Origin of the sequence: Winogradskyella tangerina, from assembly GCF_003260205.1 — a bacterium.
Taxonomy (GTDB): domain Bacteria; phylum Bacteroidota; class Bacteroidia; order Flavobacteriales; family Flavobacteriaceae; genus Winogradskyella; species Winogradskyella tangerina.
In genome coordinates this window covers 230,686-288,356 of sequence record NZ_QERF01000004.1, presented here as the reverse complement: position 1 = coordinate 288,356, position 57,671 = coordinate 230,686, and the positions used below count along the sequence as shown (strand labels likewise).

At 35.9% G+C, this 57,671-nt stretch carries 56 protein-coding genes (2 of these 56 only partly in view); 31 read left to right on the top strand and 25 right to left on the bottom strand.

Annotated features, from left to right (window positions below; genetic code table 11):
* The 3 genes in view from DDY94_RS08545 to DDY94_RS08535 are tightly spaced (at most 60 nt apart) and all read right to left on the bottom strand, a layout consistent with a single transcriptional unit that may run on beyond the window.
* Positions 1–1,718, bottom strand: the 5' portion of a protein-coding gene (locus DDY94_RS08545; protein ID WP_111683682.1) for an efflux RND transporter permease subunit. The gene continues 1,393 nt to the left of window position 1, outside the view; only the first 1,718 of its 3,111 coding nucleotides appear in the window; it begins with the start codon at positions 1,716–1,718; its stop codon lies beyond the left edge, outside the window.
* Between the two features lie 16 nt (positions 1,719–1,734).
* Positions 1,735–2,820, bottom strand: a complete 1,086-nt coding sequence (locus tag DDY94_RS08540) for an efflux RND transporter periplasmic adaptor subunit (protein WP_111683681.1) — start codon at positions 2,818–2,820, stop codon at positions 1,735–1,737.
* A 60-nt stretch (positions 2,821–2,880) separates the two neighbouring features.
* Positions 2,881–5,220, bottom strand: coding sequence for a TolC family protein (locus tag DDY94_RS08535; protein ID WP_111683680.1), 2,340 nt, complete (start codon positions 5,218–5,220; stop codon positions 2,881–2,883).
* Between the two features lie 216 nt (positions 5,221–5,436).
* On the opposite strand from DDY94_RS08535, the gene pepT reads away from it, so the two are divergent.
* Both pepT and DDY94_RS08525 read left to right on the top strand, forming a co-directional pair.
* Entirely contained in the window at positions 5,437–6,669 is a 1,233-nt protein-coding gene (gene pepT / locus DDY94_RS08530) for a peptidase T (protein WP_111683679.1), read from the top strand.
* 54 nt (positions 6,670–6,723) lie between these two features.
* Positions 6,724–7,323, top strand: coding sequence for a YdeI/OmpD-associated family protein (locus DDY94_RS08525; RefSeq protein WP_111683678.1), 600 nt, complete (start codon positions 6,724–6,726; stop codon positions 7,321–7,323).
* A gap of 60 nt (positions 7,324–7,383) precedes the next feature.
* Here the strand turns inward: DDY94_RS08525 and yajC are convergent, their stop codons facing one another.
* The 4 genes from yajC to DDY94_RS08505 form a co-directional block, all read right to left on the bottom strand.
* A complete protein-coding gene (gene yajC / locus DDY94_RS08520) occupies positions 7,384–7,674 on the bottom strand; it encodes a preprotein translocase subunit YajC (protein WP_111683677.1) in 291 nt (96 codons plus the stop codon).
* A 9-nt stretch (positions 7,675–7,683) separates the two neighbouring features.
* Complete coding sequence (locus DDY94_RS08515; RefSeq protein ID WP_111683676.1) at positions 7,684–8,241, bottom strand: DUF1573 domain-containing protein; 558 nt, start codon at positions 8,239–8,241, stop codon at positions 7,684–7,686.
* 124 nt (positions 8,242–8,365) lie between these two features.
* Entirely contained in the window at positions 8,366–9,277 is a 912-nt protein-coding gene (nusB, locus tag DDY94_RS08510; protein WP_111683742.1) for a transcription antitermination factor NusB, read from the bottom strand.
* 123 nt (positions 9,278–9,400) lie between these two features.
* Complete coding sequence (locus DDY94_RS08505; protein WP_111683675.1) at positions 9,401–10,504, bottom strand: Glu/Leu/Phe/Val family dehydrogenase; 1,104 nt, start codon at positions 10,502–10,504, stop codon at positions 9,401–9,403.
* A gap of 131 nt (positions 10,505–10,635) precedes the next feature.
* Here DDY94_RS08505 and DDY94_RS08500 point away from each other — a divergent pair, with 131 nt between their 5' ends.
* From DDY94_RS08500 to DDY94_RS08490, 3 genes are all read left to right on the top strand, one after another.
* The gene (locus tag DDY94_RS08500; protein WP_111683674.1) at positions 10,636–12,393 is read left to right on the top strand and encodes an ABC transporter ATP-binding protein; all 1,758 of its coding nucleotides are present in this window, start codon (positions 10,636–10,638) and stop codon (positions 12,391–12,393) included.
* 62 nt (positions 12,394–12,455) lie between these two features.
* Positions 12,456–12,845: a PUR family DNA/RNA-binding protein gene (locus DDY94_RS08495; RefSeq protein ID WP_111683673.1), complete on the top strand. Its 390-nt coding sequence runs from the start codon at positions 12,456–12,458 to the stop codon at positions 12,843–12,845.
* A gap of 86 nt (positions 12,846–12,931) precedes the next feature.
* Positions 12,932–15,442 carry a M14 family metallopeptidase gene (locus DDY94_RS08490; RefSeq protein WP_111683672.1) on the top strand — a complete coding sequence of 837 codons (2,511 nt, stop codon included), beginning with the start codon at positions 12,932–12,934 and terminating at the stop codon, positions 15,440–15,442.
* A 181-nt stretch (positions 15,443–15,623) separates the two neighbouring features.
* Here DDY94_RS08490 and DDY94_RS08485 read toward each other — a convergent pair whose 3' ends face one another.
* On the bottom strand, positions 15,624–15,959 hold the full coding sequence (locus DDY94_RS08485; protein WP_111683671.1) for a tRNA-binding protein: 336 nt from the start codon (positions 15,957–15,959) through the stop codon (positions 15,624–15,626).
* Between the two features lie 31 nt (positions 15,960–15,990).
* Here DDY94_RS08485 and DDY94_RS08480 point away from each other — a divergent pair, with 31 nt between their 5' ends.
* A complete protein-coding gene (locus DDY94_RS08480) occupies positions 15,991–16,545 on the top strand; it encodes a thioredoxin family protein (RefSeq protein ID WP_111683670.1) in 555 nt (184 codons plus the stop codon).
* Positions 16,546–16,813: 268 nt separating this feature from the next.
* The gene (locus DDY94_RS08470; protein ID WP_111683668.1) at positions 16,814–17,338 is read left to right on the top strand and encodes a GNAT family N-acetyltransferase; all 525 of its coding nucleotides are present in this window, start codon (positions 16,814–16,816) and stop codon (positions 17,336–17,338) included.
* A gap of 74 nt (positions 17,339–17,412) precedes the next feature.
* Here DDY94_RS08470 and DDY94_RS08465 read toward each other — a convergent pair whose 3' ends face one another.
* Together DDY94_RS08465 and DDY94_RS08460 are read right to left on the bottom strand one after the other, a co-directional pair.
* Positions 17,413–18,138, bottom strand: a complete 726-nt coding sequence (locus tag DDY94_RS08465; protein WP_111683667.1) for an energy transducer TonB — start codon at positions 18,136–18,138, stop codon at positions 17,413–17,415.
* 91 nt (positions 18,139–18,229) lie between these two features.
* Positions 18,230–20,380: a TonB-dependent receptor gene (locus DDY94_RS08460; RefSeq protein WP_111683741.1), complete on the bottom strand. Its 2,151-nt coding sequence runs from the start codon at positions 20,378–20,380 to the stop codon at positions 18,230–18,232.
* A 135-nt stretch (positions 20,381–20,515) separates the two neighbouring features.
* Here DDY94_RS08460 and DDY94_RS08455 point away from each other — a divergent pair, with 135 nt between their 5' ends.
* Positions 20,516–21,190, top strand: coding sequence for a lysoplasmalogenase (locus DDY94_RS08455; RefSeq protein ID WP_111683666.1), 675 nt, complete (start codon positions 20,516–20,518; stop codon positions 21,188–21,190).
* Positions 21,191–21,192: 2 nt separating this feature from the next.
* Here DDY94_RS08455 and DDY94_RS08450 read toward each other — a convergent pair whose 3' ends face one another.
* Positions 21,193–22,464: an NAD(P)/FAD-dependent oxidoreductase gene (locus tag DDY94_RS08450; protein ID WP_111683665.1), complete on the bottom strand. Its 1,272-nt coding sequence runs from the start codon at positions 22,462–22,464 to the stop codon at positions 21,193–21,195.
* Between the two features lie 124 nt (positions 22,465–22,588).
* Between DDY94_RS08450 and DDY94_RS08445 the strand changes: the two genes are divergently transcribed.
* From DDY94_RS08445 to DDY94_RS08435, 3 genes are read left to right on the top strand one after another with little or no spacing between them, the layout of a single operon-like run.
* Positions 22,589–23,083 (top strand): RNA polymerase sigma factor, encoded by a 495-nt coding sequence (locus DDY94_RS08445; RefSeq protein ID WP_111683664.1) that lies wholly within the window; start codon positions 22,589–22,591, stop codon positions 23,081–23,083.
* A gap of 4 nt (positions 23,084–23,087) precedes the next feature.
* Positions 23,088–23,720: a hypothetical protein gene (locus DDY94_RS08440; RefSeq protein ID WP_111683663.1), complete on the top strand. Its 633-nt coding sequence runs from the start codon at positions 23,088–23,090 to the stop codon at positions 23,718–23,720.
* A gap of 10 nt (positions 23,721–23,730) precedes the next feature.
* A complete protein-coding gene (locus DDY94_RS08435) occupies positions 23,731–24,762 on the top strand; it encodes a hypothetical protein (protein ID WP_111683662.1) in 1,032 nt (343 codons plus the stop codon).
* Here the strand turns inward: DDY94_RS08435 and DDY94_RS08430 are convergent.
* Both DDY94_RS08430 and DDY94_RS08425 read right to left on the bottom strand, forming a co-directional pair.
* The gene (locus DDY94_RS08430; RefSeq protein ID WP_111683661.1) at positions 24,759–25,565 is read right to left on the bottom strand and encodes a lysophospholipid acyltransferase family protein; all 807 of its coding nucleotides are present in this window, start codon (positions 25,563–25,565) and stop codon (positions 24,759–24,761) included. The genes DDY94_RS08435 and DDY94_RS08430 overlap by 4 nt on opposite strands.
* A 48-nt stretch (positions 25,566–25,613) precedes the next feature.
* Positions 25,614–26,255, bottom strand: coding sequence for an NUDIX hydrolase (locus DDY94_RS08425; protein ID WP_111683660.1), 642 nt, complete (start codon positions 26,253–26,255; stop codon positions 25,614–25,616).
* Positions 26,256–26,257: 2 nt separating this feature from the next.
* On the opposite strand from DDY94_RS08425, the gene DDY94_RS08420 reads away from it, so the two are divergent.
* The 4 genes from DDY94_RS08420 (at position 26,258) to DDY94_RS08405 (ending at position 30,307) form a co-directional block, all read left to right on the top strand.
* Positions 26,258–26,959: a peptidylprolyl isomerase gene (locus DDY94_RS08420; protein ID WP_111683659.1), complete on the top strand. Its 702-nt coding sequence runs from the start codon at positions 26,258–26,260 to the stop codon at positions 26,957–26,959.
* Positions 26,959–27,624 (top strand): DUF6630 family protein, encoded by a 666-nt coding sequence (locus DDY94_RS08415; protein ID WP_111683658.1) that lies wholly within the window; start codon positions 26,959–26,961, stop codon positions 27,622–27,624. The genes DDY94_RS08420 and DDY94_RS08415 overlap by 1 nt, the downstream gene beginning before the upstream one ends.
* 100 nt (positions 27,625–27,724) lie before the next feature.
* Positions 27,725–29,869, top strand: coding sequence for a M3 family metallopeptidase (locus tag DDY94_RS08410; protein WP_111683657.1), 2,145 nt, complete (start codon positions 27,725–27,727; stop codon positions 29,867–29,869).
* A 21-nt stretch (positions 29,870–29,890) separates the two neighbouring features.
* Positions 29,891–30,307, top strand: coding sequence for a hypothetical protein (locus DDY94_RS08405; protein ID WP_111683656.1), 417 nt, complete (start codon positions 29,891–29,893; stop codon positions 30,305–30,307).
* A 3-nt stretch (positions 30,308–30,310) separates the two neighbouring features.
* On the opposite strand, the gene DDY94_RS08400 is transcribed toward DDY94_RS08405, so the two are convergent.
* The gene (locus tag DDY94_RS08400; protein WP_111683655.1) at positions 30,311–30,922 is read right to left on the bottom strand and encodes a trimeric intracellular cation channel family protein; all 612 of its coding nucleotides are present in this window, start codon (positions 30,920–30,922) and stop codon (positions 30,311–30,313) included.
* The gene (locus tag DDY94_RS08395) at positions 30,922–31,647 is read right to left on the bottom strand and encodes an RDD family protein (protein WP_111683654.1); all 726 of its coding nucleotides are present in this window, start codon (positions 31,645–31,647) and stop codon (positions 30,922–30,924) included. The genes DDY94_RS08400 and DDY94_RS08395 overlap by 1 nt, the downstream gene beginning before the upstream one ends.
* A 34-nt stretch (positions 31,648–31,681) precedes the next feature.
* On the opposite strand from DDY94_RS08395, the gene DDY94_RS08390 reads away from it, so the two are divergent.
* From DDY94_RS08390 to DDY94_RS08360, 7 genes are all read left to right on the top strand, one after another.
* Positions 31,682–32,689: a stage II sporulation protein M gene (locus tag DDY94_RS08390; protein WP_111683740.1), complete on the top strand. Its 1,008-nt coding sequence runs from the start codon at positions 31,682–31,684 to the stop codon at positions 32,687–32,689.
* On the top strand, positions 32,686–33,606 hold the full coding sequence (locus DDY94_RS08385; RefSeq protein WP_157957278.1) for a hypothetical protein: 921 nt from the start codon (positions 32,686–32,688) through the stop codon (positions 33,604–33,606). Before DDY94_RS08390 ends, DDY94_RS08385 begins: the two co-directional genes overlap by 4 nt.
* Complete coding sequence (locus DDY94_RS08380; RefSeq protein ID WP_111683652.1) at positions 33,599–34,327, top strand: hypothetical protein; 729 nt, start codon at positions 33,599–33,601, stop codon at positions 34,325–34,327. Before DDY94_RS08385 ends, DDY94_RS08380 begins: the two co-directional genes overlap by 8 nt.
* Positions 34,320–35,525, top strand: coding sequence for a DUF4350 domain-containing protein (locus DDY94_RS08375; protein ID WP_111683651.1), 1,206 nt, complete (start codon positions 34,320–34,322; stop codon positions 35,523–35,525). Before DDY94_RS08380 ends, DDY94_RS08375 begins: the two co-directional genes overlap by 8 nt.
* A complete protein-coding gene (locus tag DDY94_RS08370; protein ID WP_111683650.1) occupies positions 35,525–36,589 on the top strand; it encodes an AAA family ATPase in 1,065 nt (354 codons plus the stop codon). The genes DDY94_RS08375 and DDY94_RS08370 overlap by 1 nt, the downstream gene beginning before the upstream one ends.
* Complete coding sequence (locus DDY94_RS08365; protein ID WP_111683649.1) at positions 36,589–37,920, top strand: DUF58 domain-containing protein; 1,332 nt, start codon at positions 36,589–36,591, stop codon at positions 37,918–37,920. Before DDY94_RS08370 ends, DDY94_RS08365 begins: the two co-directional genes overlap by 1 nt.
* A 512-nt stretch (positions 37,921–38,432) precedes the next feature.
* On the top strand, positions 38,433–38,849 hold the full coding sequence (locus tag DDY94_RS08360) for a DUF2141 domain-containing protein (RefSeq protein ID WP_111683648.1): 417 nt from the start codon (positions 38,433–38,435) through the stop codon (positions 38,847–38,849).
* 67 nt (positions 38,850–38,916) lie between these two features.
* Here DDY94_RS08360 and DDY94_RS08355 read toward each other — a convergent pair whose 3' ends face one another.
* From DDY94_RS08355 to DDY94_RS08345, 3 genes are read right to left on the bottom strand one after another with little or no spacing between them, the layout of a single operon-like run.
* A complete protein-coding gene (locus DDY94_RS08355; RefSeq protein ID WP_111683647.1) occupies positions 38,917–41,217 on the bottom strand; it encodes a FecR domain-containing protein in 2,301 nt (766 codons plus the stop codon).
* Positions 41,214–42,134, bottom strand: a complete 921-nt coding sequence (locus DDY94_RS08350) for a FecR family protein (protein WP_111683646.1) — start codon at positions 42,132–42,134, stop codon at positions 41,214–41,216. The genes DDY94_RS08355 and DDY94_RS08350 overlap by 4 nt, the downstream gene beginning before the upstream one ends.
* Before the next feature lie 56 nt (positions 42,135–42,190).
* Positions 42,191–42,703: an RNA polymerase sigma factor gene (locus DDY94_RS08345; RefSeq protein WP_111683645.1), complete on the bottom strand. Its 513-nt coding sequence runs from the start codon at positions 42,701–42,703 to the stop codon at positions 42,191–42,193.
* 136 nt (positions 42,704–42,839) lie between these two features.
* On the opposite strand from DDY94_RS08345, the gene DDY94_RS08340 reads away from it, so the two are divergent.
* Both DDY94_RS08340 and DDY94_RS08335 read left to right on the top strand, forming a co-directional pair.
* Positions 42,840–44,360 carry a hypothetical protein gene (locus DDY94_RS08340; RefSeq protein ID WP_111683644.1) on the top strand — a complete coding sequence of 507 codons (1,521 nt, stop codon included), beginning with the start codon at positions 42,840–42,842 and terminating at the stop codon, positions 44,358–44,360.
* Between the two features lie 152 nt (positions 44,361–44,512).
* Positions 44,513–45,451 carry a LysR substrate-binding domain-containing protein gene (locus tag DDY94_RS08335; RefSeq protein WP_111683643.1) on the top strand — a complete coding sequence of 313 codons (939 nt, stop codon included), beginning with the start codon at positions 44,513–44,515 and terminating at the stop codon, positions 45,449–45,451.
* Between the two features lie 28 nt (positions 45,452–45,479).
* On the opposite strand, the gene DDY94_RS08330 is transcribed toward DDY94_RS08335, so the two are convergent.
* The 3 genes from DDY94_RS08330 to DDY94_RS08320 form a co-directional block, all read right to left on the bottom strand.
* On the bottom strand, positions 45,480–45,677 hold the full coding sequence (locus DDY94_RS08330; RefSeq protein ID WP_111683642.1) for a hypothetical protein: 198 nt from the start codon (positions 45,675–45,677) through the stop codon (positions 45,480–45,482).
* 217 nt (positions 45,678–45,894) lie between these two features.
* Complete coding sequence (locus tag DDY94_RS08325; protein WP_111683641.1) at positions 45,895–46,722, bottom strand: TIGR00266 family protein; 828 nt, start codon at positions 46,720–46,722, stop codon at positions 45,895–45,897.
* A gap of 140 nt (positions 46,723–46,862) precedes the next feature.
* A complete protein-coding gene (locus DDY94_RS08320; protein ID WP_111683640.1) occupies positions 46,863–47,318 on the bottom strand; it encodes a DUF4442 domain-containing protein in 456 nt (151 codons plus the stop codon).
* A gap of 145 nt (positions 47,319–47,463) precedes the next feature.
* On the opposite strand from DDY94_RS08320, the gene DDY94_RS08315 reads away from it, so the two are divergent.
* The 6 genes from DDY94_RS08315 to DDY94_RS08290 all read left to right on the top strand — a co-directional run bounded on the left by DDY94_RS08315 (position 47,464) and on the right by DDY94_RS08290 (position 52,526).
* Positions 47,464–47,910 carry a DUF4870 domain-containing protein gene (locus DDY94_RS08315; protein ID WP_111683639.1) on the top strand — a complete coding sequence of 149 codons (447 nt, stop codon included), beginning with the start codon at positions 47,464–47,466 and terminating at the stop codon, positions 47,908–47,910.
* A gap of 119 nt (positions 47,911–48,029) precedes the next feature.
* Positions 48,030–48,371, top strand: coding sequence for a PadR family transcriptional regulator (locus DDY94_RS08310; protein WP_111683638.1), 342 nt, complete (start codon positions 48,030–48,032; stop codon positions 48,369–48,371).
* Positions 48,368–50,149: a PspC domain-containing protein gene (locus tag DDY94_RS08305; RefSeq protein WP_111683637.1), complete on the top strand. Its 1,782-nt coding sequence runs from the start codon at positions 48,368–48,370 to the stop codon at positions 50,147–50,149. The genes DDY94_RS08310 and DDY94_RS08305 overlap by 4 nt, the downstream gene beginning before the upstream one ends.
* Positions 50,150–50,231: 82 nt before the next feature.
* Entirely contained in the window at positions 50,232–50,753 is a 522-nt protein-coding gene (locus DDY94_RS08300; RefSeq protein ID WP_111683636.1) for a DUF4440 domain-containing protein, read from the top strand.
* A 29-nt stretch (positions 50,754–50,782) separates the two neighbouring features.
* Positions 50,783–51,511: a head GIN domain-containing protein gene (locus DDY94_RS08295; protein ID WP_111683635.1), complete on the top strand. Its 729-nt coding sequence runs from the start codon at positions 50,783–50,785 to the stop codon at positions 51,509–51,511.
* Between the two features lie 184 nt (positions 51,512–51,695).
* Positions 51,696–52,526, top strand: a complete 831-nt coding sequence (locus DDY94_RS08290; protein ID WP_232817843.1) for a GIN domain-containing protein — start codon at positions 51,696–51,698, stop codon at positions 52,524–52,526.
* A gap of 60 nt (positions 52,527–52,586) precedes the next feature.
* Here the strand turns inward: DDY94_RS08290 and trxB are convergent, their stop codons facing one another.
* Positions 52,587–53,570, bottom strand: coding sequence for a thioredoxin-disulfide reductase (gene trxB / locus DDY94_RS08285; RefSeq protein WP_111683634.1), 984 nt, complete (start codon positions 53,568–53,570; stop codon positions 52,587–52,589).
* A 160-nt stretch (positions 53,571–53,730) separates the two neighbouring features.
* Between trxB and DDY94_RS08280 the strand changes: the two genes are divergently transcribed.
* Complete coding sequence (locus DDY94_RS08280; protein ID WP_111683633.1) at positions 53,731–54,207, top strand: hypothetical protein; 477 nt, start codon at positions 53,731–53,733, stop codon at positions 54,205–54,207.
* Positions 54,208–54,209: 2 nt separating this feature from the next.
* Here DDY94_RS08280 and DDY94_RS08275 read toward each other — a convergent pair whose 3' ends face one another.
* The 3 genes from DDY94_RS08275 to DDY94_RS08265 form a co-directional block, all read right to left on the bottom strand.
* On the bottom strand, positions 54,210–54,998 hold the full coding sequence (locus tag DDY94_RS08275; protein WP_111683632.1) for a glycosyltransferase family A protein: 789 nt from the start codon (positions 54,996–54,998) through the stop codon (positions 54,210–54,212).
* A 174-nt stretch (positions 54,999–55,172) separates the two neighbouring features.
* The gene (locus DDY94_RS08270; protein WP_111683631.1) at positions 55,173–56,792 is read right to left on the bottom strand and encodes a sulfatase family protein; all 1,620 of its coding nucleotides are present in this window, start codon (positions 56,790–56,792) and stop codon (positions 55,173–55,175) included.
* Between the two features lies 1 nt (position 56,793).
* Positions 56,794–57,671: the 3' portion of a sulfatase family protein gene (locus DDY94_RS08265; protein ID WP_111683630.1), read on the bottom strand. The gene runs 499 nt beyond the window's last position; only the last 878 of its 1,377 coding nucleotides appear in the window; its start codon lies off the right edge, out of view; the stop codon is at positions 56,794–56,796.

The following is a 57,671-nucleotide window of genomic DNA, read 5'->3' as shown; positions in this document are numbered from 1 at the left end:
CTTTCAATTTTATTTCCTTCCGGAAGGTTAATATCGATAGTCACCATGTTTCGATCACTATCTGGGAAGAATATGAACGGTATATAGCTAAAGCCGTAAAGTGAAATCAAAAAGGCAACAAAAATCCCAATGATCACCTTGTATTTATTTCGCAGTGCAATTAATATTAAGTCTTTATAACGCACCTTTAAATTTTCGATAACTCTATCTATAAAACTTGGCTTCTTACTGCCCTTTGGTGCTACCTTCAAAAATAGATAGCAGAACATTGTGATCACGGTCAGAGCTATAATCCAAGAGGACAGCAATGCAATAGTGATAACAACAAAAATAGGCCCAACAATATCACCCATAGTTGTTGGTGATAAATAGAATGCAAGGAATGCGGCCGAAGTAGTAAGTGTTGATATGAGTAATGGCATCCATAATTCGGAGAAGGCCTCGACGGCCGCCCGTTTCCGGTCAATGCCGTCTTCCATTTTGACCATAATGGTTTCGGCAACTACAATGGCATTATCAACAAGCATTCCTAATGCCATTATCAGAGCTGCTAGAGTCACCTGATTAAGTCCCATTTTTATAACGCCCATGATCATTAAGGTCATAATCATAACGATAGGAATTAATGAGGCGATGACTACCCCCGTTCGAACTCCAAGAAATATTAGCATCACGAGAAGCACGATCACAATCGATTGAATTAAATTGACAATAAAATCGCTCACCTTAACATCAATGTATGTATCTAATGAGGAAACTCTTGTTAATTCTAAACCTATAGGAAGTTGTTGTTCCCATTTAGCGACGACTTTATTTACTTCCTCACCAAGGACGATGACATTGGCATTTTCTTTCAGATTTACGTGGAGTGAAATCGCATCTTTACCATTCACACGTACAATTTGGGTAGGAGGATCAATATATCCCTTAGAAACCGTAGTGATGTCGCCAAGCTTCACCAATTGTGAACCATCTCCAACGGAAATAAACATATTTTTTATGTCATCGACAGAATTAAAATTACCCGTTGGTTCAAGGATAATTCGCTCATCTCCAAGGTTAACCTGTCCTCCAGAATTCAGAATATTTGTAGAGGCAATGGCTTGTTGTAATTTTGATGATGACAATCCATATTCTTTAAGTCTTGCATTATCGAATTCTACAAAAACCCTCTCATCCTGAACCCCACCGAGTTCAACCTTAGCAGCATCAGGAATTTTAATCAGTTCGTCCTTAATATCATCTATATAAGACTTCATCTCAGCATAGCTAAAACCATCAGATGTTAAACCAACAACAATTCCGTAAACATCACCAATACCGTCATCTTTCAAACTAGGCATCACACCTTCAGGCAACCCTTGAATTGTATTTAGCTTTCGACGTAAACGGTCCCAAACCGCCTGCATATTTTCTGGTGGAACTTCATCCTTAAGGGTTACATTTACTACTGAAAGTCCTGTTCTAGAGGTACTTGTAACCTCTTTCAACTCCGGTAACTCCTGAGCAACTTTTTCGATCTTATCGGTAACGAGCTGTTCAACACGTTCTGGACTCGCCCCTGGAAATTGTGAAACCACGGAAGCTACGCGTACCGTATATGGCGGCATACTATCGCGCGATAGACCCGTATACATGGCCAATCCCAAAATAACAATGGTGGCCAAAACCATAAATGTAATTCGGTTTTTATCTATAGAGAATTGTGCTAAATTCATTTGGTTGGTTAGTTTATTATTGAAGTTTCACTTCTTGTCCGTCTAATAAAGTCTGAAGACCGGCAACTGCAATTTTTTGCCCTGCAGATAATCCTGATTTTATTTCGAAACCATCAGCGGTTAAATTTCCAATAGCAATTTTCTGTTTTTTCACTTTTGTACTTTCACCTTCATTTTCAATAACAAAAACGAAGCGCCCATTACTGTCCTCGCCGACAGCATTCGCCGGAACCACTAATACACTTTTACTCGCCTCTCTATCTCCAAAATCGAAGGTGACATTGGCAGACATTCCACTTTTAATATCATCACTTGGATTTGTAACAGTCACACGAACCGGATAGGTTGCTGTATTGGCATCTACAGCTGGTGAAACTTCGGTCACTTTTGCCTTAAACTGCTTATCGGGCAATGAGGAAAAATTAACCATAACTGTCATGTCTTGTTCAACACCGTTAATTACACTTTCAGGGATACCCAAAGTTATTTCCATGTCTGTACCCGCATTGAGGGTTGCTACTGCCTGGCCAGGACTAACGGTTTCATCCACTTCTGATGTGACCGACGCAATAACGCCGTCTTCGGGCGCGTATATATATCCGTAATTGATCTGGTCTTGCTGAATTCCAACACCACGTTTTGCGGATTGATAACTTTCCTGTGCAGTTTTATAGGCATTTTTAGCAGATTCAAAATCACTTAGGGATGCACTTCCTTTTTCAAAAAGAGATCGTGTTCGATTGAGACTGAGTTTGGCAGTATTCATTTGTGATTCTGCACTATTAAGCTGCGTAATTGATTGTTCGTAGGCCAAACGAGACTGAACATTATCTAACTTTGCTAACAACTCTCCTTTCTTAACTTTCTGACCTAGTTTAATATCAAACTGTGTGATAATACCAGTGTTTCTAAAACTGAGATTAATAATCTTTTCGGTTTTTGCCGTGCCACTAAAGCTTCTGATTTTTTCACCTCCAAGATATCCTACTTCCTGGTATTTTACAGGTCGTGTAAATTTTTCAGCTACTTTTTCCTCTTCACCGCACGCAACGAGTAGAAATGTTGTAAAAACTAAACTAAGAATTTTGAGTCCGTATTTCATTTTGGTAATATTTAAATTGGCATCACTTTCGAGAATTGAAAATTAGCCGCATTCTTTATTTTAATTTCTTGTATTTAAAAATTCTAAAAATCTCTGACTAAAAGCATCATTATTTTCTTTACTGTTCAGCAAGAAATAATAGCCTAGAAAACGCTCTAGTTGTAGTGCATTTATCAAGTAATTATAGATGGCATTTGCTCTGTCTAATTGAGCATTTAAATAATTATTCTGTGCATCTATCAACTGTATGATGGTTACTGCTCCATTTGAGTATGAGGTTTGTGTAAGCTCTAGAGCTTCCTTGGCCGTTTCCTCAGAAACTTTAGACAATTCAATATTAGAAATCTCATTGACCAAATTAAGAACTCCATTTCTCACATTTGCAGAAATAGCCAACTCTGTATTTTCTTTATTAATATTTAATTGGTCTTTCTGAATAATAGCAGTCTGTCTGTTGATATTAGTTAAATTCTGATTCAAAATGGGGATAGAAACATTTAATCCAACACTGTAATTGTTATCAATTAAAGGAAATCCTGGAGCAGCCGTACTGCCCACACCACTCCTATTAAAAACTTGATTATATTGTCCTTGTAAAGCCACTGTTGGTAGAAAACGGCCAGCACTATTGAGACGCAGATTACGCTCAGTTGCATCTAAATTGTAACCGAGAGATTTTAATTCTGGTGCGTTATTCTTGGCCTCTTCAATAAGAAACTCAATAAAGGGCTCGCGCGATACGGGATCATCAAGGAGGTCTCTAAGCTGGTTGTAATTATACTCATCAAAAATACCTTCTCCCAACTCAGCGTCTTCAATATCTATTTCGGTATTCACAGGATTATTGAGTAATTGATTCAATGCTATAAAGCTTTGCTCTAACTGGTTCACAGCCTGAACGAGCGACTGAGTGTTTTGTGCCATTTGGCTTCGAAAACGTAACATATCTGATTTCCCAGATTGACCAGCTTCAAAGTTTTGCGTTGCGATCTCTAAATTACGCTTAGTGAGATTTAAATTTCGTAATTGAACTTGTGCATTTGTTTTTAAGATCAATACATTGAAATATACATTAGTTGCATCGAAAATAAGGTCTAGTTGATCCGTATTGAAATTCTCTTGCTGTGCTTTTTGTAAACTTTTCTGAATGGAAATATTCGCATTAGCAGCTTCAGAAAATACCGTTTGTTGTAAGGTGATGTTTCCAGCGGTCTGAAATTCAGGGTTCTGTCCATTACTAATTTCTGCAAGATTAGGATCGGTATATGTGCCATTGGCAGCGGCAGTTAAACTCGGCAAATAGTTACTTTTAGCAGCCTTGACATCTTGGGTCGATAAGTCAACCTCTTTTTGAGAGGACTGTAAAAATAGGTTCGCATCCAGAACTCCGTTGATCACTTCTAATAAATTGAACTGTTTATCAGAATAAGCGTTTTTCATTTCACCTACAAAGTCAGTATCGTTAATAAGGCTATATTTGAAGGAAACACCTACTGCGTCCGCTGTGTTGAAATTCACAGTTAATCTGCTTGTACTTTCGATATATACCGGCATCTCAGATAGTGGCATTCCATTTACATATCCTTCGACGGTAAGTGCAATTCGCCTTAAAAATTGTGAAAAATCCTCATCAGCCTGATTAGTTCCCATAATACCTTCCTTCACCTGATCGATTCCGAGTGAAGTAAATGAAGGTAAACTACGTTGAACAAATGCCTTAGCCAGTGTATTTATTTCTTCATTTGATAGAAAAAATCCGCCTGCCAAATAAACAGCATCTATACCATCAAGATTCTGAGTAATGTCTTCCGGTGTACTGAACGGGATTAATTTATAGCTCGCATTTAACTCTTGAAATTCCTTATCAAAAGTTTCTTTCAGGGGTAAAAAATCAACTAAGGCCGCTTCAATAGCAATGCCTAATGTATTGAACTCTGCCAATTCCTTGAACACTTTGAAATCTTCAAGGAAGGATTGTGAATCGATCAAATAAGTGAAATTATCGATACCTGAATTGTTCTTACTTAAATCGAGTTCAATAAAATCGCTGTTAACAGCACCAAATAAAATTACGGGTTTAGGAAAACTACTTTGCTGACTTATTACTGCGTTATTTACTACTCCAAAGGCCAAAATAATATCGGTATCATCAGCCAATAATTGTGCGTAGTTTTGCTGGGCTTTCTCGAGATCAAACCTATTCAATAATATGCGATCACTGGGAAACTGAATTTCAGCATCCTCTCCGACAACAGCCATAATTTGATCTTGCATTTGTGTCATAACTGGCTGAAGTTCTGGTTTGGTATTGTCGAGCAGAAAACCAATATTATAGGTCTGCTTTTGAGCAAATACCAGAGAGCTAAAAATTAAAAGGATGATGGTGAGTTGGTTTCTCATACTATATAGTTTTTGGAGAGGTCTTAGAAATGAAGTAAGATAGAGCTACCAAAGTCAGTATAAAACTGAAAAAGTATTGCATTAGTTAGTGGTTTGATTAATAGCGTTTCAATAAAAATAAAATATATTTATTTAGTAACCAATAATTTAAAAAGTATTTCAATTCTGTTTAATGTTTCATCGCAATAGTTCTTATTTTTGGTAAAAACTTTAAACATGCAACACATTATTGACCGCTTTATCAGCTATGTTACTATAGATACGGAGTCAGACCCAAATTCTGAAACTACACCAAGTACGGCCAAACAATGGGATTTGGCAAATAAGTTAGTTGAGGATCTAAAGGCTATTGGTATGAGTGATGTTAGTATAGATGATAACGCTTATATAATGGCAACACTGCCAAGCAATGTTGACCATGACGTACCGACTATTGGATTTATATCTCACTTCGATACATCACCAGATTTTACTGGCGCTAATGTGAACCCACAAATTGTTGAAAATTACAACGGGGAAGATATTGTTTTGAACGCTGAAGAAAACATCGTTTTATCGCCTGATTATTTTGAAGACCTATTATTATATAAAGGTCAGACTTTGATTACGACAGATGGAACAACCCTACTTGGAGCTGATGACAAGGCTGGTATAACAGAAATTGTTACTGCCATGGAGTACCTTATCAATCATCCTGAAATTAAACACGGAACTATTAAAGTTGGATTTACGCCAGATGAGGAGATTGGTCGTGGTGCCCATAAGTTTGATGTTGAAAAATTTGGAGCTGATTGGGCTTATACCATGGACGGAAGTCAAATTGGTGAATTAGAATATGAAAACTTTAATGCCGCCGGGGCAAAAATTAAGGTGAAGGGAAAAATAGTTCATCCCGGCTATGCTAAAGATAAGATGGTAAACTCAATGTATTATGCCACCGAGTTTATTAATGCCTTGCCAAAAATGGAAACACCTGAAAATACCGAAGGATACGAAGGTTTTTTTCATCTGTATAAAGTTGAAGGAAAAGTTGAAGAAACAACTTTGCAGTATATTATTAGAGACCACGATAAAGATAAATTTGAGGCCAGAAAAGCTTTAATGGAACGCATTGCTTACGATCTAAATCAGAAGTATGGTAAGGAAATTTTTGAACTCGAAATAAAGGATCAATATTTCAATATGAGGGAAAAGGTTGAACCTGTTATGCATATTGTTGATATTGCCGAAGAAGCTATGAAATCTTTAGGTATCGAGCCTCTTATCAAACCTATCCGTGGCGGAACTGATGGGTCGCAATTATCTTACATGGGATTACCTTGTCCAAATATATTTGCTGGAGGTCATAATTTTCATGGGCGATATGAGTATGTCCCTGTAGAAAGTATGCAAAAAGCTGTAGAGGTAATTTGCAAGATTGCCGAGCTAACGGCTCAAAAATCGAGCTAGCAACATTTCTATTTCTTAACTTACCGGTCTAACTAATATCAATTACGCAGTCTTATGAAAAAAGTATACTCAGTAGAAGAATATATTGAAACAAACTCTCATTTTGGCGAAGAACTTACTATACTTCGAGACGTCATAAATTCGACAGAACTCGACGAAACTATTAAATGGAGTGCTCCGACGTATTGCCTCAATGGCAAAAATGTAGTTGGTTTAGGTGCTTTTAAAAACCATTTTGGTGTTTGGTTTTTTCAAGGTGTCTTTTTGAAAGACGACCAAAACGTCTTAGTAAATGCGCAGGAAGGTAAAACTAAAGCCTTAAGACAAATACGTTTTGAAAGCAAGGCAGATATTAATAAAGATTTGGTGTTATCTTATGTGAAAGAGGCTATTGCTAATCAGAAGGCAGGCAAAGAGATTAAACCTCAACGTCAATCTAAGCCTGTGGTTGTTCCTTCAGAATTAGAAGCTGCATTTAATTCGAATGCCGACCTCAAGTCAGGATTCAATGCCTTAACTCCTGGGAAGCAACGTGAATATTGTGAGTACATCGATCAGGCAAAGCGCGAAGCGACCAAACACTCGCGTATAGAAAAGATCACACCAATGATCATTAATGGTGTTGGCCTTAATGATAAATACAAAAATTGCTAAATAAAAAAAGCCACTCAATCCGAGTGGCTTTTTGATATTTTTAAAGCATTGAATTCACTTTTACTTCGCCTTGGCTGGAGCATTTAGCTTTTTACTCATCTCCATTGAAATTGCAGAGCGTTCAAACTTAATTTTACCTGCTGACGTTTCAATAACACAGCTATGATCTTTTTCGTTTAAATCTACAACCTTCCCATGCATACCACTTTTGGTAATAACACGGTCTCCGCGTTTAAGCTCATTTGCAAACTTTTTTTCTTGTTTCTGGCGTTTCAGTTGTGGTGCAATCATAAAGAAATACATCACAGCAAAAATGGCTATAAACGGTAAAAATGATCCTAATCCTTCCATTTAATTCAATTAGTTGTGGTTATGACCTTCGTGACCTGGTTGAGTTGATGTCTTTACTTGAGTTGTACCTCCAGTAGAAAGCGGGTTAATTGTTGCTTTACCTGGCTGCCTTTGAGGAGCGTTTGGATCTTGCTCAACCATTGCAGTGATCTTCACAACCTCTGTACCTTTCTCGGTATTTGTAGTCATGGTCAAAGATTTAGAAACTTTTCCATTTCCTTTACCATTAAACTTCACAGTAAACTGACCTGTTTGACCAGGTGCTACTTCTTTAGTGTAGTTTGAAGGTACTGTACAACCACATGTACTCTTAATGTTACTTACTACTAACATTGAATTACCTGTGTTTGTGTACTTGAAGATAGTTTCAACCGGCGTACCATTCACTATGGTTCCGAAATCGTGCTCCATCTTGTCCATTTCCATCACTGGGAAGTTGCCAGCATTAGCATCTCTTTCAGCTGCCACAGCAACATTTTCCGAATTCACTTTACTCGCTGCATTATCTTTACAAGATGTAAAAGCGATCATACATAAAGCACTAAGTCCTAAGATTACCTTTTTCATTACTTATATTTTTTAATTAATATACTCTATTTTTTCAGTTGGCTAAGGTAATAATTATTCCCAGCAATTAAAATTTTTAGCCTGCTCTTAACAGGTTTCTGCCAGAATAACGCTACAAGCCATACTACATTAAACCTCTACCTGCTTTTGGATATAAATTTTGTGATTGATATTCCTTGACGATTTTATCCAGTATTCCGTTGATAAATAAACTACTTTTTGGTGTGGAATATTCCTTGGCTATCTCGAGATATTCATTTATTGTTACCTTATGTGGAATGGATGGGAATTTTTGAAATTCACACAAAGCCATTTTCAATAATAACCCGTCTAAACTGGCTAAACGTTCTGTATCCCAGTTTGTAGTTTTCTTTGATATCTCCTCATCAAATTTTGAATTATTAAGAATGGTCTTTTTGAAAAGTTCCTTTGCAAACTCCTTGTCTTCCTCATCCTTATATAGCTCTGGCAATAATTTTGTTTCAGGTGAAGTTAGCTTTACCTTGCGAAGTAGTTTTAACAATACTGTATTCACAACTGGAAAATCATCAACCCAGGTTAACTTTTTGTCTTCAAAATAATCAAAGAGCTTATCGTTAGGCGCAATAATCTCGGTGTAGATATCGATAACAAATTGCTGATCTTGTTTGAATCCATTTTCTGGTGAATTCAAATACCTATCATACAACGCACTAGTTCTAATGGTTTTGAAAAGAATGTCGACATATTCAAAATCGAGATGCCAGAAATTCAATTTTCGTTTAGTAATGACCTCTTGAAGCATTTTGTTATTACTAATTAAATTTAGCAATTGATTGTCTTCAAACTTTGTATTTGGGTTGCGGTCCGAGTCAGAATTAAGCAGTTTCTTTTGAAGCTTAGAATTGTAATCCTTACTCTTTTTATGAATTTCAGTAAGTAATGCGATGATTGTGAGATATAAATCTAGCATACCATCGAGACTATGAAGTAAAAACTTTTCGTCTTTAACCAAATCGTCACTTTCATGACCTTTAAAAGCATACAATGATTGCATGACTTTTATTCTAATGTGTCTTCTATTGAGCATCTAGAAAGAACGGCGTTACGTAGGTTATTAAAAAAGGTGAACCACTAAGATTCACCTTGCAAAAATACTATTATTTAATTCTGAAAAAAATTATTTAGAGTTTTCTCTTTTACGTGTATCAATACGATCTCGAGCAATACTAAACGCAGCTTCGTGTGTTGTTATCGCATTAGCTTGAGCATTTTCAAGAATCTCTAAAGTTGTATTATAAATATTTTCAGTTTTACGCATTATTTCTTGTCTGTCGTAGTTCTCTAACTCAGCATAAACATTGATAATTCCACCTGCATTAATCAAAAAGTCTGGAGCATAAACAATACCTCGTTCTTGTAGTAATCTACCGTGTTTATTTTCTTCTGCTAACTGGTTATTTGCAGCGCCGGCAATTATTTTTGCTTGCAACTTATGGATTGTTTCGTCATTGATCGTTGCGCCTAAAGCACATGGTGCATAAATATCCATGGCTTCGCTGTAAATATCGCTACCGTTATAGATATTAACGCCGTACTTGGAGCTCACTTCTTCTAAGCGTTCTTGACTAATATCAGCAATCGTGACCTTAGCACCTTCATTACTTAAGTGCTCTACCAATGCTTCACCAACATTTCCAATACCTTGAACAAATACCTTCTTATCTTCTAAAACATCTGAACCAAATTTAAATTTAGCAGCTGCTTTCATTCCCATAAACACACCATAGGCCGTGATTGGAGACGGGTTTCCTGCACCACCTTTATTTTGAGAAATACCGGTTACATATGGCGTTACCTCTCTTACAGTATCCATATCAGCAGTTGCCATACCAACGTCTTCAGCTGTAATATATCTTCCACTCAAAGAGTGAACAAACTCGCCAAAGCGACGCATTAATTCCGGTGTTTTTTGAGTTTTAGCATCTCCTATTATTACGGCTTTTCCACCACCAAGGTTTAATCCGGTAATTGCAGATTTATAGGTCATTCCTCGAGATAAGCGTAAAACGTCATTTAACGCTGCCCACTCATTTTCATAATTCCACATTCTGGTACCACCAAGAGCAGGACCTAAAACCGTATTATGGATGCCAATTATAGCTTTTAAACCAGTATCTTTGTCGTTACAAAAAACGATCTGCTCATGGTCATCAAATGAGTTTTGACCAAATACTGGATCCGCTTTTGAAAGCTCCTTAGAGCTTATGATTTCTGAAGTCATTGAGATTTAGATTAAGGCTGTTTGAAGATTATCTAAAAACAGCGAGCAAAAATAAATTATTATTAGAGGATTAGCAAAATATTAACGTTGAAATAAGATAATCGTAATACTTTTGACTGACCAAACGCACAATGAAAGCACTCAAGCATCTTAATAAATATTTTTATAAGTACAGATACCGATTAATCATCGGTGTTATAATCACAGTCGTAGCAAAGATCTTTGTTCTTTTTACACCACGATTTGTTGGCGATGCCATTAATGTCATTTCCGACAGATTAGGTGGTAAGATCTCTTATGAGGTTTTTAAAACGGCCTTAATTACTGATATTGCCTATATCGTCGGTGCTGCTGTAATTGCTGGTTTATTTACCTTTTTAATGCGTCAGACCATAATTAATGTATCTCGTTACATAGAGTATGATCTAAAGAATGAGATCTACCAGCATTATCAGGTGTTGTCTCTAAATTTTTACAAGTCGAATCGTACTGGTGATCTCATGAATCGCATCAGCGAAGATGTTGGAAAAGTAAGAATGTATGCCGGCCCAGCATTAATGTATAGCATTAATACGGTAACCTTATTTACAGTGGCAATAATTTACATGATTAGTACAGCACCAAAACTAACATTGTATACGCTTTTACCACTGCCAATTCTTTCAATAGCTATTTATAATTTAAGTAGACTTATAAATAAAAGAAGTACAATCGTTCAACAGTCATTGTCGACTTTATCAACTTATGCACAGGAAACCTTTAGTGGTATTTCAGTAATTAAATCATACGGAATAGAACCGAAAACCAATTCAGAATTTGAAGATCTTTCGATAGAAAATAGACAGAAGCAAATTAACCTTACTAAAGTTCAGGCCTTATTTTTTCCGTTAATGATCTTACTCATCGGGATCAGTAATCTCATTGTGATTTACATAGGAGGTTTACAATATATGAATGGTGAAATTGAACAGATTGGTACTATTGCTGAATTTATCATTTATGTAAACATGCTTACGTGGCCCGTAGCAACCGTTGGTTGGGTGACTTCATTGGTACAGCAAGCCGAAGCATCACAAGAACGTATCAATGAGTTTTTGAAAACGGAGCCTGAAATTCAAAATAAAAACAACACATTAACCCCAATAAAGGGAGATATCGATTTTAAGAATGTGTCTTTCACCTATCCGGATACTAATATAGAAGCACTGAAAAATGTTAGTTTCACTTTAAAATCTGGTCAAACTCTAGCCATACTGGGTAAAACAGGCTCAGGAAAATCTACAATTCTCGATCTCATAGGCCGTCTATACGATATTGATAACGGAAATGTAATGGTAGACGGACTGAACATTTCAGACCTCAACCTTATAAGTCTGCGAACAAGCATTGGTTATGTGCCGCAGGATGCCTTTTTATTTTCTGACACGATCAAAAACAATATCAAGTTTGGGAAAGAAGATGCCACTGATGAGGAGGTGTATGAGGCGGCAAAAAATGCAAGAGTACACAAAAACATCATTGGATTTAAGGAAGGTTATGATACAATTTTGGGAGAACGTGGAATAACACTATCGGGTGGCCAGAAACAACGTGTTTCTATTGCTAGAGCCATCATTAAAAAACCTGAAATTCTTCTCTTCGATGATTGCCTCTCTGCTGTAGATACCGAAACTGAAGAAAAAATCCTTAAGAATCTTGTTAAACTTACCAAAGACAAAACAACAATCATTGTGAGTCATCGCGTATCTTCAGCTAAAAATGCGGATCATATAATTGTTCTTGAAGATGGTGAAATAATTCAGAGCGGAAACCATGAAAACCTCATAAATGTTGAAGGTTATTACAAGGAACTTTATACAAAACAGCTCTCCGAAAAAGAAATACAATAAAATATTTGTTAGTTTACTTTTTTTTTAGATTTTTGAGTGGAAATTTAAAAAAAGCCTGATTTATGAGCGACTATGGAATGATGGATAAAGAAGAGATATATTCAAAAGTTTTACGCGCAGGAAGACGAACTTATTTCTTTGATGTTAGAGCGACAAAAGCCGGAGATTACTACTTAACCATAACTGAAAGTAAAAAATTCACGAACGACGACGGTTCCTTTCATTATAAAAAGCATAAAATTTACCTGTACAAGGAAGACTTCTCTGAGTTTAGAGAAATTTTAGCTGAAATGACCGATTATATTATTAGTGAAAAAGGTGAAGAGGTCATTAGCGAGCGTCATCAAAAAGACTTTAAACGCGAAGATGATTTTGTAGCGCAAGAAGCAAAAACACCTGAAGACACGCAAGGCACAGATAGTTTTACCGATATCAGTTTTGAAGATATTTAGAAAACAATTCTGTTAAATTATAATAAAAAACCGTTACGCTTCGTAACGGTTTTTTTAATTTTAGCACTTCACCAACTTTTAATTTTATGCAGCGCTCTGCCCTATTTTTCATTTTAGTCGTATCGACTTTTTTTTCATTTTCACAAACCGATTTATCTTATTATCTCCCTCAGGATGTACAGTACAACCCAAGTATACCAACACCTCAAAGTGTGATTGGTCACGAGGTTGGCGAATGGCATATCACCCACGATAAGCTTGTTCAATATATGTATGCTTTAGCCGATGCTTCTGATAGAATTACGATTGAAGATCGTGGCAAAACCTTTGAGGACAGACCCATAATCCTTCTAACCATTACCTCACCAGCTAATCATCAGAATTTAGACAATATTAGAAGTTCGCATGTTTCTGCTACCGAATCTGATGTAGCAAATGCAGACAATAGACCAATTGTCGTTTATCAAGGGTTTTCTATTCACGGTAATGAACCTAGCGGCGCCAATGCTGGTTTAGCCGTGGCCTATTATCTCGCGGCAGGAGAAGGTCAGAAGATTGACGACCTATTAAATAATACGGTTATCCTTTTTGACCCTTCTTTAAATCCAGATGGTCTGCAACGCTTTGCGTACTGGGCAAATACCAATAGGAATGTGAATCTTAATCCAGATCCAAATGACAGAGAATATAGCGAAGTTTGGCCTGGCGGACGCACAAATCACTATTGGTTTGATCTCAACAGAGATTGGTTACCAGCACAATTACCTGAATCTAGAGCACGAATTGAAACGTTTCACAAATGGATGCCTAATATCCTCACAGATCATCATGAAATGGGCACAAATTCAAGTTTCTTTTTTCAGCCCGGAATTCCTTCAAGAACGCATCCTTTGACACCTAAGATGAATCAGGAGCTCACGAAAGGAATTGCTGAATATCATGCCAAAGCTCTCGATAAGATCGGTTCTTTATATTATTCTGAAGAGAGTTTCGACGATTTCTACTATGGAAAAGGCTCTACCTTCCCAGATATTAATGGTGGAATTGGAATTCTTTTTGAACAAGCTAGCTCTCGTGGACATGTTCAGGAAAGTAATAATGGCTTATTAACTTTTCCATTCACGATAAGAAATCAATTCACAGCAGCATTATCTACACTTGAAGCGGCTAATGGCATGCGTAAAGAGATTTTAGAATATCAACATAATTTCTACAAAAACGCTCGTAATGAAGCTTCAAAAGAAGGTAACAAAGCCATAGTTTTTGGAGATGAAAAAGATGCAGCAAAGACTTACCATCTGGCTGAAATTTTAAAGCGTCATAAGATCAAATTTCACGATATCAAATCTGATTTCACCAAGGACGGAAAGACCTACAAAAAAGGTTATAGTTACATCGTTCCTAAAAATCAGAAAAATACACGTCTCATAAATGCCATGTTCGAAAAGCGCACGACGTTTCAAGATAGTTTGTTTTATGATATATCGGCATGGACTTTCCCTTTAGCGTTCAATTTGGATTATGCTGAAACAACAACAACTAATGCTGGAGATGAAGTAGTGAATCTAAAACATCGCGAAGGTGGTGTGACTTCAAAAAGTGAATACGCCTACCTTTTTGCATGGAATGAATATTACACTCCTAAACTTCTAAATAAAATCCTCAGAAAAGGATTGAGAGCCAAGGTTAGCATGAAAAATTTCAATGCTAATGGGAAGTCGTATGAATACGGAACCATCATGGTACCTGCAAAAAATCAGAACCTATCTACGAGTGAGTTATATTCATTTTTAAATAAAGCGGCCAAAGAAAGCCACGTTACTATCGATGCTGTTTCTACAGGTTTAAATGACGGAATTGATCTTGGTAGTAATAATTTTAGAACGCTTAGTCTTCCAAAAATTGCGCTTCTCGTCGGTGATGGTATGACCTCTTACGATGCCGGTGAGATTTGGCATTTACTAGATACGAGGTACGATATAATTGCAACGAAGTTAGATACAAAGAATTTTGGACGTGCCGATCTTAGTCGATACAATACCATAATTATGGTGAATTCCTTTTCAGGGTTAAATGACGGAAATACCGAAAAATTAAAAGGCTGGATTCAAAATGGTGGCACTCTAGTAGCTTATAGAAATGCCGTTAGATGGTTGAATTCAAAAGAATTAATGAAAGTTGATTTCAAAAAGCGCAATTCTATTGAAGCTAAAGACATCACCTTCGAACAACGTGGCAATTTTAGAGGAGCCCAAGTCATTGGTGGTGCCATTTTTGAAACTGATATTGATCGGTCACATCCTATTAGTTTCGGATTTAAGAATGATAAATTGGCTATGTTTAGAAACACAACCCTATTTATTAAGCCTAGTAAAAATAGTTATGACAACCCAATACAATACACTAAAAACCCATTATTAAGCGGTTATATTTCTGAAGAAAATTTAGATAGTCTCAGCCTTTCAGTGCCACTAAAAATTGGACGTATTGGTCGCGGTAAAATCGTTGCTTTGACAGATAATACTAACTTCAGAGCGTTTTGGTACGGCACAAACAAACTACTAATGAATGCCATTTTCTTTAGAGGACAGATGTAGTTATACGTATTTAGTGTAAAGTTATAAGTTGTAAGTTATAAGTTGTAAGTTGTAAGTTGTAAGTTGTAAGTTATGAGTTTTTAGTGTGATATTATTTGCATAACGCCTAAAGCATACTGCTTGCGGCCTGAAGCTTTGAGTGATTTTACGTGTAAAATTTTATCGAGAAGTCCCCATTTACCTAAGACACTTGAGACCCATTTTTAACTAGTGACTCCGGATGTAATAAAAACACATCATTCTCCTTTACTGCACCCATAACTAAACACTCACTCATAAAATTAGCAATCTGTTTTTTCGGAAAATTCACCACTGCAACAATTTGCTTATTCAGTAGATCTTCTTTACTATATTGCGTGGTAATCTGAGCGGAAGACTTTTTAATCCCCAGATCCCCAAAGTCGATGGTGAGTTGATACGCAGGTTTTTTGGCATTCGGAAAATCATTAACCTCTAGGATAGTTCCAACACGTAAATCGACCTTCGTAAAGTCTTCAAATATTATTATATTATCCATGCTTTAAAATTATATAAAACTTCTTAAAATAATGGCATTAACACCTTCAAATATGTTGCCTCTTGGCACCAAAGCACCAGATTTTAATTTAGTAGATACTAAAGATGATCAAATTAAATCACTCCATCAATTAAAAGGCGATGTTGGCACTTTGGTTATGTTTATTTGTAATCATTGCCCTTTCGTTATTCACGTTAACGAAGCACTGGTAAAATTAGCTAATGATTATGCTTCAAAAGGAATTTCAACCATCGCCATTTCTAGCAATGATGTTGTAAACTACCCACAGGATGGGCCTGATAAAATGAAAATTCATGCAGAGGCTAACAATTACCCTTTTCCTTATCTATACGACGAAACCCAAGAAGTAGCCAAGGCCTATGATGCAGCTTGTACACCGGATTTCTTTCTGTTCGACAACGATTTGAAGTTGGTTTATGCAGGGCAACTAGATGGCTCTCGACCTGGTAATGGTGTTCCTGTAACAGGAGAAGATTTAAGGTCTGCTATGAGTGCCTTAGTTAATAATAATTCTATTGATCCCAACCAGAAACCAAGTATGGGCTGTAACATTAAGTGGAAGTAAGGATTTTACATGACAGAAGAAGAAAAAAATGTTCAAAAAAGAAAATTAATGCCTCTAAGCAACTCTGAATCTTTATTATTTTTCTTTTTGCCTTTTAGATTTTCGGGGCGCGCTAAATGGGAAAATAATGATTATAACACATCAGAAATTCAGAGGTTTAAAAAATATGGGTTCGATCTTAAACTAAAACAGGCCAAACAACTGACAGTCTATGGCAGACTTTTCTACCTTAGCTTAACTATTATAATTATTTATTTCGTCAAATAGTATGAATATAAAAATCGAAACCAAACGCCTCATCCTAAGACCCGTTACAATAAATGACGCACAGGGCTTTTTTGAAATGGATTCTAATCCAAAGGTCCATGAATTTTTGGGTAAAAATCCTGTGAAATCCATTGAGCAATCGCGGTCAATGATCGACGATGTTCTAAAACAATATGAAGATTTTGGTATTGGTCGTTTGGCTATAGAAAAAAAGGACACTGGCGAATTTGTGGGTTGGTCGGGCTTAAAATATGAACGCGTAGTTCGAAAAGAATTCAACTATTATGATCTAGGGTATAGACTTAAAGAAGAATTTTGGGGTCATGGTTACGCCACTGAAGCAGCCTTAGCTTCTCTTGAATACGGATTTAAAGATCTGAAGTTAGAAGAAATAAGTGCAGCAGCTGAAAAAAAACATACTGCATCAAATGCAATTTTAAAGAAAATCGGTTTGATCCCTTCAGGCACATTTCAATTTGAAGGCACCACCTGCAATTGGTATACACTAAAAAATAAGTTTATATAAATAGCAAAACCCCTTCTAAAAAGGGGTTTTGTCATCAATCAAAAATTTATCTAAACCAAGTATTACTGTTTAGTTTATTGTTGTTCTAACTTAAAGTTAATAGGTATACTGTAAGGTACGTTAACAGGCTTTCCTCTTTGTTTACCAGGTACCATTTTTGGTAATAATTCAATGATACGTTCAGCTTCAGTTTCTAATAAATGATTAGGACCTCTACTCTTAATACCAGTAACCTGACCGTGTTTATTTATTTTGAATAATACAAATACACGTCCGTGAATATTCAATTCGGCAGCTGCTTGTGGGTATCTAAAGTGTTTCTGTAAGTGCTCGTTCATTTTTTGTTGGAAACAAGCTCTTAATTCATCATTATTACCTGTACATCCTGGGAATTGGGGTACACGCTCAATAACTGCAAAAGGTACTTCTATATCTTCTTCTATTTCTTCAACTTCTACTTCTTCTACAGAAACAACGCGCTCATCAATAATGTCGTCCTGACCAATTTCTGTACTCTCTATAAAAGTTTCTTCAACTTCCTCAACATCATCTACTATAGTTATAGCTTGTGTCACCACTTGCTTAGGAGGAGGTGGTGGAGGGATATTAATTGTCGTAATTGGAATATCTTCTTCAAGCTGCTCTGTCAACATTAAGATATCTATCTTAGTCGCTTCTGATTCGTAAGTCTTATGTTCTAATCCTAAGTATGTAAGGAGTAACATTACGTTTAAGCCAACAGCAAAATATAAACTGCTGTTTCGACCTACATTGGCTTTTGGGTTCTTCTTGAGTTCCATGACGTTTTAATTTATACCTTAAAGTTACCCATCATAAAGCATAAATCTTATGACAAAAGTCATGTTTGCCTCATAGCCAATATTTTATAGATTATAAATTGTTTAATTGATTGTCTTTTCCGTCTTCACTTATGGTCCAGAAAAAGCCTATAAAAAAGAACTGGTCAGCACCCGGGCGAATGGCTCTTCGGTTAAATTGTCCATTCAAATCTGGTGTATCGGCATATTGATAATTATTTATGTTTTTAAACCCTAAAACATTATTAACCGAAAAGTATAAGATTTTTTGTTGATCTAATAAATAGGCCCAGTTAAGACTCAAACTATTGAAAGCCTTAGTGCGCTCGGTTAAAAACCCGCCTCTATTAGGATTGGTATAAGGCCTTTCTGATGCAAAAGCATAAGCTAATCCAACCTGACTTTTCCAACTTTCAATCCAATATTTACCTACAACTGAGAAATTATGGTTAGTAGCAAAATTGGGCTGTGCTGAATTTTGAAAATTCCGGTAGTCCCGTTCAGTATCTAAATATGAATAGCTGATCCAATAGTCCAAATTCTTTATACTTGTATTATCTCGCCAGAACAAATCAACACCTTGAGCAAATCCATCGCCATTTGAATTATACTCACTATCAAACGTTGTAAACTCCGAATCGAACTTTACTAAATGATCGTAATCTTTCCTATAGGCTTCAGCGCGAAAAATTTTACCATCATTAACGTATTGATAGTTTAATATATAATGAGTGGTTTTTTCGGCACGTAGATTTTGTTCGAACTTTAAGATTGAATTATTCGGGTTCTGAAAAAAGTTACCGTAGGCCAAAGATACCTGACCGTTTTTTGAAGTTTTATAAGCTAAGGCTGTTCTGGGTGCTATTTCAAAATCATTAAATATAGAGCTGTAGTCTGCCCTTACACCAACTTTTAAAGCCAGATCTTTAGAAAAAATGAGGTCTGCCTCAGCAAAGCCAGCGGTAATATTATTATTAAATCCGTAGTTTTCATTGATCCCTGTATCCTCGAATTTTTCGTCAAAATCAGTAATAAATTGTTCCGTACCGAAGCTCAGTTTAAATCTACTGTTGAAGCGTTTTTTCAATTTTAACTTAACATGTGCCGAGTTTTCAGTATCCCTAACATCACTGGTCATAATCCCAATTTTATTTCGTGCGTAGGTATAACTAAGACCTGTATTGAGTGTCCAGCCGTTTCCTAAAACGCCTTTGTACGAGGTATTAACGTAAAAGTTTTTGTTGTTCAGACTGAAATCTAAGCCTTCTTCAAAATTGATATCTTCCTGTGTGGTGGCCAGATCGGTGAAATCAAAAGCCGCATAAAATTTAAGTATTCCGCTATCAAAAATTTGTCGGTAGACAGTTTCGCCTTGAGCGGCCTGAAGCGGCCTGTCCCAGTTATTCCTATTATTGAAGATATCAAAGTAGGGTCCCAAATTTACATAGGACGTATTGAAGCTTAACGAAGATTTCTCCCATTTTTGAGTATTACCCAAACCTACACCTACAGACATTATACTTATATCCGTTTTCTCTTGAATAGGTTCGTTAATGGTATTCAGAAGTAGAACACTAGATAGTGCTTGTCCGAATTCAGAAGAATATCCACCGGTTGAAAACGTAATTCCATCAAATAAAAATGGTGAATAGCGACCTCTTGTTGGAAGGTTATTGGTTGTTGGCGTATATGGCGTAAATACTCTTATGCCATCAATAAAGATCTGCGTCTCTTCGGCATCACCTCCACGCACGAATAGCCGTCCATCTTCTGCAACATTGGACGTTCCTGGAAGCGTCTGTAAGGCACCCACAAAATCACCGAGAGCGCTAGCCGTCGTTACTACATCTAACGGTTTTAGCACTGATACTTTGCTATTGTCGTTCGCTTCAAACGTACCGGCACTCAAAACAACAGCATCTAAAGATTCTACATCTTCACGAAGTTTAATTTGAAGATTAGAAAGTTTATTGACCTCTTCAACAATGGTTTTAGTTTCAAAAGAGAGAAAAGAAACAACTAGAGCTTGTGTTCCTTCTTCTTCAGTAGTAAAAAGAAATTCGCCATTAACATCAGTTGTAGCGCCATCATAAGTACCATCTAAGTAGACATTGGCACCTTCAATGGGCTGGCTTTTATTATCCATCACTTTTCCTGAAACTGTTGTTTGACTATGCAAAACTATGGATACTAAAAAGATTAAAATTTTGGTTAGTGTTTTCATTTTTTGATTGGTAATAACTGTTCGTAATTTGATTGTTGAACAAAATTCTAGCATTTATAGTTGAATAGAAATTGTATTTTACCGAACTGTTATAATTCTATGACGAATTGATTTTATCATTAATACCACTATTTGATGCTAACTAATATCGAGAAACAATTCACTATCCTGTTCTTTGTTATTGTCCTTTTTGAATTGTTGACGGGAAGTACCGAGACTTTACAATATGCCCACTACATCGCAAAACCAGCAATTGTAGTGAGTTTAATTTTTCTATTTCTAAAAACCTCCAAAGGGCTCAACAGAGCCATTATTAATTTAACCACAATGGCCTTGATATTTTCGCTTCTTGGCGATACCTTATTAATGTTCGTTGATCGCTCTCCACATTTCTTTACTTTCGGATTGGTTGCATTTTTGCTCGCACACCTTATGTATATCCTTGTATTCTTAAAGCACAAGAAACTCTCGCGAGCAATATTTGGATTTATTGTAGTTCTGCTGGTTTATGCATCCGGATTGTTTTATTTGCTTAAAGATGGATTAGGAGACATGCTAATTCCGGTAGTAATTTATATGGTCGTTATTTTAAGCATGGCAGCAACAGCATTCCTGAGAAGGCAAAAAGTAAATAAATGGAGTTTTAATCTTGTGTTTTTAGGTGCCTTATGTTTTATGATTTCCGATAGTATTTTGGCTTTAAATAAGTTTTATCAACCGATTCCCATGTCTCATATAAGTATAATGGTCACCTATGCCCTTGCTCAGTATCTCATTGTTATTGGAATTTTAAAAAGTAAAGACGCCTAGAATTACTTTTTAAATGGCCTAATGATGAGTCGTGCCGCTTTATCAAAATTGATGTAATTGTAAGTCCAGTTGAAAAGCACCACCACTCTATTTCTAAACCCTACGAGTGCCATGAGGTGAACAAACATCCAAACAAACCATGCAAAAAACCCAGCAAACTTATAACGTTTAAGGTCTACTACTGCCTTGTTTCTTCCAATAGTTGCCATTGATCCCTTATCATGATAGCTAAAGGCTTTCATGGGTTTATTATTAATTAGTTTTAGGAGATTTTTACCTAACAAATTCCCTTGTTGAATAGCTGGTTGTGCCACCTGAGGATGACCAGAAGGATATTCGTCTGTAGTCATTAATGCAATATCACCAATCGCAAAAATATTATGGTATCCTTCCACTTGATTATATACATTAACCCGATATCTATTCGCCTTGTCAACAAGTGTTTCTGCCTTTAAACCATCAACAGGAGCACCAGTTACACCAGCTGCCCAAATTAGGGTTTGAGATTGCATTTCGAGATCAGAATTTGTTTTAACATTAAGACCATCGTAGTCTTGCACATAAGTATTACAATGCACCTTCACGCCTAAATCCTTTAAAAATTCTTCTGCTTTTTTGGAGGCATGCTCACTCATTGGAGGCAATACACGCGAATTACCTTCGAGCAAGTGAATTGTCATATCACTAGGATCGAGATCACGGTAATCTCTTGGTAAAATATGGTTTTTTAGTTCAGCAATAGCACCTGCAAGTTCTACGCCGGTTGGACCTCCACCAACGATTACAAAATTCAGAAAGGCGTCTCGCTCTTTTTCGGTATCGGCGATGGCTGCTTTTTCAAAATTTTGCAATATCAAACTGCGAATATTCAATGCCTGAGGCACAGTCTTCATCGGCATACTGTTCGATTCAACCATTTTATTACCAAAAAAATTGGTTTTGGTTCCAGTAGCGATAACCAAGTAATCGTAAGAAATTGTTCCGATGCTGGTTCTTATCTCGTTTTTTTCAGGAGAAATATGTTGCACTTCCGCTAGGCGAAAAAAAGACGTTTTATGCTTTTTAATAATCTTCCTTAAGGGATAAGCTATAGAATCTGGCTCGAGTCCAGAACTTGAAACTTGATAAAGCAAAGGTTGAAAAGTGTGATAGTTGTGCTTATCGATTAATACAACCTGAATATTTTTATTCGCTAATGTTTTTGCTAAATTTATACCAGCAAAACCGCCACCTATTATAACAACCCTTGGTAATTTAGACTCAGGAATATTCATAACATTTGTGGTTAAATTTGCTCTTACAAAAATACGATTTAAAGATCGAAATTTATACTTTTTAATGAATTGTGTAACATTATTAAAAGTCTTACTACTAATAGGCAACTAACCATTTCATCAATTGAATAAAGAACTCGAACATAGTTTTGTTGAGCAGTTGCAAAAGCATCAAAACATTGTACATAAAGTGTGTCGTTTATACACTAACAATGCTGATGCTCATAACGATCTTTTTCAGGAAATAACCATTCAGCTTTGGAAGGCTTATCCTAAGTTTAGAGGCGACTCTAAATTTAGTACCTGGATGTATCGCGTAGGTTTAAATACCGCAATAACGCTTTATCGAAAATCGAAACGTCGAATTAACACACAAGAATTTGAAAATGTTCAGTTTAAGATAAAAGCAGAAGAATATGACGATACTGAAGAACAGCAATTAAAATTGTTGTACAAAGCAGTACATCAATTAAATGATATTGAAAAAGCATTGGTTTTTTTATATCTAGAAGATAAAGACTATAGAGAAATCAGTGAAACTTTAGGGATAACCGAAGTAAACGCACGTGTTAAAATGAACCGTGTAAAAAAGAAATTAAAAACAATATTAAATCCGTAGGCTTATGGATGAATTAGAATTATTAAAGAAGGACTGGCAAAGTGGGGAGACCGACTTTAAGAGTTATACGGACTCTGACATTTACCCAATGTTGCATCGAAAATCGTCTTCAATTGTAAAAACATTGTTTTACATCAGTATAGGCGAATTAGTTTTTTGGCTACTTGCATCAGTTTTACCCTATATGCTTTCGACTACCTTTAGAGAAAAACTCGACGAAAGCTATGAAAACCCGCTCTTCATCGGAATTAGTATTTTCAGTTATTTAGTAATTCTATTATTCATTTATTTATTATTCAGGTCGTATAAGGGCATCTCCTCTACCGACAGTGCTAAAAAATTAATGGAGAGCATATTGAGAACCCGTAAGATCATAAAGTTCTATGTGATTTTTAATCTAACCTTGTTCTTCTTGTCAATTCCGTTATCACTTTATTTTGAATATCAAGACAATCCTGAATTTCATCAACAAATTGTTGAAGCAAGCACCACACAAATGTTGGTATTCTATGCAGTTTCGGCTTTTACTGCTGGCTTTATCATACTAATTTTATGGCTGTTTTACAGACTTATATATGGTATTCTTTTAAAGCGATTAAATAGAAATTACAAGGAATTAAAGAAGCTTGAAGTATAATTAATTAAAAGTGAACTCCTCCTTAAATATTAATAAAGGCCTATTAGTTTTTGGGGTGCCACTTTTATTAATTTCATCAGTAGTAGCAATTGTATTTTCACCGTTTTTTAATACGCATTCAAGTGTTTTAATTCTAGCCATTACTTTAGACTTAGTAATAACCATTCCCTTAATCTATTTCTTGCTCATAAGAAAAACTTCTATCCCTAAAATAACGGCCATACCATTAATCATTTTGGGTGTTATCATCGGTACAGTAATTTTACCTGAAGAAAACCAAACATACCTAAATGGCTTCAAGACTTGGATTCTTCCATTTATAGAACTTGGCATCTTAAGTTTCGTAATCTATAAAATCTATAAGGCTCAACAACGCTATAAACAAAAGAAGAAGAATGGAGCATTCGACTTTTTTACTACTTTAAAAATGACTTGCAGTGAAATTCTGCCAAAAGCAGTTGTAATGCCAGTTGTTACTGAAATCTCAGTATTCTATTACGGATTCATTTATTGGAAAAGAAGACCTCTAAAATCAAACGAATTTAGTTATCATAAAAATACGGGTACGATAGGTCTTTTACTAGTCTTTAAATTGATCATTGCCGTAGAAACAGTGACCATTCATTTTTTACTATTAAAATGGAATTCGCTCGTTGCTTATATTGTTACTGGATTAAGTGTTTATACTGCAATTCAAATAATAGGATTCCTTAAATCGATGATTAAAAGGCCTATTACTATTGATAATCATAAAGTTTACCTGAGATATGGTATTATGAACGAAAGTGTTATTGATTTAGATGATATCAGTTCTATTGAATTATCGACTAAAGAGATCGAAACAAATAAATCAGTTAGAAAACTGTCTATATTAGGAGCTTTGGAACCACACAATACCATCATCCATCTAAAAACTGAAAACGTTCTTAATGGATTATATGGAATAAAACGATCTTTTAAAGTATTGGCTCTGCACGTGGATAAAAATGCAGATTTTAAAAACTACCTTGAAGATATATTAATTCAGAATTCACAGGATTAATTAACCCAATCTCTAAGTTCACGGTTCATGCGTTCTTTTTCTTCTAATTCTTCTTGTGGAATCACTTTTAAGAACGATGGGTGTTGCTCTATTGCATATTCGATCTTTTCAACAATTTCTGCTATCGATTCGTTTTCGTAATCGATTACTAGAGGCTCCTTTACCTCAAAAGATTGATAAATATTTTTCTTTTTAATTCGGAGTCCTTTTTTGTCGAATGAACGTCTAAAACCGTCTATTACGATAGGTACAACGATTGGCTTGTATTGCTTAATAATATGTGCTGTTCCTTTTCTGATTGGCTTGAAGGGCGTGGTCGTTCCTTGTGGAAAGGTAACTACCCAGCCATCGTCGAGCGCTTTTTTAATATTGCTAATGTCGCTCATTTTAACCTGACGATTCACATCTTGTCCTTTAGACCTCCATGTGCGCTCAATACTTATCGATCCGGTGTAGGCAAATATCTTTGGTATAAGTCCAGATTTCATCGTTTCCTTAGCAGCTACGTAGTACATATTTAGCTTCGGATTCCATAAATAACCTACATTTTTAATACTGTCTAACCGTCCATTCAAACTTGCATTAAAGACATGGAACATAGCGATCACATCTGCAAAATAAGTTTGATGGTTTGAAATAAATAGAACGTTTGTGTCAGGTAAATTTTTTATGATCTCAGAGCCTTCAATTTGAAGCTCATTAAACCCTCTAAACCGTTGATGCGTTAATAGACCTAGGATTCTAATCAGCCACTTTTTTACCCAAAGTACGTGTCCAAAAGGATTGGTTTTAAATAAACCCATTGTTAGTTATAGATATTTATCAGGAACAAATGTAACAAATATGATGTGCTATAGCACTTGTTTTAACAAGTCTTTTACTTCGCCAAGCATCATTGCTGTGGCTCCCCAAACGATATGACCATTTAATTTAAAAGCCGGCACATCGACCTCAACATTAAAAGAGGTTGGTACTCTTGTGGTTATAATATTCGATTCATCTAAGAAATCTAAAAGTGGTACCTCAATGATGTCTTCAACCTCCTCATCCTGTTTAATAAAGTTCGGGGTAGTTTCAGAAATTGCAAAAAATGGATGTACAATAAAATTACTCGGTGGTATGTATAAAGGCGATAATGCTTTAATAACATTGAGGTCTCTTTCTGGCACTCCTACCTCCTCCTCTGTTTCCCGCAGAGCAGTCACCATAAGATCTTCATCTGTTTCTTCATACTTTCCTCCAGGAAAACCCACCTGCGCCGAATGAACGCCTTTATAGGTTTTTCGCAAGATCAATACAAGAAAGGTTTCACCCTTCAAATTAGGATAAAATAATGCCATTACGCCAGCAACCTTGGCCGTTTTAGCGCGTTCTCGCATGCGCTCTGCTAATTGTAATCGATATGGTGGTGACATTTTAGCGTGCGATACTTCTCCAAAAAGTTCGAGATGTTTTATTTTTACTACTGATTCTAAGAACGTATTAAATAACATGTATGAAAATTAGATGGATTGTTATTAGCTTTTTGATCCTATGCAGCTGTGAAGATAAGCAAACTTCAAAACAATCAAATGCTCCAAAATCTAAAGATTCTATTGTAGAGCAGGTTAAAGAAATTCCGAAGAAAACCACAGCATCAGAATATCCCATTTTAACGGATGATAATGCTATGGAGTATTTTTTGGAGTATGAAAAAGTAAACAAGGAGGATAAAGTGAGAATCACCACAGATTACGGAACTATTGATATTCAACTCTATGATAAGACAAAGTTTCACCGTGCCAATTTTATATACCTAACGAAACGCAAATATTTCGACGGAACGCAATTCTACAGAGTAGTTAAAAACTTTGTGATTCAAGGTGGAAGTAGTGATGATTACAACATCGCGAAACGTCGCAGAAAGATTGGCAAATACCTTTTACCTCCAGATACTAAACGCGGGTACACTCATAAGCGTGGCGCGGTCTCTATGCCGAGTAGCGAAATTGAGAACGCCTATAAGTTAGCATCTCCTTTTCAGTTTTTTATTATCAACCGTACTGGCGGTGCAGATTATCTAGATAAGGACTATACCGTATTTGGTGAGGTTATTCGCGGTATGGATGTTGTTGATGAGATCAATAGTGTTGAGACCGATGAGGGTGATTGGCCACTGCATAATGTGTATATCAGAAAGATCGAAATTATTGATTAATGGAAATAAACTATTTAATCAAATTATTGGTCTTAGCAGGGCTTGCCGTGCTGTATTTTGTTTTTAGACAAAGTCAAATTAAAGCCGACAAAAAAACCAAGGCAATAATTGATCGACATAAAACTAAACGATCACCTATTTGGCAACCTCCTGAGTGGACTCAACAAGAAAAAGAAGATCAGTTCGTCTACTTAAATCAGCTTGTTCATCTGCTTATTAGTCCGATTGAAGCGAAGGGTATTTTGAACACAATTACAAATCGAAACAAGCAACGTGACCAACATAATAATTACTGGCACATTTCTCATGAATTGGTATGCCAAGAAGTAATAGATTATCAGATTGAACATAATATATATATGTATGGATACTTTGACGTTAAATCTCCTTCTACGGAATTAAATCGATTTATAACAGAGGCAATTAAAACAAAGTATCATCTTGATGTCGACTTTCAAAAATCTATAGACTTAGACCAATACAAGTTCATTCATGACGCATTTGAACATTTTGAAGAGGTACTTCAACCCTACGGAATTTCTTTGCGCAATATTGATATGAATACTGATTCTTATACTATAATTCTGGTAAAAACAGAACAATTACCTGAGGTAGAAACACTTATTGAAAAAATGAGACTCAAACTACATCGTGTTCAGCCATAAGACAGTAGTCCTCATACTAAGCTAATCAATTAATCGTTTTCATAAAATCCTCAATTTTCTTTTTATTACCTTGTCTAATAATTTTCAAAAGCTGATTAAAATGAATTCAAAATTTCTAAAAACTGCCATTTTAAGCAGTATAGTTTTATTTTCAAGTTGTAAAGAAGAACCAAATACAGACGATAAATTAATGACGGACAATATACTCCTACAGGAATGGGATGGTCCATTTGAAGGCGTCCCTGCATTCGACAAAATGAAGGTGGACGATGTGAAAGAAGCAGTTGAAACCGGAATGGAATTAAATTTAAGCGAAATTGAAGTCATTGCCAACAATGATGAAGACCCTACCTTCGAAAATACCATTGTTGCTATGGAAAGTTCAGGTAAGGCACTGAACAGAGTATTTACTTATTATGGCATTATGAGCAGTAATATGTCTTCACCAGAATTTAGAGAAGTTCAGGCGGAGCTAGCACCGAAACTATCTGATTTCAGGTCAAAAATTCTTCAGAATGAAAAACTATTCCAACGTATCAAAGCGGTTTATGATGAATCACAGAAAAACCCTTTGGGTGCACAAGAACAACGCGTGGTTGATTTGATCTACAAACAATTCGAAATGAACGGGGCTAATCTTGATGCTGAAAAGAAAAAACGGTACGCAGAGATTAATAAAGAACTTTCAACCCTCTACACAAAATTTTCTAACAATGTCTTACACGATGAAGAGAATTATGTCACCTATTTAACTAAAGACCAACTCGGTGGTTTGTCTGATGGTTATATAAAATCTGCAGCTAAGATCGCTACAGATAAAGGCCAAGACGGTAAATATGCTGTAACGAACACACGTTCTTCTATGGATCCATTTCTTAGGTATTCTACAGAGCGAGAACTTCGTAAACAAGTTTGGGAAAACTACTATTCTAGAGGTGACAATGGGGATGAGTACGACAATAATCAGATTATTGCAGATATCCTTAAACTTCGAAAGGAGCGCGTAGCACTTTTAGGGTATGATAATTATGCTGAATGGCGACTGCAAGACCGAATGGCCAAGCATCCCGACAATGCCATGGATTTAATGCTTAAGGTTTGGCCGGCATCTATTGCACGCGTAAAGGAAGAGGTTGCAGACATGCAGGCCGTTGCCGATGAGCTAGGTGATAACATAACCATCGAACCTTGGGATTATCGTTTTTATGCTGAAAAAGTACGCAAGAAAAAATACGACCTCGATAGTGATGAAGTAAAACAATATCTTCAATTAGATAAGTTAACTGAAGCCATGTTCTATGTTGCAGGTGAAATTTTTAACTACAACTTTACACCAGTTGAAGAAGGATCAGTTCCTGTTTTCCATGAAGATGTTAAAGTATGGGAAGTCACAGATAAAGATTCTGGCAAGCACATCGGACTGTGGTATTTAGATCCATACGCACGTGAAGGCAAACGCTCTGGTGCCTGGGCAACCACGTATAGAGATTATACTACTTTTGAAGGTGAAACCAATGTGTTGGCGTCTAACAATTCAAACTTTGTAAAACCAGCACCTGGAGAAGCGGTATTGGTGTCATGGGACGATGCGACAACATTCTTCCACGAATTTGGTCATGCTTTGCATTTCTTTGCTGCCAACGTTAAATATCCAACCTTGCAAGGTGGCGTAAGAGATTACACAGAATTCCAGTCGCAATTATTAGAACGTTGGTTGTCTACAGACGAGGTGATCAATCAATACCTGGTACATTATAAAACCGGTGAGCCTATTCCTGCTGAACTCGTCGCAAAAATTAAAAAAGCCTCAACGTTTAATCAAGGATTCGCAACAACAGAATACTTGGCTTCTGCGCTTATTGACATGAAGTTACATTTGGCAGACCCAACCGATATTGATATCGATAAATTTGAGCGTGAAACATTAGACGAATTAGGGATGCCTAGCGAATTACCAATGCGACATAGAACACCTCATTTTGGTCATGTCTTTTCAGGTGAAGGTTATGCTACAGCATATTATGGTTATATGTGGGCAGATGTATTAACAAGTGATGCCTCTGAGGCTTTCAAAGAAGCACCTGATGGATTCTATGATAAGGCCATGGCTGAAAAATTAGTGAAGTATTTATTTGCGCCACGAAATGCCATGGATCCTGCGGAAGCTTATAAAAAGTTTAGAGGAAGAGACGCCAAAATTGAAGCTTTAATGCGTGATAGAGGGTTTCCTGTTCCTCAGAGTTAGAATAGCTATTGAACAGATGTGATGGAATATCTCGAAGTAGAACATCTTAAGGCTCAATACAAGAAATACAATATCAAAATATCCCAAGGCTTCGGAGAATTGAGGGAAGACACATTTTTTGTAACCTTAACGATTGGCAGCAAGTCTTGGGATATTCTTATCGATGATGAATTTAAAGATTTCGGCAAACACAATGCAGTATTCGATTGGTTTATGGTACTCTACGCCTTGGAAACTTATGAAGAATGCGAGGATATGTTAGAATGGAGTAACTATTATGGCCTAGAACCTAATAATCTCATTGATTATTATAAAAACTTAGCGACTACCTACAGGGAGATTGAAGGCATTATAGGTCCGATAGATCCCTTAATTTCTTCATTTAACTACACTTTAAGAACTGGAGTTGTTGATGCCTTAGAGACCATCAAAAATTAAAATTTAGTCCTCGGATTTGTAGAGACTTGGCAAACTAATTTTGAATATTACTGCCAACAGTCGAATAATAATTACTACCAAGCCCGCAATAATAAATAGATAGTTTTGATCTTGTAGAAATTCTTTCAAAAGAAAATAGGTAAATCCACCTATAATACAAGCAGTAGCATAAATTTCCTTTCTGAAAATCACAGGAATTTCATTACAAAGAATATCCCGAATTACACCACCAAAACAAGCGGTCATGGTTCCTAGTGCAATACAAATAAGGGGATGTAAATTTGCCACCAACCCGGTTTCAATACCCACAACTGTATAAAGGCCAATTCCTAAGGTGTCGAATAAAAATAAGGAACGTCTTAAATGTTTTAATTGATTTCGAAAAATGATAGCGAAAAGCGTAGCACCAATAATAACGTACACAAAGGTAATATTGCGCATCCATGAAACAGGCGTTACACCAACCATGATATCACGTAGAGTTCCACCTCCAACAGCAGTAACAAAAGCAATGATCAGTACGCCAAAAGGATCCATTCGCTTGTGCATCGCTACCAAAACTCCAGATATAGCAAAGGCAACTGTTCCAAATATGTCTAAAGTTTGAAAAAACATTACATGTTCTGTGTGTAGTAATTATAGTCTTTCAAAATGGTATCAATGAATTGAACATCGTAAAGTTTAGATTCAATTCCTAAAGTCTCACATATTTTCGCCTTAAGTAAAGTCAAGGTCTTGAAATCATTGTTCTTTCTCGAAAGTAAAAATGCCTCTTTTATTATACGAACATCCTTGTCCGTTAACTGTGTTACATTATTGAACACAGGTTGATAATCATCGGTTATTTCTTCAAGAATAGTACTTGTAATCTTGTGTTTTTTCTTGACGCTAATCACAACAGTTCCTGCAGCTGCATCACCAACACGCTGTTTCTTTTCAGACAATAAAATGCTTAAGATACCAATGGACGAAAAGAACATCCAAATATCAATTATGCGCAACATCCATCTTACAAAAAAATTATACCACTCCGTCGGTGTACCATCAACCCTTACGACTTTAATCTTCATAATCATTTTCCCGACGGTTTGCCCACCAAAAACAATATGACAGACTACAGAATAAAAGAAGGCTGGCAGATAAAACAATCCAAGGAAACCACGACGTGTCCAACCGTCAGCATCAAAAATTTCTGAGATCACAACCAAATTTTCCATAATGGTCATGTAGGTCACCAAAATTACACCATCGATCAAGAAAGCAACCATGCGTTCACCTAATCCAATTAACTTATAATCGAGATTGACATTTTGTGCTGTGTTAATTGCTAATTTGCCCATTGGAGTGTATATTCGTTTTAAATATGAATGGTTTATGCGCGAAGCATCTTTCGTGAAGCAAAATAAGGAAAAATGGATTGGTTTTGAAAACGCATTGAACAATAATGCTAAAATAAATCCCGATGATCTAGCTTCATATTACATACAACTTACGAATGATTTATCTTATGCACAGACTTACTATCCGGATAGTAAGACATTGCTGTATTTAAACTCATTGGCTTCGCAGGCACATCAGAAAATTTATGTCACAAAAAAAGAGTCGAAAAATAAGATCATTTCGTTTTGGCGCGATGAATTTCCATTGTTTTTCTACCAATACCATAGAACCTTACTGTATTCGTTTTTAATCTTTATGGCAGCGGTGCTCATTGGTGTGGTTTCAACCTTAAATGATGATACTTTTTTAAGATTGATCTTAGGTGATGCCTACGTGAATATGACTATTGAAAACATAGAGAATGGCGAGCCTATGGCCGTTTATAAGAGTGGTAGCCAAGTCGGAACTTTTTTAGGAATCACCATCAATAATATTAGAGTCGCCATTATTGCATTTGCCCTCGGAGTGGTATTTAGTGTCGGTACCATTTGGGTACTTTTTAGTAACGGAATTATGCTTGGTGCCTTTATTACCTTTTTCTACAATTACGGCATTCTTGAAAAGACTTCAACCGTATGGTTACATGGTACCATAGAAATTTCTGTGATTGTGATCGCTGGTTGTGCGGGGCTCGTAATGGGCAATAGTTTTCTGTTTCCGAAAACCTACTCACGGCGTGTGGCCTTTATGAAGGGCGCCAAAGACGGCCTTAAAATTGTAGTGAGTACCATTCCGTTTTTTATTATCGCTGGGTTTATTGAAGGATTTATAACGCGATTAGGTGAACAAATGCCATGGTTTTTAGCTTATGGAATTATTTTTATTTCACTATTCATCATTTTGTATTACTATATCATTTACCCAAGACTTTTACATAAGGCTTCAACTTTAAATATAGAAAAGCTTAAAGCTGAACTAATACCCAAACCCGAGCTAGCGTGAACGAGAAATATATAGAATTAAGAAACCGAAGCACTTTTGGTGACATTATTAACACCTACTTTTTATTCCTGAAGTATAATTTTAAGTCTTACACTAATTTATACCTTAGATATAACGCGGTTAGTATTGTCCTCACATTGATCTGTTCTTATTTATTGGCAACGGGTTTTATGGGAGTTGCAAGTAGAGATTTTAGGTTTGGCATGAGTAATAACACAGACCCAGATAGTTACTTTCTAGCAGGTGTCATTGTACTTTTACTCATTGTACTAATGACCTCTTTGATCAATTATAGTTTCTCGAGTGCCTATGTCGCTGAATATGCCAATAATAATGGAAAGATCGTTTCAAAAAATATTTGGAGGAGCATTATAAATAACCTCGGAACAATTATAATATTCATCATTATCGGTGCTTTGCTCTACGTTATCTATTTGATAATTTCATTTATTGTAGCCTTTATACCCTTTCTGGGGATGATCATTCAATATGGATTGAGTTTCAGTATGACCGCCGTATTTGGCTTGACCTTTATGTCGATCTTTTCGAACCAAAAAGGATTTGGAGAAGCCATTTCTGAAGGTTTGGATTTTACGTTTTCAAACTTTTGGCGGGTGATTCTGTTCGGATTGGTTATTGGTATCCTAAATCTAATGATCACGCTTCTACTATTATCAGTACCAGGATTCATTATTTTTATTTACGCCTATTTTTCTATTGATAGTAATATTGATATTACAACAAGTGCCTTCGGAACCTCAATTGTAACCTTCGGTTTTGCTTCATTTATTCTATCCTTCATATACACTCAAGCCTTATCACAAGTATCGTATGGTATATTGTATTACAACCTTTACGAGGTTAAACACAATGTCTTTCTTAGAAAGAAAATTGATCAAATTGGGGTGAATGAATAAGTTAAAACTAAAACATATTGGCATCCTGATTATGGCATCGCTATGTGCTTTCACACTCAATGCCCAAGAGGCTATAGTTAAACGCGATTCTTCAAATCTTGATGTGACCTACTTCAAAGAAAATTTTAAGAATAATTATTCGAGTGATGACTTTAATTATTCAATAAACGATACTGGTGGGATTAATCTTATTCAGCGTATACTGAGGTCGTTTTTTAATTGGTTATCTGAAGTCTTCGGAATTGATATCGACTATATTGATTATAAGGTTTTAGAAATTATTGTATATGGAATTCTTGGTATTATTGTTCTATACCTGTTAATTAAATTCCTACTACAAAATCCTGTGAGTTCGGTGTTTAAAACTGAAGACCGCGCAATTGAAGGTTTTACTTATGTTGAAGAAAACATTGAACAGGTTGATTTCGACAAACTCATTAAACAAGCGTTAAAAGATAACAACTACCGCCTTGCCACTAGATATATGTATTTGAAATCGCTCAAGGTTTTAGCGAATAAAAAAACTATCGAATGGCATTATGACAAGACAAATACGGACTATCTCAACGAAATAAAAGATTCTAAATTGAAAGCTTTGTTCAAGCGAATTTCCTATATCTACGATTATGTATGGTATGGTGAATTCCCTATCGATGAAGATAGTTTCAATAAAAATAAAAACGATTTCAATCAACTTATAAAAACATCACAGCGTGGATAGACGATCTAAAATAGCGCTGTATATCATTGGTGCTGTCATCGTTTTTATGATGGTGGCAGAAATCACTAAACCCAAAGCTATTAATTGGCGTGATTCTTATTCGGCGGCCGATAAAATTCCCTTAGGCTGCTATATTTTATTCAATGAATTACAGACGTTTTCAGAAGAAGAGATTCTTACATCAGAGCGTTCTATCTACGAATACTTAACTCGTTTAGAAGACCCTAAGGACAAAACCCTGATTTTTATCAATAACTACCTTAGTTTTGATACAGAAGAGTCGAATGTTCTTATGGAGTTTATTGAAGAAGGCAACACTGTGTTTATGAGTGCCAACTACTTCTATGGAAATGTGATTGATTCACTCAATATTGCAATAGAACGTCAATACGGTAATTTCTATAAGCAAGCCTCTGAACATAAATTCACCAGCCCTAGTCTTCAAAAGAATAATCGCAAATTCGAAGACGTTATTGAGAACAGCCATTTCAGCTCTATTGATACTTTGAGTACCACAATATTAGGAACTATTACAATTGAGGATGAATATGATTTTGATGAAACCTATCCGAATTTTGTAAAAGTTGAGGTTGGTGATAATGGTGGTCAATTCATATTGCATGCCAATCCATTTGCATTCACCAACTATCACTTAATGAATGATAAGGAAGATTACACGGCCACTGTGTTGTCTTACTTACCCCAACAACAAATTATATGGGACAATAACTTCAAAAGTGGTCGAAAAGTAATTACGAGTCCGTTGCGATTCATACTTCAAAATACAGCACTAAAATGGGCATTTTACATTAGTATGTTTGGCCTTATTCTATTTGTAATATTTAGAGGTAAACGCACGCAGCGCATAATTCCTGTCATAGGTAAGCTCGAAAACGCTACAGTTGATTTTACTAAAACCATTGGTCAACTCTACTACCAACACGGAGATTTTACAAATATTGTTCAGAAGAAGATCGAATATTTTTTAGAATTCGTGAGAAGAACCTATTACTTAGATACCAATCAATTAAATCAGAGTTTTATAGACAAGCTAAGCGTGAAGTCTACTAATACCAAAGAGAATACAAAAGCATTGATCGATTATTTGGTATACCTAAAATCGAAAAAATACCATTCAGAACAAGAACTTATAGAATTGAATAAAAAAATAGAACATTTTACAAAACATAGATTATAATGGAAGATCAAAATACACCTTCATCCGAAAACCAAGATGAAAACATCCCGAACAACGAAATAAACCCAACGCCGGAAACACCAGAAAAGGCATCGGAGGATTTTGAAACCCGGATAGATCTGAAACCCTTACAAGAAAGTGTCGATCAGATAAAACAAGAAATTGGTAAGTTCATCGTCGGCCAGAATGAAATGATTGAACTTTTGATCATCTCAATCCTTACCAATGGTCATTCACTTATTGAAGGTGTTCCTGGTGTTGCAAAAACGGTCACTGCAAAATTATTAGCAAAGACCATGGATGTAGGTTTCAGTCGAATTCAATTTACTCCAGACCTCATGCCAAGTGATATTTTAGGAACATCGATCTTTAATGTCAAGACCAACGAATTTGAATACAAAAAAGGTCCGATCTTTTCCAACATTGTTCTTATTGATGAGATCAACAGAGCACCTGCTAAAACTCAAGCCGCTTTATTTGAAGTAATGGCAGAGCGCCAAATCACTATGGATGGCGAACGCTATGATATGGGATTACCATTTCTGGTTTTTGCTACCCAAAATCCAATTGAACAAGAAGGAACTTACCGATTACCAGAAGCGCAATTAGACCGATTTTTATTTAAGATCGAAGTAGACTATCCTTCGCTTGAAGACGAAGTACAGATCCTAATGGAAAATCACCAACGTCAAGATATAATGGACTTTGGTACCATTTCTTCGGTCTTGTCGGCAGATGCTATTAAGTCTTATCAGGAATTGATAAAACAAATTATTGTTGAGGATAACCTTCTCAATTATATCGCTTCAATTGTAACCAATACACGTAATAATGCTAATCTTTATTTGGGAGCTTCACCAAGAGCTTCGATTGCTATTTTAAATGCTTCCAAAGCAAATGCAGCAATTAATGGTAGAGATTTTGTGACTCCAGATGATATTAAACGTTGTGCAAAAGCAGTATTAAAACATCGCCTTGTATTAACTCCTGAGCGCGAAATGGAAGCTTTTACTGTAGATAAGGTTGTAGATCAAATATTAGAAACTATTGAGATTCCGAGATAGTGAAACGTCTTTTTAAACATACCTATCTCACCTTTCGGTTTTTCCAGGCGGCAATTGTATTTGTTGCCATGTTCATCTTGTCTTTTATTTATCCGGGCTTGTTGAGCATCGTAACCGCATTGTTCTTTGTGGCATTGGGCTTAGTACTTATTGACCTGATATTACTCTTTAAACAAAAAGGCATATCTGCAACGCGTATTTTACCAGAAAAACTGAGTAACGGTGACGATAATCCAATAGCCATAACGTTGGTGAATAACTACAATTTTAAAACCGACCTATTGCTCATTGATGAATTACCTTTTCAGTATCAGAAGCGCGATTTTGAGATCAGTACTCAGCTCGATAAACATCAGGAGAAAAAAATAACATATACGCTGAGACCGTTGGAACGCGGTGAATATTATTTTGGCAATCTCAATGTATATGTGAATTCACCTATAGGATTAGTTACCAGACGTTTTCAGTTTGGCAAGGATGCTATGGTGCCCAACTATCCTTCATTTTTACAGTTGAGGAAATACATGCTTATTGCCTTTTCTAACAGACTGTTTGAATATGGTCTGAAGAAAATTAGACGCATTGGTCATACCATGGAATTTGAGCAAATTAAAGATTATGTTCCTGGCGATGACATCAGAAATATTAACTGGAAAGCCACAGCAAAGCGTAACCAATTAATGGTCAACCAGTATCAGGATGAACGGTCACAACCCATCTATAGCGTTATAGATAAGGGCCGAGCCATGAAAATGCCGTTTGAAGGTTTAAGCCTTTTGGATTACGCTATCAATGCGACTTTAGTTATAAGTAACGTAGCCCTTAAAAAACAAGATAAAGCGGGTATGTTTACTTTTTCACGTAAAGTTGAAAATAGAGTTGCCGCAGAGCGCCGACCTGCTCAGATGAATAAGATCCTAGAAACATTATACAATGTAAATACAGATTTTTCAGAATCTGATTTTTCCAGACTGTATATCGATGTCAAACGAAGCATAACGCAGCGTAGCCTTCTCCTACTCTATACAAACTTTGAAACCTTAGACGCACTACACAGGCAGTTGCCCTACCTTCAGGCTATGGCTAAAAACCATCTTTTGGTAGTGATCTTTTTTGAAAATACAGAATTAGAGAAACTCACTAGTCTTGAAGCTCATAATACGTTTGAAATTTTTCAAAAAACCATTGCAGAGAAATTCATGTACGAAAAGAAACTCATTGTAAATGAACTTCAGAAGCATGGTATTCAGACTATATTAACGACACCACAAAATTTAACGATCAATACGATCAATAAATATTTAGAGATCAAAGCAAGAGGGCTACTTTAAAGGCTTTAGGCATAAAGCAGTATGCAGTATGCAGTTGGCAGTTAGCAGTAGGCGTTATACTAAAAAACTTTTCACTGTAAACTGTATACTGAACACTGATTACTGTACACTGAAAACTGTAAACTTAATAATGTATACTGAACACTGAACACTGAAAACTGAACACTGAACACTGAAAACTGAAAACTGTACACTGTTCACTGAACACTGCTCCCATTCTTCTCGATACAATTTTACTGCGTAAAATCACTCGAAGTGACGGCGTTGTTGTCATTACCTTAGGCTGTAGGCAGTAAGCAGTAAGCAGTAGGCATTATACTAAAAAACTTTTCACTTTAAACTGTATACTGAACACTGATTACTGTACACTGAACACTGAAAACTGAAAACTGCCAAAATACATTTCATCCATTTAAAATTACAATTCGGTAAAGTTGATTACCAGTATCTTCAAGATTGTTAGATATTTGAACTGTTAATCAAAAAACAATAACCATTAAAACACTATTAAAATGAAAAATCTAGTTTTAACTTTAGCTTTAGCTTTAACCACTTTATTTGGTTTTTCTCAGGAAGAAGGAATCACAATCACAGTAACAATAGATAATGTTATTAGTGACGAAGGAAAAGTATTAATGTCGCTTCATACCGCCGAAACATTCATGAAAGGAAACGGTGTTATGGATGCCGAAACAGAGATCAAAGACGGAAAAGTAACTATTACTTTTGAAAATGTACTTCCAGGAGAATATGCAATTCTTGCCATGCACGATGCCAATGACAACAAGCGTATGGATTTTCAGGAAAACGGTATGCCAAAGGAATCTTTCGGAATGTCTAACAATGTCATGGCTATGGGACCACCACAGTACGACGATGCCAAATTCAAAGTGGAAGACAAAGATTTAGATTTAAACATAAGATTCTAAAATACAACCACATCAATCAAAAAATAAAGCCTTCAAAGTATCATATGTTTTGAAGGCTTTTTTCTTTCTACCAATACAATCTGAACATAAAATTTGGTGTAATCCCAATAGAGAAACGCTCAATAAGTTCAATGGGATCATCCAAACTATTATTACCTCTATATTCGCGAGATATAAGATTATTTCTGTTGTAGAGATTCCGGATTGAAAGTCCGACTTTACCTCTCAATTTATTTTTCTCAGAAAATTTAAAACTATAAGTAGACGATAAATCTAATCGATGGTAAACTGGCAACTGCCCGGTATTTACTCCATCATTAAATTCTAAACCATTGTCACCTTCTTCGGCAATTGTGAAGGGTCGTCCGGTTTGCCATTTCCAACCTAGCGCCACCTGAAAGCCATTCGATTTGTAACTTAACGCCGTCGATACTGCATGTGTTACATTCGATTTAGATTTGAATGATCGCCCTTCGTTAAGATTATCGAACTGACTTCGTGCTCTATTAAATGAATAGCTAATCCAGGAGTTAAAACCATTAAACTGTTTCTTCACAAAAACGTCCGCACCATAAATTGTTTGGTCGCCAATGTTAAAACCGATGTTATTAGGGTTGAGAAAACCAAGTGTTAAGGCGGATACATTTTCAGAGCGTTTATAAAACACATCAGTATCAATATTAACTCCATTCTTTGAATAGATAAAGCCTAATGAAGCATGCTTACTATTTATTATAGGTGAATTATCACCGTTTGAAAGTCGCCACACACGGTTTTCAAGCGATAGGTCGCTAAAGACTGTTTCGTCAATTTCATTGATGATCTGATTTTTGATCTCTGCACTCGCCTGAAGTTTAAAGCGTTCATTGAGTTCCTTAAAGAGTAACAACCTTGGCTCGAATCTTACCGCGTCGAGTTCTTGAAAATAGGTCGTTCTTAGGCCGAATGAAACATCTAGAAATTTTGGGTTTTTATAATCAACGTTTGCGTAGCCACTATGTGTTTGAACAATTTGTTCTTCGGTGTCTAAAATGAAACTCGAATTGGTTGTATTTATAAAAGCATAAGCTACATCCTTCAGCGTGTATTGATAGCCAAAATCATAACTTAACTGTTCTGAAGCTCTATAATTTAATTCTGTTGAAATACCGGAGTCAAAAATGGTATTTCGCTTTTCAAAATCTGAAACTTGAATTTCATTTTCGAATGTAATAAAATTGTAATTGAAGGCGTAATCCGAGAAAAAGGCTTGGGTGGTTTGACGTAATTTATCGTTCCAAATCACATTCCATCCTATACCATAACCAGTATTTCGGATGGATAATACATCGTTAAAATCTCTATCGGTTTCAGATTCATTCGAAATATAATCAAGTTGATTATCAATATTAATAACGCTCAGGTAAAACGAATTTGAAGCATTAGGTGTGTAATTCAATTTCAAATTATAATCTAGAAAGGAAAAGTCGTTATCACCGTTTTCATTCTGACTGATCTTGGTACTTTCAAACACTTTATCTGCCAATTGATCGAAGGTAAAAGTTTCTAAAACATTAGTATAGCTATGTCTTAAGGAGGCTTGTAAACTCAGTTTATTTTCAATAATAGGAAGCTCTAAGATCGCATCAGCATTTACGCCGTTAATACCTATTTCGGCATGGATATCATTAGAAACTGTTGTCTTCGAACTAATATCAATAACACTCGATAATCGCTCACCATAACGCGCATGTGTCCCTTTATTTATAAATCTTATTTCTGAAGCTACATTAGGGTTTAAGGGCGAGATCATTCCGAAGAGATGCCCTTTATGATAAATGTTTATCCCATCCCAAATAACGCGGTTTTGATCGGCATAACCTCCACGCACAAAAAAACCAGAAGCAGTTTCATTAGGACTTAAAACCCCAGGCAATAACTGAATACTTTCCAACACATCGGGTTCAATAAGTCCGGGTAAAATTCCTAATCGCGAAGGATAAAGTTTGTAGCTGCCATCACTATTTTTTTCAATTCCTGTTGCCAAATAACTCTTCACAACTACCTTCTCTAAACTTTCGGTAGGCATGGTAATTTCTTCGGATACACTAACAATTATGTACCGCCTTTCAACAAGTTGGTAGTACAAATTTGTTCGCTGTTGCAACGCCACTAAAACTTCAGATAGCGTGCGATCTTTGCCACTAAGACTTATCCTTTTATCCTTGACATAATCATCCTTATACGAAAAAAGAACATCAAATGTGTTCTCAATTTCGGTTATGGCGTCTTGTAAACTAAGGTCGTCAAATTCAATGTAAAAAGCCTCTTCTTGTGAAAAGGCTAGTGTAGGAAGTAACATTAAGGCCAAGATACATATTAACCTCATTCTTTATACCTCAGTTTAATGTTACGTTTTTCTTTTTCATTATAAGTAATGTTAAGGGTCTCAAAGACCGTCTTCAAGGCGATATTTAAACTGTCGTGCGGAAAACTTCCTGTAAATATTTCAGAATCGTCAATACCCTCGGTATCGAAACCTATTTGATATTGATCTTCTAATGCTTTAATAACCTGGCGAAGAGGCACACTTCTAAAGGTACTCTCACCAAAAATCCAGGATGGCATCTTATCGGTAGTCTTCGTAAGATCGAAGGCGTTATTATTGTTTTTTATACCGTCACCAGGTAATAAAATATTTTCGGTTTCAGAGGTTGTTACGGCTACTTTGCCTTCGTAACAAACTACGCTAAAATAAACTTCGTCTGCAATAACATTAAATTGAGTTCCTAATACGGAGACCGTACCATGTTCGGTTTCTACGCTAAACGTTTTTCCTTTTGCCACTTTAAAATAAGCTTCTCCTTCTAATGATAATTTACGCTCTTTATCCCAGTTGCCTTCGTCATAACTCAGTTTGGACTTGGCGTTAAGAATAACTTCAGAACCGTCAAGAAGTGCTACAGTTTTGCTTTCACCGTATCCGGTTTCAACAATAATATCTGAAGGTAAAAAAGTGAAAATTCCAAAGATCAGAACTATAGATGCTGCAACACCTAAATACCAAGATGTGTAAAGGGGTTTTACTTTAGTCTGCTTTTTTGATATACGATTTTGGATATTCTTGAAAGTTGCATCTATCGGCGCATTGAGTTGTTCATTAATACTCAATCCTTTTCTAATTTTTAAATAAGCGGCATAATCATCCACACTCACCAAATCCTGCAACTGCTGATCTGTAAGTTCACCGTCTAGCCACTTGGCTAAATACGTGTCTGAATTATTATGTATATCGTCGTTTTTCATGCGCTTCTGTTATTAAGACAACTTCGTTTTAAAAAACCCTACTTTCATTTTCAAAACTAAATATTACCGATTTCTTTTCGCATCGTCACAAGTGCCTGATGCATTCGCTTTTCTACGGCCTTTACACTTATATTTAACTGCTCTGCAATCTCTTTGTATTTTTTCTTTTCTATTCGATTCATCAAAAACACTTCGCGTTGCTTTTCGGGTAAATTAGCAATAGTGTTTTCTAATTTTTCCATGAATTCTTGCTCTAACATAATAAATTCTGGCGATTCGTTAGTAGCACCTTTTTTAGAGATCTTAGAATATTCATTAACCACTTTTTCGTGTTTAACAACATTGAGAAACATATTATTGGCAATACTAAACATATAGGATTTCACTTTGTCGTAATCCACTTTAGAACAATTATCCCAAAGTTTTATGAATACGTCTTGCATAAGATCTTCCGCCTTATCGATGTCTTGGGTCTTAAAAAAAAGAAATCGTCTTATATCTTTGGCATAGGTATTATAGATATGCTCGAAAGTCTCAGTGTTGCAAATATTACGATTTTCGGATGACATCAGCCGTTTTGAGGTTAATGTTTCAAAACTATGAAAAAAAAATTTTGAGAAAAAAGTAGGGTATTTATTTTCTTGGTTGTCTTATCAGTGATTAACCTCAATAAATTAGTTTTAACCATTCAAATTTTATTCAAAAATGAAAAAGATTAAATTAGGCCTTTTAAGCTTCACCATTGCCTTACTGGCATTTACTTCGTGTACTAATAATGAGCCTGTTGTTGTAGACCAACAAGTAACTGAGGAGAGTCAATCTATTATAACTTCTTTAGATCAGTTGAGTCAACAGGTAGATTCAAACGGAAATTTCTCAGCACAAAACAATCCAGCAGGTAATGTTGTATTCGATTTTTGTTTCGATTTTGTTTATCCGTTGACCTTATCTTATAACAACGGAACCACCGTTACCGTTAATAGTTTAGATGAACTTGTAGACGTTATTATTGCCTCAACCAACGAATTATATATAAATGGAATTGCTTTTCCATTTGATGTTGAAGTGTATAACGACGATTCTGATGCCATAGAGGTTGTTACCATTAACAATGAAGACGAATTTATTGATCTTCTTGATGATTGTGATTTCGATGGTGATGATGATTGTGCATGTTACGAAGTTTACGATCCGGTGTGTGTTGAAGTTACTGATCCAAACGGCACTACCTTTACTATTACCTATCCAAATGAGTGCTACGCCATTTGTGACGGATTCGACGAAGATGATTTTATAGAAGACTGTGAGGACGATTATTATACAGGCGATCTGTTCTGTTTTGAATTTGTTTTCCCATTAGATATTGTAATTAATGGTGATACCGTTGTAACCGTTGATTCTTTTGAAGATTTAGGAAACACCATTTATGATGTTTATGATTTCAATTTTGTTTATCCATTTAATGTAACCGTAGAAGGTGAAATTGAAACCATAGAAGACGAAGACGACTTTGAAGATTTATTAGAAGACTGTTTTGACGATTACGATGATGATTATGATGAAGAATGCGAAGAGTGTGAAGACGCAGAATTCGATCCTGTTTGTATTGAATTTACAACGCCTAATGGAGTTTCTGAAACTATAGTATTCCCAAATCTTTGTTACGCCATCTGCGAAGGCTTTTCTGAAGAAGATGTAATTGAGTGTGAAAACGACAACAATCCGAATGAATGTGAACAATGTGAAGATGAAGAATTTGATCCTGTATGTATTGAAATAACCTCAGGTTCTGGTGATATTGAAATCGTAGTTTTCCCAAATATGTGTTTTGCAGAATGTTTAGGTTATGACGAAAGCAACGTTGTAGATTGTGAAGATGATAACGAGCCTGAAGAATGTACCGCAGAAGATATTGCAGACTACCTAACCGAATGCGAATGGTACGCTGTATCTAGTGTTGGTGATACTCCAAACGAACCTTTAGGTTTATTTACCTTCAATGCTGATGGTACAGTAACCGTAACAACAGATCAAAATGACACAACAGTTACCGGACAATGGGAGGTAACAAGTAACCCAAGTGGCGAGGTATTTATGTTTATTTCATTACCAGACCCATTTGGTGGTATATCAAGTTTAGACTGGACCGTGTTTGAATGCAGTGAATATTTCATAGGCTTACAATCAAATAATGATTTCTTAGCATTTGAGAATGTATGTGACTAATCTGTTTATCATTTACAGTTAGGGTTATGTGATAACATTTTAAGTTAGTAAGTTGATTTAAAACCTTCAAGTTAATTCTTGAAGGTTTTTTACAATCATTACTATAGATAATAACAATGGTTTTAGTAATTTTATAGCCTAAATCAATTGAAATGACAATCACACAACTTAAATATGCGCTTGCAATAGCAGAGCACAAAAATTTCACAAAAGCTGCAGAGAAGTGTTTTGTAACACAACCCACTCTCAGTACGCAAATACAAAAATTAGAAGACGAGCTCGATGTTGTTATTTTCGATAGAGGTAAAAAACCCATTGAACTAACGGATGTCGGTCGAAAAATAGTTTTTCAGGCGCGCAATATTGTCAATGAAGCTGAGCGCATTCAAGATATAGTTGATCAACAAAAAGGATTTATTGGTGGTGAGTTTCGAATAGGGATTATTCCAACGATTATGCCCACGCTACTTCCCATGTTTCTCAAAAACTTTATCAAGAAATATCCAAAGGTGAAATTAAAAATTGAAGAGTTAACTACGGAAGAAATCTTAACCCGTATTAACGATGGGCATTTAGACGCAGCAATTGCGGCTACACCGTTGGAAAATGAAAACATAAAAGAACGCCCATTATATTACGAACCGTTTGTAGCTTATGTTCCGAATAATCATCGCTTGAGTGACAAGAAGACTATTGAAGTCGCTGATCTCGAAATTGAAGACATGTTATTGCTTGAAGACGGCCATTGCTTTCGCGAAGGTGTCATTAACTTATGTAAGACATTCAAAGATCAAATTGATGAGAATTTTCAATTAGAAAGTGGTAGTATAGAAACCCTGATCAAACTTTCAAATGAAGGCATGGGGATGACGCTACTACCCTATTTACATACCTTAGATATCAAGGAAAAACTCAATCCTAATCTCAGGCATTTTTCAGAGCCTTCACCAGCTCGAGAGGTGAGCATCATTTATCACAAAAGCGAATTGAAAATGCAGATCATTGATGCTATGCACAATGTAATTTCAGGAATAATAAGAGGTGCCATAGCCTTTAGTGACGTAGAGATCATTAGTCCATTACCAAAATAAAAAAAGCGACGGTTACGTCGCTTTTCTTTTATGCTTTTAAGTAAATTAAACTTTGATTTAATTCTGGGTTTTGATTGATTAGGGACAGAATAAAAATTCTCAATTCTTCTAGTTCGTGAGGCAGTAAACGCTTTACCGCTTTTTCCACTTCTTTACAGAATAATGTCGCATCAAAACTCACCTTTTTAAGTACAGTTTTGGTGTACTCAAACATTGCTCTCGCCATAGGTAATTCTAAGTTTTAGGTTCAACAAAAAGGTAATTTTCTCTATAGGCTACTGTTTCAATTCTTAATCTAAAGATAGAAAAAAAACGTTTTGTTGTTCAAACTTCGTATAAAGTTTAACAGCTTATTATGTTAAATGTAAAATTCAATCGATGAATATATTAAAATAACAAAGGGAATTCTCACAGCTTAAATCTCTGATTCCCTTAGTTTTATATTAAAATCTATTATCGCCATCAAGCAGATCTCCTAGACCTCCTAGGATACTTCCTTCACCTCGATCCTTTCCACCGGTACGCGGTGCTGAGGCTATGATTCTGTTGGCCAATCTACTAAATGGTAAGGACTGAATATATACCTTTCCTGGGCCTCTTAATTTTGCAAAAAATAAACCTTCACCACCGAATATTGAATTCTTAATGCCTCCAACAAATTCGATATCGTAATCTACATCTTGGGTAAATCCGACAATACATCCGGTATCTACACGCAGGGTTTCTCCGGGCTGTAAGGTTTTCTCTGCCATGGTTCCTCCAGCATGAACAAATGCCATACCGTCGCCTTCTAATTTTTGCATAATAAATCCTTCACCGCCGAATAAGCCTCTTCCTAATTTCTTAGAGAATTCTATACCTACACTAACACCCTTAGCTGCACAAAGGAAGGCATCTTTCTGACAGATAAACTTACCTCTGAATTCATTGAGATCTATTGGGATGATCTTTCCTGGATATGGCGATGCAAACGAAACGTTACGCTTTCCTGTTAGATCATTATAAAAGGCCGTCATAAATAAACTCTCACCAGTCAAAATTCGTTTACCAGCGCCTAAAATTTTACCCAAAAACCCCTTATCCTTCTGTGAGCCATCACCAAAAATGGTGTCCATTTTAATCCCATCGTCCATCATCATAAAGCTTCCCGACTCAGCAATTACAGCTTCTTGAGGGTCTAATTCAATTTCTACATATTGCATTTCTTCTCCGTAAATACGGTAGTCAATTTCGTGTGCATTTCTATCTGTAAAATCTGGTAATCTTTCCATATTATTTTTCGTTTTAAGTTGATATTGTTTACCAAAGTCTAAGCTTTGCGTATTCGATTATTTGTTGTTTTGTTTCGAGTTTTGTTACAAAGGAGTCGGAATCTCTACACTTAAAGCTTTTAACTCTCAACTTCTAACTTTTAACTCTTAACTTTAAGAGTCCATTCAAAATTAAATGATGACACTTCCACTCCGTCCTTGTTAATTCCAGTAGCACTCAACCATACCGTTTGACCTTCACCTGTATCTATAGCCTTTTGTATTGCCTCATCAATTTTATGCCCTTCTTCACACTTAAAAGTGATTCGTCCCGTTGCCTTTTTACTAAAGGACGCATTATTATTAGCCACCAACATGGAAATTCTTTTTCTACTTTCTTTAATCTTTTTCATTACTAAGGCCCCAGTTGTGAGCTCTGCTGCCATTCCCTGTACGGCCCAAAACATAGAATTGAATGGGTTTTGATTGATCCACCGATGTTTAACAGTAACTACACAAGTAGAATCATCAATATGTTTTGTTCTCACACCAGTTAAATAAGCGGATGGTAACTTAAACAGCAAATAAGTATTGAGTTTAGAAGGCGAAATGGTCATATAATAGGTTTTGTAATGCACTAAAATAGTTCAAATAATTCAGGCTTACCAATGTTAAAAAAATGTTAATTTTTAGTACTATGTGTAACATAATACCTTTTTTTGGACATATATTTGCATAAGAAACTATTATATACTTTTTAAAATGATCGATAACCACCATAAAAATTTAGCAACGTTTATACATTTGTCAACGTTCTCGAGATTTATAATTCCGTTTGGAAATTTTATTGGCCCTATTGTTTTATGGGCTGCGAATAAGGACAAATCAGAATTTATAGATCAGAATGGAAAGCAAGCCATTAATTTTCAGATTAGCATTTTACTTTATGCTATTATTATCGGAACCATCAGTGTACCGTTTTTCATTTTTAAACTTTTCAGAGGTCTAGATGTAATCGATTTCCATGGCTTTAACAACTTCCACATAAATATCGGTGAACCCTCACCACTTTTATATATCGGCGGTGGCTTAGGAGCACTTGCTGTTTTAGCCTTCATTATTGAATTGGCATTAATTGTAAAAGCAAGCCTATCTGCAAGAGATGGAGATGTTTATAAATATCCACTGACCATTAATTTTTTAAAATAAAATCACCTGCCCTGAGCAAAGTCGAAGGGTCAATCAAATCATCAACGCACCTACGCTAAAGCTATGGAGCATAAAAATCAAAAAATGAACAGTTTAATAGAATTAAAGACCTTACTGATATGAAGATAGAAAACACAAAAGCACAAATGCGTAAGGGCGTTCTAGAGTACTGCATCTTATCCATCTTAAAAGACGAAGATGCTTATGTCGCAGAAATTTTAGGAACGCTTAAGGACGCTAAAATGCTTGTTGTAGAAGGAACTATATATCCCCTATTAACAAGATTAAAAAATGCTGGGTTGCTCAGTTATCGCTGGGAAGAATCCACATCGGGACCACCAAGAAAATATTATGGTCTTACTGAAACAGGAAAATTGTTTCTGAAGGAATTAAACACGACTTGGAGTGAATTACAAAATGCAGTCAACCTAGTAACAAGTACAAAAACAACAAAAAAATGAATAAAACAGTCAATATAAATTTAGCAGGTATATTCTTCCATATAGATGAAGATGCATATCTTAAATTATCACGCTATCTTGAGGCTATAAAACGTTCATTTACAGACTCTCAAGGCCGTTCAGAAATAATTGCCGATATCGAAGCACGTATCGCTGAATTATTTGCTGAACGTATACAAAATGAAAAGCAAGTAGTAGGTATTAAGCTCGTTGACGAGGTCATTACCATCATGGGGCAACCTGAAGATTATTTAGTAGATGATGAAATCTTCGAAGATGAACCAAGATCAAAAACTGCTTATACATCCAGACCAGTTAAAAAATTATTTAGAGATACGGACAACTCCTATATTGGTGGTGTTGCGGCTGGTTTAAGTCACTATTTTGGAATTGATCCATTATGGATGAGACTTATTTGGTTAATATTAGCCATTGGATCTGGAGGTACCTTTATCTTCATTTACCTTATTTTCTGGGCGTTGGTTCCTGAAGCTCTTACCACCGCTGAGAAATTGACAATGACTGGTGATGCAGTGAACATCAGTAACATTGAAAAAAAAATTAAAGACGGCATTGAATCGGTTTCAGAAACTGTAAGAAATGTTGATTTTAAAAAACAAGGTGAAAAAATAAAAGAAGGCTTTGATAATGTTTCTGACAACATTTCTGAAAAGGTAAAAAATGTCGATTTTCAAAAACAGGGTAACCGTATAAAGTCGAGTTCACAGACCTTTTTCGATACCATAGGAAACATCCTAATGTTCTTTCTCAAAGTAGCAGCAAAATTCATAGGAGTTATACTGATCATTGTTGGTATAAGCACTTTAATATCTCTAATTGTAGCGCTGTTTACAGTCGGAATCACGGACTTTATTGATTTCCCAGGATTGGACATACTCTATGTTACAAATGCAGCAAATATTCCGTTCTGGTTAATTTCAATGCTAGTGTTTTTAGCGGTAGGAATTCCGTTCTTCTTTGTATTCTATTTAGGTCTTAAAATCCTAGTGAATAACCTGAAGTCGATTGGAAATATAGCTAAATTCACACTTCTTGGCCTGTGGTTAATGGCAATAATTGGTCTTGTGGTTATTGGCCTGAGACAAGCTTCTGAGCATGCATTTGAAGCAAAAGTCACTGATAAGAGCGAATTGAATATCACTGCAGCCGATACCTTAACCCTAACAAGTGTTGCACTCGATAATTACAATAGCTATCGCTATAATAATAACGGTTATTTGAGAATTGTTGAAGACGATGATGGCAGAAGTTTAGTTTCTTCTAATGTTAGATTTGTAGTGAGATCAACCACCGATTCAATCGCATCTATATCAGTAGACAAAGAAGCTACAGGACGCAATTATGACCGCGCCAAGAATAGGGCCGAAAACATAATTTATAACTTTAAGTTAACGGATAACAAGCTTAGCTTAGACAAGTTCCTTCAAACAGATATTGAGAACAAGTTTAGCGAACAAGAAGTTAGAGTAACACTATATGTGCCAGAAGGAACCATTCTCTATCTCGATAGAAAATTTACAAGATCATGGCGCTATGGATATCTCAGATATGGCAGCAACCTGCTCAACGAAATGAAGTACGGTAATTATTACCTCGTTGGAAAAGACAGTGTTGAATGTTTGAATTGTGAAGAGGAAGTAGTAGAAGAAACTATTGAAACCTCAACAACAGAATCGTCGTCTAATGATGAAAAACCAGAAGTTAACTTAACGATCGATGAGGATGGCGTTGATCTTGAAGTAAATGATGACAATTGAAGCTAACAATTCGACAGTTCAGTCATAATTAATAGAAATCAATCAAAAATCTACAGAAATTTGTAGAGCAATCAATCAAAAAATGAACCAATCAATCAAAACACTTTTGCTATGCAGTATCGGATTACTTTTCGGTACTGCTTCGGCTCAGGTGGACAAAAGTTCAGACCTATTTAAAACCTTAAAAGAAAAAGATAGTATTCTATTCAAGATCGGTTTTAATAAATGTGAGGTGGATCGTAGTGCAGAATTAATGTATGACGATCTTGAATTCTACCATGATAAAGGTGGAATCACCAATTCAAAAGAAGAATTTGTTCAAATAATGAACAATGGTATTTGCAGAGCAAACAACCCCGAAAAAGTCTACAGACATCTTGTCGCAGAAAGTTTAGAAGTTTTTCCAATGTATAACAACGGTAAGCTATATGGCGCCTTGCAAAACGGAAAACATTTCTTTTCCACAGATGAGAACACGACCTACAAACAGAGCAATAATTATGCGTTGTTTTCACATTTATGGATCATTGACGACGATGGCCAATGGAAAATAAAGCGCGTTATAAGTTATAATCACACATCGAAAGATGTTGAAGAAAATTAAAATATCAATCAAGTAAAAACAAAAAAATCATGAGCACTTTAGTAAGAATTGTAGTAACCAGCATTGTAAGCATTTTAATGTTTTCGTGTAATTTTTCAATGGGTTTTGGTGACGGAATCGATGGAGATCGAAATGTAGTCGTTCAGGACAGAACGATTTCAGACGACTTTGAATCTGTAAAAGTTAGTCAGGGACTAGATCTTTACATTACGCAAAGTAACGATGTAGCGCTAACTGTTGAAGCCGATGAAAACCTTCACGAGTTAATTATGACCGAGGTTGAAAATGGCGTATTAAGCATTTACACTACTGAAAACATTAGAAGAGCAGCTTCAAAAAAGATCAAACTAAATGTAGCAGATCTGTCTGCTATTAAAGCCACCAGTGGGAGCGATGTTTTTTCAACAAATACTATAGAAGCAGACGAATTAGAAGTTAACTGTTCAAGTGGAGCCGACATAAATATAGATGTAATAACTGAATCACTTAACTGCCATTCATCTAGTGGTAGTGATATTAAATTAAGCGGAACAACAAAACTTTTAATTGCTGAAGCTACCAGTGGAAGCGATATTGAGGCCGCAAACTTAAAAGCTGAAATATCAAAGGTGAAAGCAAGTAGTGGCGCTGATATATCGGTGAATACTTCAAAAGAACTAACTGCGAGCGCTTCTAGTGGTGCAGACATTAGATATTCTGGAAGCCCAGAAAAAGTAAACAAATCGGATAGTTCTTCAGGAAGTGTAAGAGGAAATTAAGCCCATCATAACTCTTTCAAAAGCATTTATTTTTGACTAATAAATAGCTCAAAACCAATCAATTAAGATCCGCTTCAAATTCTTTATAGAGTTTGGGGCGGTTTTTGTATATCTTTGTTTAAAGCCCTTAATGTGACATAAACTTTGATTTGTGTCCTATTAATAGTGTAATTAAGATATACAAATGAAAAAGGTATTACTTATTTTGGTTTTAGTGGTGATGACCTCATCAGTCATTTCAGCCCAAGAAAAAATTAAAGGTGACAGAAATGTAACCATTAGACAAACCTACATCGATGACTTTGACACCATTATTGTTGATGGTGACTTTTCGATAGAGATCGTATACAACAGTAAGCCATCTGTGAATATAGAAGCTGATGATAATTTGCACGATGTTATTGAATTTGATGTCGTTGACGGTGTTCTCACATTTAAAGAAGCCGTCCGGATTACTTCAAAGAAACGTTTAAATATTACCGTTAATTACGGTGAAGCCCTGCAACACATTGAGGCTCGTGGAGATGGTGAGATAAGATCTCTCACTTCTATGGAACTTGGTGACGCCACACTCACAACCACAGGAAATGCAAGAGCTTATTTAAATATTAAATCAAAGAGTTTTATGTATAAAAGCTCTGGAAAGTCGAAAACACGTCTTAACCTCTCAGCAGATTCAACTACGATAGAATTGAGCGATAATAGTAAGTTAGATGCACTTATAAATAGTAAGGTGGCAAACTTTGATCTATATCAGCGTTCAGATGCTGTTATTGAAGGTTCAGCAACGAGTTCTTTCATAAGACTAGATAACTCTACCAATTTTAACGGTCCTAAATTTGATGTAACCAATGTTCAGGCTGAATTAGAAGATAACAGTGATCTCACTTTAGAAGCTACTGAAACTATCACTATCGCTGCTTCAGGCAACAGTGAAATTTACCTTTTTGGTAATCCGGCAATTACCATTACCAAGTTTGAAGATACAGCCAAGCTTCAGAAGAAAAAACGATAATAAAAACTCATAAAAAAAGCCGAAATTAATACTTCGGCTTTTTCATTTATGTTAGTCTTCTTAATTATAAGTTGAAGTTGACACTTCAAAATCCGCTTCTTTTGCCGCTAAATAACGCTCGGCATCTAATGCAGCCATACAACCCGTACCTGCCGCAGTAATCGCCTGTCTGTAAACATGATCAGCAGCATCACCACTCACAAATACACCTTCAACATTAGTTTTGCTAGTTCCGGGTTCAGCATTAATAATGTAACCTGTTTCGTCTAGATTTAAATAGTCCTTAAAAATATCAGTATTTGGTTTATGACCAATAGCCACAAAGAACCCTGTAGCCGGAATTTCAAAAACATCACCCGTAACATTATTCTTTGCCTTCACTCCTGTTACTACTTGTCCGTCACCTAAAACTTCTTCGGTTTCCGTATTCAAAAGTATCTCGATATTTTTTGTATTTCGAACACGAGCTTCCATAATCTTCGATGCTCTAAACTGATCACGTCGCACAAGCATGGTAACTTTCTTACAAAGCTTCGATAAATAGTGTGCTTCCTCACAGGCAGAATCACCTGCGCCAACGATCACTACTTCTTGATTTCTGTAAAAGAATCCGTCACATACAGCACATGCTGAAACACCTCCACCTAATTGCAAGTATTTCTGCTCTGACGGTAATCCTAAATATTTGGCTGAAGCACCTGTAGAAATGATCACTGTAGAAGCATGAATTTCCTTTTCATCGTTAACCCATACCTTATGAATATCTCCAGAAAAATCAACCTTAGTGATCCATCCATGTCGTACATCGGTTCCAAATCGCTCGGCTTGCTTTTGAAGTTGTATCATCATTTCCGGACCGGTTATGCCATCAGGATATCCCGGGAAATTCTCAACATCGTTAGTTGTTGTTAATTGTCCACCAGGTTGTTCGCCCTGATATAAAACTGGTTCCATATTAGCTCTAGCTGCATAGATTGCAGCAGTATAACCTGCAGGTCCAGAACCTATTATTAAACATTTTAATTTTTCAATCGTATCAGACATTATCTTCTTATTTGTTCCTCAACAAAAGTAGGTTTTTTGTATAAATCCTTACATAGAAGTTATTAACACTAACTATGGTATCATAAATATTCCAAATCACTTCTTTTTCTCGTGATAATTTATTAATTTTTAAGTGTTTAAACACTAACACCACTAAATCATGAAAGCGTATTCCATCATTTTAGCCCTCCTATTTTTAACAATTTCGGGATGTAAAGAAGCCGATACAGATACGTCTTCTTCAGAAGAGACCGAAGAGGTTGTAGAACTTAAAAATCCTTTGATAGGTGCCTGGGAATTGAAAGGTTTTTACAACTACAAAGACAACGTGGTTGTAGACTCATTTTCTAATAACACCATTTCTAGACAGGTAAAAATGTACACCGATACCAAGGTGATGTGGTGTAAACTTTTAAAGACAGATTCAATAGAGTTTTTTGGGTATGGTTCTTATGTTTATGAGGATGGCACACTCACCGAAACTTTAGAATTTGGCTCCGCGTTTATGAACGAAGTCATTGCTGAACAAAAGGAATTTACCTTTCAGTTTGACCTAAAACCCAATGGATTTGAGCAGATTGAGATCGATGAAGATGGTAACAGAATTTGGTCTGAGAATTACGTGAGAATAGAATAATACTAATTATAAAAATTGAATTCTTCTCTCAGACCTGGAGTAATCAATCTGAAACGATAATTTTTAAATTTAGTGTATAATCTTTTCAGACTTTGGGAAGACACCCAGTTTCCGTGATTATTCAATTTTTTAACTTTTCTAAAGGACATCCAAATATTTTCACCATTCCCAATATTATAGATTCCTCCCGAAAATGGAAAGGGTTTCAATTCAATATCTGAATTCAAAGTTGTTAATTGGTGATTAAAATATAATTTGATCTCACCCTGGTCAAAGAAGTATTTAACTAGCTCTGGTTTAACAATTAAAGAGCTTCCGCAGAGATAGCTAAACTTTTTTGTGACTACCAATATGTTATTCCAATTAAAGTTTAAATAGCCTCTACGTACATACCAACCAGATAATCCATTACCATTTTTATTGACATATGCAGCAATTTTGTTACTGATTAGGTCATCAGAATCAACCATCATCACATAATCGGTATTAAACTCCTTAATGGCATAATCTACTCCCAACTTTATTTTATCTCCTTTATCAATGCGTTGATTTATTAACAAATCTTGTCGGTCATCATTTTCCAATGATGGTGGATCAAATTCTGGATGAATAAAATGCAAACTCTCGTGGGTAAATTCTATGTCTGGTATTTCATGACAAACCACAACCACCTTAAAATCTGAAACTGTCTGATTACAGATTGATTTCAAAGTCCTCTCGAATAGCTGGCAAAAATTAGTCCAATTAGAAGCCACAGACTTGCTCTTCACAGGAATAATGAAGGTTAACATATTACAATAGATTTGGTAATTTCAAAATAAATAGAATAATTAATCATAGCCCAATTCTATCGATTACATGCCTAAGATAAGGGTAAATGACTGAAATAAGTCGAAAAACTGTTAAAGAAAGATACTTTTAAAAATAGAAATCACATATTAAATGTGGCTATATGACACTAAATATTAATACCAACCCAGAGATTTAAGTCGCTCAATATCCTTATCTATCCATTCCTGATTTAAGCTATCGGAAGCATCTTTGTACTGAAGCCTCAGCTCATTTAACCGCTTATGCATATCAGCTTGAATGGTTTTATACTTAGGATCATCGTAAATATTGTTGAGTTCTTGAGGATCTTCCTTTAGATCATACATTTCCCATGCTTCTGTGTCGTAATAAAAATGAATGAGTTTATAGCGATCTGTCCGAACTCCGTAATGTCGCTTCACCATATGAATCCCGGGATATTCGTAGTAATGATAGTATAAGGCATTTCTCCAGTTACTTGTATCACCTTCAAAAAGAGGCACAAGACTTTTACCCTGCATATCTTCAGGAATAGCAATACCTGCAACATCTAATACTGTAGGCGCAAAATCAATATTCTGAACCAATTCGTCGTTTAAACTTGCGCGTTGAATTTTATTCGGATATCTAATCAGCAAAGGTGTTCTAAAGGACTCTTCGTACATAAATCGTTTATCAAACCAACCATGCTCACCTAGGAAAAATCCTTGATCTGAGGTATAAACTACCATAGTATTCTCGGTGAGTTCGTTAGCATCTAAGTAGTCTAGTAATCGCCCTATATTTCTATCTACACTTTTAATGACGCCGAGGTAATCTTCCATATAGCGTTGATATTTCCATAGGGTCAGCGCTTGGCCTTTTGGTGAATTCTTTAAAAAATCATCGTTTATTGGACCATAAACCTTTTGCCATTGCTCCTTTTCTTCTGCATTGAGTCGAGCAAAACGTTCTTTATAGGCACCCTCGTACCAATCGAGAAATTCTTCATAATTCAGTTTTTCTAAAATCTCTAGTGCTATTTTATTATCCGCACTCAATGCCATGTGGTCGGCTATTCGCATTTCAGCTTCAACAGACGCCTTACTTTTTGTTTTATATGAGTCGAACAAAGTTTCTGGCACGGGTATCTTTTTAAATTTGAAATCCTCCAAATCGTGCATTGAAGGCCACCATTGACGATGTGGTGCCTTATGATTATACATCAACATGAATGGTTTGCTCGTATCTCTTAAAGAATCTAAATAGAAAATCGCCTTATCAGTAATAACATCCGTAACATAACCTAGGGTTTTTATCTCGCCATTTGGAGTTAGTAATTCTGGATGATAATAATGGCCTTGGTCGGGTAAAACTTCCCAATAATCAAACCCTTTTGGACGCGATTTTAAATGCCATTTTCCGTAAATCGCTGTTTCATAACCTTCCTTCTGAAGTAACTTAGGGAAGGTAACTTGAGTTGTGTCGAAAACATCGAGATTATCGCGAACACTATTGAGGTGGCTAAACTTTCCTGTTAATGCCACTGCCCTACTCGGCGAGCAAATTGAATTGGTTACATATGCTTTTTTAAACAACATTCCCTCTCTTGCCAAACGATCGATATGAGGTGTTTCAATGAGTTTGTCATCATAAGCACTTAAGGCCTGATAGGCATGATCATCGGTAATGATGAACACAATATTTGGGCGTTCGTTTACATTTTTAGTTGAAGTATTTTCATAACACGCAGATAGTGCAATACACAGTACAAATAAGCCTATTAATTTATTCATATTATTTAGAGCGTTCTGATTTCCATTTTTCAATTTTCTGTTGAAAGTCTTTCACCATTTCAGGATGTGTATCTGCCAAATTATTGTCATTTCTAGGATCCTCATTCATATCAAACAAACCTATGGTTTCGGTGGTAAGATTCCATTGGAAAAACCAATCATTGCTCCTCGCCCAATAAGCTTCAATCTTCATACCCATCATATCTTCCTCAGAACGCATTTGAGTAGCTTTACCAATAATAATATCGCGATCTGTTTTATCAGTGTCTTTAACTAAAGATTTATAGGATCTACCAAAATAGTTCTCGGGTATTTCAACATCAATATAATCGAGAATAGTTGCAGGTATATCTGCACTATGCATCAATGCTTTTGAAGTCGCACCTGCTTCAATTTTATCTTTCCATGAAAAAATGATTGGTGTCCTAAATGACTGATCGTACACCGACAATTTCCCTTTATCTCCACCATTATGCCAACGCAACGAGTCGTGCCTAAACTCCTGATGTGGCTCTTGCTCCCAGCCATTATCATTAACATAAACAAAAAGTGTATTATCAAATTCACCCTTCTCTTTTAAGTATCTCACAAGTTCTCCTACACCATCATCAAACCAGGTACAATTCGCATAATAACGTTTTGCAGATTCAGTCATGTCCTTGTCTTTATAAATGTTGTAATATTTATCTGGAGCATCAAATGGATAATGTGGCAATTCCGGAGCAAACCAAATAAAAAACGGTTGTTCGTTATAGGCCTCTATAAAATCATAAACGGGTTGCATTGTTGCCCTAGCTAACTGTCGTCCATCGCCACCCATGAATTGTAAAAACCATTCATTTTTACCTTTATCTTCCTCTTTCCATCCTTTAGTCATCC

Bases quoted from the DNA above. Each gene is read 5' to 3' on its own strand.
- DDY94_RS08540 (WP_111683681.1), bottom strand. From the start codon at position 2,820: ATGAAATACGGACTCAAAATTCTTAGTTTAGTTTTTACAACATTTCTA.
- DDY94_RS08535 (WP_111683680.1), bottom strand. From the start codon at position 5,220: ATGAGAAACCAACTCACCATCATCCTTTTAATTTTTAGCTCTCTGGTA.
- pepT (WP_111683679.1), top strand. From the start codon at position 5,437: ATGCAACACATTATTGACCGCTTTATCAGCTATGTTACTATAGATACG.
- DDY94_RS08525 (WP_111683678.1), top strand. From the start codon at position 6,724: ATGAAAAAAGTATACTCAGTAGAAGAATATATTGAAACAAACTCTCAT.
- yajC (WP_111683677.1), bottom strand. From the start codon at position 7,674: ATGGAAGGATTAGGATCATTTTTACCGTTTATAGCCATTTTTGCTGTG.
- DDY94_RS08515 (WP_111683676.1), bottom strand. From the start codon at position 8,241: ATGAAAAAGGTAATCTTAGGACTTAGTGCTTTATGTATGATCGCTTTT.
- nusB (WP_111683742.1), bottom strand. From the start codon at position 9,277: ATGCAATCATTGTATGCTTTTAAAGGTCATGAAAGTGACGATTTGGTT.
- DDY94_RS08505 (WP_111683675.1), bottom strand. From the start codon at position 10,504: ATGACTTCAGAAATCATAAGCTCTAAGGAGCTTTCAAAAGCGGATCCA.
- DDY94_RS08500 (WP_111683674.1), top strand. From the start codon at position 10,636: ATGAAAGCACTCAAGCATCTTAATAAATATTTTTATAAGTACAGATAC.
- DDY94_RS08495 (WP_111683673.1), top strand. From the start codon at position 12,456: ATGAGCGACTATGGAATGATGGATAAAGAAGAGATATATTCAAAAGTT.
- DDY94_RS08490 (WP_111683672.1), top strand. From the start codon at position 12,932: ATGCAGCGCTCTGCCCTATTTTTCATTTTAGTCGTATCGACTTTTTTT.
- DDY94_RS08485 (WP_111683671.1), bottom strand. From the start codon at position 15,959: ATGGATAATATAATAATATTTGAAGACTTTACGAAGGTCGATTTACGT.
- DDY94_RS08480 (WP_111683670.1), top strand. From the start codon at position 15,991: ATGGCATTAACACCTTCAAATATGTTGCCTCTTGGCACCAAAGCACCA.
- DDY94_RS08470 (WP_111683668.1), top strand. From the start codon at position 16,814: ATGAATATAAAAATCGAAACCAAACGCCTCATCCTAAGACCCGTTACA.
- DDY94_RS08465 (WP_111683667.1), bottom strand. From the start codon at position 18,138: ATGGAACTCAAGAAGAACCCAAAAGCCAATGTAGGTCGAAACAGCAGT.
- DDY94_RS08460 (WP_111683741.1), bottom strand. From the start codon at position 20,380: ATGAAAACACTAACCAAAATTTTAATCTTTTTAGTATCCATAGTTTTG.
- DDY94_RS08455 (WP_111683666.1), top strand. From the start codon at position 20,516: ATGCTAACTAATATCGAGAAACAATTCACTATCCTGTTCTTTGTTATT.
- DDY94_RS08450 (WP_111683665.1), bottom strand. From the start codon at position 22,464: ATGAATATTCCTGAGTCTAAATTACCAAGGGTTGTTATAATAGGTGGC.
- DDY94_RS08440 (WP_111683663.1), top strand. From the start codon at position 23,088: ATGGATGAATTAGAATTATTAAAGAAGGACTGGCAAAGTGGGGAGACC.
- DDY94_RS08430 (WP_111683661.1), bottom strand. From the start codon at position 25,565: ATGGGTTTATTTAAAACCAATCCTTTTGGACACGTACTTTGGGTAAAA.
- DDY94_RS08425 (WP_111683660.1), bottom strand. From the start codon at position 26,255: ATGTTATTTAATACGTTCTTAGAATCAGTAGTAAAAATAAAACATCTC.
- DDY94_RS08420 (WP_111683659.1), top strand. From the start codon at position 26,258: ATGAAAATTAGATGGATTGTTATTAGCTTTTTGATCCTATGCAGCTGT.
- DDY94_RS08415 (WP_111683658.1), top strand. From the start codon at position 26,959: ATGGAAATAAACTATTTAATCAAATTATTGGTCTTAGCAGGGCTTGCC.
- DDY94_RS08410 (WP_111683657.1), top strand. From the start codon at position 27,725: ATGAATTCAAAATTTCTAAAAACTGCCATTTTAAGCAGTATAGTTTTA.
- DDY94_RS08405 (WP_111683656.1), top strand. From the start codon at position 29,891: ATGGAATATCTCGAAGTAGAACATCTTAAGGCTCAATACAAGAAATAC.
- DDY94_RS08400 (WP_111683655.1), bottom strand. From the start codon at position 30,922: ATGTTTTTTCAAACTTTAGACATATTTGGAACAGTTGCCTTTGCTATA.
- DDY94_RS08395 (WP_111683654.1), bottom strand. From the start codon at position 31,647: ATGGGCAAATTAGCAATTAACACAGCACAAAATGTCAATCTCGATTAT.
- DDY94_RS08390 (WP_111683740.1), top strand. From the start codon at position 31,682: ATGCGCGAAGCATCTTTCGTGAAGCAAAATAAGGAAAAATGGATTGGT.
- DDY94_RS08380 (WP_111683652.1), top strand. From the start codon at position 33,599: ATGAATAAGTTAAAACTAAAACATATTGGCATCCTGATTATGGCATCG.
- DDY94_RS08370 (WP_111683650.1), top strand. From the start codon at position 35,525: ATGGAAGATCAAAATACACCTTCATCCGAAAACCAAGATGAAAACATC.
- DDY94_RS08360 (WP_111683648.1), top strand. From the start codon at position 38,433: ATGAAAAATCTAGTTTTAACTTTAGCTTTAGCTTTAACCACTTTATTT.
- DDY94_RS08355 (WP_111683647.1), bottom strand. From the start codon at position 41,217: ATGAGGTTAATATGTATCTTGGCCTTAATGTTACTTCCTACACTAGCC.
- DDY94_RS08350 (WP_111683646.1), bottom strand. From the start codon at position 42,134: ATGAAAAACGACGATATACATAATAATTCAGACACGTATTTAGCCAAG.
- DDY94_RS08345 (WP_111683645.1), bottom strand. From the start codon at position 42,703: ATGTCATCCGAAAATCGTAATATTTGCAACACTGAGACTTTCGAGCAT.
- DDY94_RS08340 (WP_111683644.1), top strand. From the start codon at position 42,840: ATGAAAAAGATTAAATTAGGCCTTTTAAGCTTCACCATTGCCTTACTG.
- DDY94_RS08335 (WP_111683643.1), top strand. From the start codon at position 44,513: ATGACAATCACACAACTTAAATATGCGCTTGCAATAGCAGAGCACAAA.
- DDY94_RS08330 (WP_111683642.1), bottom strand. From the start codon at position 45,677: ATGGCGAGAGCAATGTTTGAGTACACCAAAACTGTACTTAAAAAGGTG.
- DDY94_RS08325 (WP_111683641.1), bottom strand. From the start codon at position 46,722: ATGGAAAGATTACCAGATTTTACAGATAGAAATGCACACGAAATTGAC.
- DDY94_RS08320 (WP_111683640.1), bottom strand. From the start codon at position 47,318: ATGACCATTTCGCCTTCTAAACTCAATACTTATTTGCTGTTTAAGTTA.
- DDY94_RS08315 (WP_111683639.1), top strand. From the start codon at position 47,464: ATGATCGATAACCACCATAAAAATTTAGCAACGTTTATACATTTGTCA.
- DDY94_RS08310 (WP_111683638.1), top strand. From the start codon at position 48,030: ATGAAGATAGAAAACACAAAAGCACAAATGCGTAAGGGCGTTCTAGAG.
- DDY94_RS08305 (WP_111683637.1), top strand. From the start codon at position 48,368: ATGAATAAAACAGTCAATATAAATTTAGCAGGTATATTCTTCCATATA.
- DDY94_RS08300 (WP_111683636.1), top strand. From the start codon at position 50,232: ATGAACCAATCAATCAAAACACTTTTGCTATGCAGTATCGGATTACTT.
- DDY94_RS08295 (WP_111683635.1), top strand. From the start codon at position 50,783: ATGAGCACTTTAGTAAGAATTGTAGTAACCAGCATTGTAAGCATTTTA.
- DDY94_RS08290 (WP_232817843.1), top strand. From the start codon at position 51,696: ATGAAAAAGGTATTACTTATTTTGGTTTTAGTGGTGATGACCTCATCA.
- trxB (WP_111683634.1), bottom strand. From the start codon at position 53,570: ATGTCTGATACGATTGAAAAATTAAAATGTTTAATAATAGGTTCTGGA.
- DDY94_RS08280 (WP_111683633.1), top strand. From the start codon at position 53,731: ATGAAAGCGTATTCCATCATTTTAGCCCTCCTATTTTTAACAATTTCG.
- DDY94_RS08275 (WP_111683632.1), bottom strand. From the start codon at position 54,998: ATGTTAACCTTCATTATTCCTGTGAAGAGCAAGTCTGTGGCTTCTAAT.
- DDY94_RS08270 (WP_111683631.1), bottom strand. From the start codon at position 56,792: ATGAATAAATTAATAGGCTTATTTGTACTGTGTATTGCACTATCTGCG.